Origin of the sequence: Modestobacter muralis (genome assembly GCF_010682105.1) — a bacterium.
GTDB lineage: Bacteria > Actinomycetota > Actinomycetes > Mycobacteriales > Geodermatophilaceae > Modestobacter > Modestobacter muralis.
In genome coordinates, this window is sequence record NZ_JAAGWH010000036.1 from 1 (window position 1) to 57147 (window position 57147).

Annotated in this window: 58 protein-coding genes, 1 tRNA gene, 3 pseudogenes and 1 other annotated feature (1 of these 63 only partly in view); of the genes and pseudogenes, 44 read left to right on the forward strand and 18 right to left on the reverse strand. The window is 71.4% G+C overall.

Annotated elements, in window-relative coordinates:
* Positions 1-94: 94 nt before the first annotated feature.
* Positions 95-2476: a beta-xylosidase/alpha-l-arabinosidase gene (locus tag GCU67_RS13075; protein ID WP_338104989.1), complete on the reverse strand. Its 2382-nt coding sequence runs from the start codon at positions 2474-2476 to the stop codon at positions 95-97.
* A 91-nt stretch (positions 2477-2567) separates the two neighbouring features.
* Entirely contained in the window at positions 2568-3566 is a 999-nt protein-coding gene (locus GCU67_RS13080) for a substrate-binding domain-containing protein (RefSeq protein ID WP_163611670.1), read from the reverse strand.
* 308 nt (positions 3567-3874) lie between these two features.
* Between GCU67_RS13080 and GCU67_RS13085 the strand changes: the two genes are divergently transcribed.
* From GCU67_RS13085 to GCU67_RS21365, 12 genes are all read left to right on the forward strand, one after another.
* A complete protein-coding gene (locus tag GCU67_RS13085; protein ID WP_211661328.1) occupies positions 3875-5200 on the forward strand; it encodes an ABC transporter substrate-binding protein in 1326 nt (441 codons plus the stop codon).
* A 42-nt stretch (positions 5201-5242) separates the two neighbouring features.
* Complete coding sequence (locus GCU67_RS13090; RefSeq protein WP_163611671.1) at positions 5243-6121, forward strand: ABC transporter permease subunit; 879 nt, start codon at positions 5243-5245, stop codon at positions 6119-6121.
* Positions 6118-7029, forward strand: coding sequence for an ABC transporter permease subunit (locus GCU67_RS13095; protein ID WP_163611672.1), 912 nt, complete (start codon positions 6118-6120; stop codon positions 7027-7029). The genes GCU67_RS13090 and GCU67_RS13095 overlap by 4 nt, the downstream gene beginning before the upstream one ends.
* A gap of 58 nt (positions 7030-7087) precedes the next feature.
* Positions 7088-8275 carry a xylose isomerase gene (gene xylA / locus GCU67_RS13100; RefSeq protein WP_163611673.1) on the forward strand — a complete coding sequence of 396 codons (1188 nt, stop codon included), beginning with the start codon at positions 7088-7090 and terminating at the stop codon, positions 8273-8275.
* 37 nt (positions 8276-8312) lie between these two features.
* A complete protein-coding gene (gene xylB / locus GCU67_RS13105; RefSeq protein ID WP_163611674.1) occupies positions 8313-9743 on the forward strand; it encodes a xylulokinase in 1431 nt (476 codons plus the stop codon).
* Positions 9744-9849: 106 nt separating this feature from the next.
* Entirely contained in the window at positions 9850-10923 is a 1074-nt protein-coding gene (locus GCU67_RS13110) for an ABC transporter ATP-binding protein (RefSeq protein WP_163611675.1), read from the forward strand.
* On the forward strand, positions 10920-11837 hold the full coding sequence (locus GCU67_RS13115) for an aldose epimerase family protein (protein ID WP_163611676.1): 918 nt from the start codon (positions 10920-10922) through the stop codon (positions 11835-11837). Before GCU67_RS13110 ends, GCU67_RS13115 begins: the two co-directional genes overlap by 4 nt.
* Before the next feature lie 206 nt (positions 11838-12043).
* Entirely contained in the window at positions 12044-12406 is a 363-nt protein-coding gene (gene aroH, locus GCU67_RS13120; protein WP_163611677.1) for a chorismate mutase, read from the forward strand.
* Between the two features lie 196 nt (positions 12407-12602).
* Complete coding sequence (gene cmk / locus GCU67_RS13125; protein ID WP_163611678.1) at positions 12603-13295, forward strand: (d)CMP kinase; 693 nt, start codon at positions 12603-12605, stop codon at positions 13293-13295.
* On the forward strand, positions 13292-14659 hold the full coding sequence (gene der / locus GCU67_RS13130; protein ID WP_163611679.1) for a ribosome biogenesis GTPase Der: 1368 nt from the start codon (positions 13292-13294) through the stop codon (positions 14657-14659). Before cmk ends, der begins: the two co-directional genes overlap by 4 nt.
* Positions 14660-14749: 90 nt before the next feature.
* A tRNA-Pro gene (locus GCU67_RS13135) sits at positions 14750-14823 on the forward strand.
* Between the two features lie 326 nt (positions 14824-15149).
* Entirely contained in the window at positions 15150-15302 is a 153-nt protein-coding gene (locus GCU67_RS21365; RefSeq protein WP_211661329.1) for a hypothetical protein, read from the forward strand.
* 440 nt (positions 15303-15742) lie between these two features.
* Here GCU67_RS21365 and GCU67_RS13145 read toward each other — a convergent pair whose 3' ends face one another.
* The 5 genes from GCU67_RS13145 to GCU67_RS13165 form a co-directional block, all read right to left on the reverse strand.
* Positions 15743-16150: a four-helix bundle copper-binding protein gene (locus GCU67_RS13145; protein ID WP_163611680.1), complete on the reverse strand. Its 408-nt coding sequence runs from the start codon at positions 16148-16150 to the stop codon at positions 15743-15745.
* A 225-nt stretch (positions 16151-16375) separates the two neighbouring features.
* Positions 16376-16720 (reverse strand): DUF1622 domain-containing protein, encoded by a 345-nt coding sequence (locus GCU67_RS13150; RefSeq protein ID WP_211661330.1) that lies wholly within the window; start codon positions 16718-16720, stop codon positions 16376-16378.
* Positions 16717-17121 carry a DUF1622 domain-containing protein gene (locus tag GCU67_RS13155; protein ID WP_163611681.1) on the reverse strand — a complete coding sequence of 135 codons (405 nt, stop codon included), beginning with the start codon at positions 17119-17121 and terminating at the stop codon, positions 16717-16719. The genes GCU67_RS13150 and GCU67_RS13155 overlap by 4 nt, the downstream gene beginning before the upstream one ends.
* Before the next feature lie 28 nt (positions 17122-17149).
* On the reverse strand, positions 17150-17398 hold the full coding sequence (locus tag GCU67_RS13160; protein WP_163611682.1) for a hypothetical protein: 249 nt from the start codon (positions 17396-17398) through the stop codon (positions 17150-17152).
* A 130-nt stretch (positions 17399-17528) separates the two neighbouring features.
* The gene (locus GCU67_RS13165) at positions 17529-17858 is read right to left on the reverse strand and encodes a hypothetical protein (RefSeq protein WP_163611683.1); all 330 of its coding nucleotides are present in this window, start codon (positions 17856-17858) and stop codon (positions 17529-17531) included.
* Between the two features lie 1193 nt (positions 17859-19051).
* Here GCU67_RS13165 and GCU67_RS13170 point away from each other — a divergent pair.
* The 3 genes from GCU67_RS13170 (at position 19052) to GCU67_RS13180 (ending at position 20322) form a co-directional block, all read left to right on the forward strand.
* Positions 19052-19246 carry an MFS transporter gene (locus tag GCU67_RS13170; protein WP_163611684.1) on the forward strand — a complete coding sequence of 65 codons (195 nt, stop codon included), beginning with the start codon at positions 19052-19054 and terminating at the stop codon, positions 19244-19246.
* A complete protein-coding gene (locus GCU67_RS13175) occupies positions 19243-19782 on the forward strand; it encodes an MFS transporter (RefSeq protein WP_163611685.1) in 540 nt (179 codons plus the stop codon). The genes GCU67_RS13170 and GCU67_RS13175 overlap by 4 nt, the downstream gene beginning before the upstream one ends.
* A gap of 219 nt (positions 19783-20001) precedes the next feature.
* On the forward strand, positions 20002-20322 hold the full coding sequence (locus GCU67_RS13180) for a hypothetical protein (RefSeq protein WP_163611686.1): 321 nt from the start codon (positions 20002-20004) through the stop codon (positions 20320-20322).
* A gap of 841 nt (positions 20323-21163) precedes the next feature.
* Here GCU67_RS13180 and GCU67_RS13185 read toward each other — a convergent pair.
* The 3 genes from GCU67_RS13185 to GCU67_RS13195 form a co-directional block, all read right to left on the reverse strand.
* On the reverse strand, positions 21164-21964 hold the full coding sequence (locus GCU67_RS13185; RefSeq protein ID WP_211661331.1) for an SDR family NAD(P)-dependent oxidoreductase: 801 nt from the start codon (positions 21962-21964) through the stop codon (positions 21164-21166).
* Positions 21930-22364: an MFS transporter gene (locus GCU67_RS13190; RefSeq protein WP_163611687.1), complete on the reverse strand. Its 435-nt coding sequence runs from the start codon at positions 22362-22364 to the stop codon at positions 21930-21932. Before GCU67_RS13190 ends, GCU67_RS13185 begins: the two co-directional genes overlap by 35 nt.
* Positions 22365-22609: 245 nt before the next feature.
* Complete coding sequence (locus tag GCU67_RS13195) at positions 22610-22882, reverse strand: hypothetical protein (RefSeq protein WP_163621132.1); 273 nt, start codon at positions 22880-22882, stop codon at positions 22610-22612.
* 283 nt (positions 22883-23165) lie between these two features.
* Between GCU67_RS13195 and GCU67_RS13200 the strand changes: the two genes are divergently transcribed.
* The 8 genes and pseudogenes from GCU67_RS13200 (at position 23166) to GCU67_RS13220 (ending at position 27888) form a co-directional block, all read left to right on the forward strand.
* Complete coding sequence (locus GCU67_RS13200) at positions 23166-23672, forward strand: PaaI family thioesterase (RefSeq protein WP_211661332.1); 507 nt, start codon at positions 23166-23168, stop codon at positions 23670-23672.
* The gene (locus tag GCU67_RS21370; protein ID WP_338104991.1) at positions 23669-24229 is read left to right on the forward strand and encodes a BtrH N-terminal domain-containing protein; all 561 of its coding nucleotides are present in this window, start codon (positions 23669-23671) and stop codon (positions 24227-24229) included. Before GCU67_RS13200 ends, GCU67_RS21370 begins: the two co-directional genes overlap by 4 nt.
* 9 nt (positions 24230-24238) lie before the next feature.
* Positions 24239-24721, forward strand: a complete 483-nt coding sequence (locus GCU67_RS21375; protein ID WP_276508542.1) for a DUF4872 domain-containing protein — start codon at positions 24239-24241, stop codon at positions 24719-24721.
* Positions 24722-24780: 59 nt separating this feature from the next.
* Positions 24781-24975: pseudogene (locus GCU67_RS23015) on the forward strand (dienelactone hydrolase family protein); the annotation flags it as partial.
* A 149-nt stretch (positions 24976-25124) separates the two neighbouring features.
* Positions 25125-25214 (forward strand): annotated as a pseudogene (locus tag GCU67_RS23020) (hypothetical protein); the annotation flags it as partial.
* Between the two features lie 79 nt (positions 25215-25293).
* A pseudogene (locus GCU67_RS23025) lies at positions 25294-25509 on the forward strand (dienelactone hydrolase family protein); the annotation flags it as partial.
* An 85-nt stretch (positions 25510-25594) separates the two neighbouring features.
* Positions 25595-26146, forward strand: a complete 552-nt coding sequence (locus GCU67_RS13215) for a MarR family transcriptional regulator (protein ID WP_163611689.1) — start codon at positions 25595-25597, stop codon at positions 26144-26146.
* Positions 26147-26202: 56 nt separating this feature from the next.
* Entirely contained in the window at positions 26203-27888 is a 1686-nt protein-coding gene (locus GCU67_RS13220; RefSeq protein ID WP_211661336.1) for an MDR family MFS transporter, read from the forward strand.
* A 291-nt stretch (positions 27889-28179) separates the two neighbouring features.
* Here GCU67_RS13220 and GCU67_RS13225 read toward each other — a convergent pair whose 3' ends face one another.
* Together GCU67_RS13225 and GCU67_RS13230 are read right to left on the reverse strand one after the other, a co-directional pair.
* The gene (locus tag GCU67_RS13225) at positions 28180-28584 is read right to left on the reverse strand and encodes a hypothetical protein (RefSeq protein ID WP_163611691.1); all 405 of its coding nucleotides are present in this window, start codon (positions 28582-28584) and stop codon (positions 28180-28182) included.
* An 80-nt stretch (positions 28585-28664) separates the two neighbouring features.
* Entirely contained in the window at positions 28665-31016 is a 2352-nt protein-coding gene (locus GCU67_RS13230) for an MMPL family transporter (protein ID WP_163611692.1), read from the reverse strand.
* Between the two features lie 164 nt (positions 31017-31180).
* Between GCU67_RS13230 and GCU67_RS13235 the strand changes: the two genes are divergently transcribed.
* A complete protein-coding gene (locus GCU67_RS13235) occupies positions 31181-31885 on the forward strand; it encodes a TetR/AcrR family transcriptional regulator (RefSeq protein ID WP_163611693.1) in 705 nt (234 codons plus the stop codon).
* A 422-nt stretch (positions 31886-32307) separates the two neighbouring features.
* Here the strand turns inward: GCU67_RS13235 and GCU67_RS13240 are convergent, their stop codons facing one another.
* Positions 32308-34512: an MMPL family transporter gene (locus GCU67_RS13240; protein WP_163611694.1), complete on the reverse strand. Its 2205-nt coding sequence runs from the start codon at positions 34510-34512 to the stop codon at positions 32308-32310.
* Positions 34513-34673: 161 nt separating this feature from the next.
* Here GCU67_RS13240 and GCU67_RS21165 point away from each other — a divergent pair, with 161 nt between their 5' ends.
* Positions 34674-35276: a TetR/AcrR family transcriptional regulator gene (locus tag GCU67_RS21165; protein WP_170311055.1), complete on the forward strand. Its 603-nt coding sequence runs from the start codon at positions 34674-34676 to the stop codon at positions 35274-35276.
* A 364-nt stretch (positions 35277-35640) separates the two neighbouring features.
* Positions 35641-35757 (forward strand) — a sequence feature (AL1L pseudoknot).
* Positions 35677-35856 carry a hypothetical protein gene (locus GCU67_RS23030; protein ID WP_163611695.1) on the forward strand — a complete coding sequence of 60 codons (180 nt, stop codon included), beginning with the start codon at positions 35677-35679 and terminating at the stop codon, positions 35854-35856. (Overlaps the previous feature by 81 nt.)
* A gap of 448 nt (positions 35857-36304) precedes the next feature.
* Here GCU67_RS23030 and GCU67_RS13255 read toward each other — a convergent pair whose 3' ends face one another.
* From GCU67_RS13255 to GCU67_RS13265, 3 genes are all read right to left on the reverse strand, one after another.
* Entirely contained in the window at positions 36305-37540 is a 1236-nt protein-coding gene (locus tag GCU67_RS13255; RefSeq protein WP_163611696.1) for a tyrosine-type recombinase/integrase, read from the reverse strand.
* A 115-nt stretch (positions 37541-37655) separates the two neighbouring features.
* Positions 37656-37949, reverse strand: a complete 294-nt coding sequence (locus GCU67_RS13260) for a helix-turn-helix domain-containing protein (protein WP_163611697.1) — start codon at positions 37947-37949, stop codon at positions 37656-37658.
* Positions 37950-38154: 205 nt separating this feature from the next.
* Positions 38155-38739, reverse strand: coding sequence for a peptidase (locus GCU67_RS13265; protein WP_338104992.1), 585 nt, complete (start codon positions 38737-38739; stop codon positions 38155-38157).
* A 302-nt stretch (positions 38740-39041) separates the two neighbouring features.
* On the opposite strand from GCU67_RS13265, the gene GCU67_RS13270 reads away from it, so the two are divergent.
* The 18 genes from GCU67_RS13270 to GCU67_RS13355 all read left to right on the forward strand — a co-directional run bounded on the left by GCU67_RS13270 (position 39042) and on the right by GCU67_RS13355 (position 54713).
* The gene (locus tag GCU67_RS13270) at positions 39042-39656 is read left to right on the forward strand and encodes a hypothetical protein (RefSeq protein WP_163611699.1); all 615 of its coding nucleotides are present in this window, start codon (positions 39042-39044) and stop codon (positions 39654-39656) included.
* A 5-nt stretch (positions 39657-39661) separates the two neighbouring features.
* Positions 39662-40606 (forward strand): hypothetical protein, encoded by a 945-nt coding sequence (locus GCU67_RS13275; RefSeq protein WP_163611700.1) that lies wholly within the window; start codon positions 39662-39664, stop codon positions 40604-40606.
* A 149-nt stretch (positions 40607-40755) separates the two neighbouring features.
* Positions 40756-41313 carry an SAF domain-containing protein gene (locus tag GCU67_RS13280; RefSeq protein WP_338104993.1) on the forward strand — a complete coding sequence of 186 codons (558 nt, stop codon included), beginning with the start codon at positions 40756-40758 and terminating at the stop codon, positions 41311-41313.
* A gap of 4 nt (positions 41314-41317) precedes the next feature.
* Positions 41318-42097, forward strand: coding sequence for a CpaE/TadZ family protein (locus GCU67_RS13285; RefSeq protein ID WP_163611701.1), 780 nt, complete (start codon positions 41318-41320; stop codon positions 42095-42097).
* A complete protein-coding gene (locus GCU67_RS13290) occupies positions 42094-43566 on the forward strand; it encodes a TadA family conjugal transfer-associated ATPase (RefSeq protein ID WP_163611702.1) in 1473 nt (490 codons plus the stop codon). Before GCU67_RS13285 ends, GCU67_RS13290 begins: the two co-directional genes overlap by 4 nt.
* Positions 43563-44429 (forward strand): type II secretion system F family protein, encoded by an 867-nt coding sequence (locus GCU67_RS13295; RefSeq protein ID WP_163611703.1) that lies wholly within the window; start codon positions 43563-43565, stop codon positions 44427-44429. Before GCU67_RS13290 ends, GCU67_RS13295 begins: the two co-directional genes overlap by 4 nt.
* Positions 44426-45337 (forward strand): type II secretion system F family protein, encoded by a 912-nt coding sequence (locus tag GCU67_RS13300; protein WP_163611704.1) that lies wholly within the window; start codon positions 44426-44428, stop codon positions 45335-45337. Before GCU67_RS13295 ends, GCU67_RS13300 begins: the two co-directional genes overlap by 4 nt.
* 23 nt (positions 45338-45360) lie before the next feature.
* Positions 45361-45597, forward strand: coding sequence for a hypothetical protein (locus GCU67_RS13305; RefSeq protein ID WP_163611705.1), 237 nt, complete (start codon positions 45361-45363; stop codon positions 45595-45597).
* 17 nt (positions 45598-45614) lie between these two features.
* Positions 45615-46082 (forward strand): TadE family protein, encoded by a 468-nt coding sequence (locus GCU67_RS13310; protein WP_246215094.1) that lies wholly within the window; start codon positions 45615-45617, stop codon positions 46080-46082.
* Positions 46079-46543: a TadE/TadG family type IV pilus assembly protein gene (locus tag GCU67_RS13315; protein ID WP_163611706.1), complete on the forward strand. Its 465-nt coding sequence runs from the start codon at positions 46079-46081 to the stop codon at positions 46541-46543. The genes GCU67_RS13310 and GCU67_RS13315 overlap by 4 nt, the downstream gene beginning before the upstream one ends.
* Positions 46544-46593: 50 nt before the next feature.
* Complete coding sequence (locus tag GCU67_RS13320; protein ID WP_338104995.1) at positions 46594-46968, forward strand: hypothetical protein; 375 nt, start codon at positions 46594-46596, stop codon at positions 46966-46968.
* Complete coding sequence (locus tag GCU67_RS13325; RefSeq protein WP_163611708.1) at positions 46965-50237, forward strand: LysM peptidoglycan-binding domain-containing protein; 3273 nt, start codon at positions 46965-46967, stop codon at positions 50235-50237. Before GCU67_RS13320 ends, GCU67_RS13325 begins: the two co-directional genes overlap by 4 nt.
* A gap of 187 nt (positions 50238-50424) precedes the next feature.
* On the forward strand, positions 50425-50700 hold the full coding sequence (locus tag GCU67_RS13330) for a metal-sensitive transcriptional regulator (RefSeq protein ID WP_211661338.1): 276 nt from the start codon (positions 50425-50427) through the stop codon (positions 50698-50700).
* A 37-nt stretch (positions 50701-50737) separates the two neighbouring features.
* Positions 50738-51040, forward strand: coding sequence for a rhodanese-like domain-containing protein (locus tag GCU67_RS13335; RefSeq protein WP_163611709.1), 303 nt, complete (start codon positions 50738-50740; stop codon positions 51038-51040).
* A 70-nt stretch (positions 51041-51110) separates the two neighbouring features.
* Positions 51111-52487, forward strand: coding sequence for an MBL fold metallo-hydrolase (locus GCU67_RS13340; RefSeq protein WP_163611710.1), 1377 nt, complete (start codon positions 51111-51113; stop codon positions 52485-52487).
* 262 nt (positions 52488-52749) lie between these two features.
* Positions 52750-53379 (forward strand): rhodanese-like domain-containing protein, encoded by a 630-nt coding sequence (locus tag GCU67_RS13345; RefSeq protein ID WP_163611711.1) that lies wholly within the window; start codon positions 52750-52752, stop codon positions 53377-53379.
* Positions 53376-54155: a sulfite exporter TauE/SafE family protein gene (locus GCU67_RS13350; RefSeq protein WP_338104996.1), complete on the forward strand. Its 780-nt coding sequence runs from the start codon at positions 53376-53378 to the stop codon at positions 54153-54155. The genes GCU67_RS13345 and GCU67_RS13350 overlap by 4 nt, the downstream gene beginning before the upstream one ends.
* A 51-nt stretch (positions 54156-54206) precedes the next feature.
* Positions 54207-54713: a rhodanese-like domain-containing protein gene (locus GCU67_RS13355; RefSeq protein ID WP_211661339.1), complete on the forward strand. Its 507-nt coding sequence runs from the start codon at positions 54207-54209 to the stop codon at positions 54711-54713.
* 824 nt (positions 54714-55537) lie between these two features.
* On the opposite strand, the gene GCU67_RS13360 is transcribed toward GCU67_RS13355, so the two are convergent.
* Entirely contained in the window at positions 55538-56743 is a 1206-nt protein-coding gene (locus tag GCU67_RS13360) for an NAD(P)/FAD-dependent oxidoreductase (RefSeq protein ID WP_163611712.1), read from the reverse strand.
* A gap of 124 nt (positions 56744-56867) precedes the next feature.
* Positions 56868-57147, reverse strand: partial view of a rhodanese-like domain-containing protein gene (locus GCU67_RS13365; RefSeq protein WP_163611713.1) — the 3' end only. 1118 nt of this gene lie beyond the right edge of the window; 280 of the gene's 1398 nt are visible here — the last part of the coding sequence; the start codon falls outside the window, past its right edge; the stop codon is at positions 56868-56870.

The window sequence follows — 57147 nt, forward strand, 5'->3', positions numbered from 1 at the left end:
GCTGAGCAAGCTCACCGCGGGGCCCGGAAGGGGGCCGAACGCACACCGCCGGTGTCCCCTGGAGGGGACACCGGCGGTGTGCGTTGCGGGGTGATCAGAGCGCGGTGACCTCGACCGGGGTGGTGAGGACGCGGTCGACGCCGACGACGCGGTCCGGGCCGGTGACCCGGACGGTGGCCTGCAGCGGCAGGTCCGTGCTGGAGGTGCCGACCTGCAGCACCAGGTCACCGGACTCCACGATGCGCGTCAGCTCCCGGCCGGTGAACGACGTCCGGTCGGCGTGCAGCGCGAAGGAGACCCGCGCGCCCGCACCCGCGGCCAGCTCGACCCGGGCGAAGCCGGCGAGCTGGGTGACCGGGCGGACCACGCTGGCGACCGGGTCGTGCAGGTACAGCTGCACGACCTGGGCGCCGTCCCGCTCACCGGTGTTGCGCACCGTAGCCGAGACCGTGACCGAGCCGTCGGTGGCCAGCTCCTCGGTGACCGCGCCGTCGACGCCGGTGACCTGCAGGTCGATCAGCGCGAAGGTCGTGTACGACAGGCCGTGCCCGAAGGGGAAGGCCGGCGTCGGGTCCGCGGAGCTGATCCCGCTCTGCGCGCCCAGGATCGGGTGCAGGTAGGTGGCCGGCGACCCGCCCGGGGTGGCCGGCACCGAGACCGGCAGGCGCCCGGAGGGGTTGACCCGGCCGCTGAGCACACCGGCCACCGCGCCGGCGCCCTCCTCGCCCGGGAAGAACGCCTGGACGATCGCGGCGGCCCGGTCGACGACCGCGCCCAGGGCGTAGGGCCGGCCGGTGAGCAGCACGACCACGACCGGCTTGCCGGTGTCCAGCAGCCCATCGAGCAGCTCACCCTGCAGGCCCGGCAGGCGCAGGTCGTCGGCGTCGCAGCCCTCACCGGAGGTGCCGCGGCCGAACAGCCCCGCGACGTCACCCAGGACGGCGAGGACGACGTCGGACTCACCGGCGACGCGCACCGCCTCGTCGATGCCGCTGCGGTCCAGTTCCTGCACCGGCACACCGCGGGCGGTGGTGACCGCGGCGTCGGGGAACTCGGTGCGCACCGCGTCGAGCAGCGTGGGCAGCTCGATGCCCAGCGGCATGTCCGGGTGCTGCACGCCGACGTGGTTGGGGAAGGCGTAGCAGCCCATCAGCGACAGCACCTCGTCGGCGGCCGGGCCGACGACGGCGAGCTTCTGCGGGGCCCGCAGCGGCAGCACCGAGGCGCGGTTGTCCAGCAGGACGACGGAGCGCTCGGCCAGCGTGCGGGCCAGCGCCCGCATGTGCGGCGGGTCGAAGTCCAGGGTCTCCGCGCCCTCGCGCAGCGCCGCGGGCTCGGGGTCCCAGCCGGCGTCGAGCAGGCCCAGCTCGCCCTTCTGCAGCAGCACCCGCTCCAGGGCCCGGTCGATGACGTCCATGCCGACCTCGCCGGAGCGGATGCGCTCCAGCAGCGGCTCGCCGTAGCAGCGCACGGTGGGCAGCTCGACGTCGATGCCGGCCCGCAGCGCCTGCACGGCGGCGTCACCGGGGGAGGAGGCCACGCCCTGGGTGGTCTCGAGCATGGAGACGGCGAAGTAGTCGGCGACCACGACGCCGTCGAAGCCCAGGGTCTCCCGCAGCAGGCCGGTCATGAGTGCGGGGTCCGCCGCCGGGGGGAGGCCGTCGACGGCGGCGTAGGAGTTCATCACCGAGCGGGCACCGCCCTCGCGCAGCGCGGTCTCGAACGGCGGCAGCACGATGTCGGCGAAGTCGCGCGGGCCCAGCCGCACCGGGGCGTGGTTGCGGCCCGAGCCCGAGCCGGAGTAGCCGGCGAAGTGCTTGAGGGTGGCGACGATCCCGGAGCTCTCCAGCCCGCGGGTGTAGGCCGAGCCCAGGACGGCGACCAGGTACGGGTCCTCGCTGATGGTCTCCTCGGTGCGGCCCCAGCGGTGGTCGAAGCTGACGTCGAGCACCGGGGACAGCCCCTGGTGGACACCGACCGAGCGCATGAGCTCACCGATCCCGGCGGCCATGGTCTCCACCGAGGCGGTGTCGAAGGAGGCGCCCCAGGCCAGCGGGGTCGGGAAGACGGTGGCCTGCCAGGCGGTGAACCCGGTCAGGCACTCCTCGTGCGCCACGGCCGGGATGCCCAGCCGGGAGTTGGCGACCAGGTCGCGCTGGGTCTGGGCGAGCACCCGGGCGCCGGTGAGCGGCTCGACCGGCCCGGTGCCGAAGACACGGGTCAGCTGGCCCAGGCCGGGCCGGGTCAGCTCCTCCCACGGCGGGAGCGGCTCGGAGAACTCGTGCTGGTTCGGGGCCACCTCCTCGCCGTCGGAGATCGTCGTCCAGATGCCGTAGAGCTGGGCGACCTTCTCCTCGAGGGTCATCACGTCCATCAGGGCGCGGACGCGCTCGGGCAGCGGACGCGCGGGGTCGGCCCACACCTCGGCGGCGGGGGCGCCCGGGTCGAGGTCGGACGGGGACGGTGACGAGGTCACGGGACGGGCTCCTGGAGTCGGTTCGGGCGCCGGAGGAGGCGCGGGCCGGTCGCCGGTGTCGGCGCCGGAGGGGAGGGGACGAGGACGGTGGTCAGCGGCGCGGGGGAGCGGTGGAGGCGCGGGTGACCAGGTGGGTGGCCAGCTCCATGCGCTGGCTGCCGAGCACCCGGCCGTCGATCAGGTCGTGCAGCATCCGGCCGGCCATCCGCCCCATGTCGGCCAGCGGCTGGCACACGGTGGTCAGCGGCGGCGAGGACCAGCGGGCCATCGGCAGGTCGTCGAAGCCGACCACACTCAGGTCGTCGGGCACGGAGAGCCCGGCCTGGCGGGCGGCCTCCATGACGCCGAAGGCCTGCTCGTCGCTGCCGGCGAAGATCGCCGTCGGCGGGTCGGGGAGGGCCAGCAGCGACTGCGCCTGGTCGTAGCCGCCCTGGTGACGGAAGGTGCCGTGCACCACCAGGGCGGGGTCCACGGCGATGCCGGCCCGCTCCAGCGCCGCGCGGTACCCGTCGATGCGGGCCCGGCTGCACAGGTAGGCCTGCGGCCCGCCGACCACGGCGATCCGGCGGTGACCCAGCTCGACCAGGTGCTCGGTGGCCGCCAGCCCGCCGGCCCAGTTGGTCGCCCCGACGCTGGGCACGTCCTGGCCGGGCATGTCGACCGGGTCGATGACCACGACCGGCAGCCGGGACCGGCCCAGCCGGCGCTGGTCGGCCGCGGTGAGCCGGGAGGTGACGACCAGTGCGCCGCGCCGTCCGCCGGCGACCAGTGCCTGCACCCAGTCGACGTCCGACGTCCGGGACTGGGAGGAGACGACGACCTCCAGGCCGCTCTCGGTGACCCCGCGCAGGATCTCCACGGCCCAGGGGCTGTCCAGTGCGGTGAAGACGACGTCGACCAGCAGGTCCTCGGCGGGGCGGCGGGTGACCGGCACGTAGTTGTGCTGGTCCAGCAGCTGCTGCACGTGGGCCCGGGTGGTGGGGGCGACGTCGGCCTTGCCGTTGACGACCTTGGACACGGTGGGCAGCGAGACCCCGGCAGCTGCGGCGATGGAGGCCAACGTCGGTCGGCCCAGCTGGTGCGGTGGCACTGGACGGCCTCCCGGTCCGTTTGCGGTGGCGGCTGGCGCACGAGCCTGCCCCCGGCAGGACCGGTGCGGTCAGGCCGGCGTCGCTGTCGGCGTGACGCGGACGTTATCGAAACTTTCGGTACTTGGATAGTCTCCACACCCGGAAAGCGGCTGATCCGCGGGCTGATGCGGTGGCCGGGAGGTCACGGTTCGGACACGTCAACTCAAGCCTGGCGCCGCCGTTGACAGGGGCCGGTGACGTGGCTTACGTTCTCGCAACTGCTCGAAACTTTCGGTTTTCAACGACGAAACAGGAAGGTGGCGGTGGGATGTCCCCCCGGCGTCTGACCAAGGTGGCCGTGTCGGCCACCACCCTTGCTCTGCTCGGCTCGATGGCAGCCTGTGGCTCCGACAACACCGCCGGTGGTTCCGGTGGCGGTGAAGGCGGCGGCACGGCTGACGTGTGGGCCCTGCAGGACACGTCCCTCAACCCGATCGAGGAAGCCTCGATCCAGCGCTACAACGACGGCGAGGGTCCGGGCTCTGTGAAGCTCTCGACCTTCGGCAACGACCCGTACAAGCAGCGGCTCCGCACGGCGATCAACTCGCCCCAGGCGCCCGACGTCTTCTTCAACTGGGGCGGTGGCTCCCTCAAGGAGTACGTCGACGCCGGCAAGATCGAGGACCTCACCCCGATGCTGGACGAGAACCCCGAGCTGAAGGAGGCCTTCCTCCCCAGCGTGCTCGCCGGTGCCGAGATCGACGGCAAGCAGTACGGCCTGCCGATGCGCGGTGTCCAGCCCGTCCTCATGTTCGGCAACCTCGAGGTCCTCAAGGCCAACGGCATCAACGAGATGCCCGCGACCTGGGAGGACCTGCTCGCCGACGTCGCGACCCTGAAGGGCGCCGGCCTCAAGACGCCGATCGCGCTGGCCGGTTCGCAGCCGTGGACCGAGCTCATGTGGGCGGAGTACCTCCTCGACCGCGTCGCCGGCCCGGAGGTCTTCCAGGCCATCCGTGACGGTGAGGGTCAGGGCTGGAACGACCCCAAGGTCCTCGAGGCCATGACCATGCTCAAGCAGCTCATCGACGCCGGTGCCTTCGGTGCGGCCGAGGACTTCTCCTCGACCGGCTACGACGCCGGTGGCACCACGCAGCTGCTGGCCAACGGCGACGCGGGCTTCCACCTCATGGGCTCGTGGGAGTTCACCAACCAGCTGGGCACCAACCCCGACTTCGTCGAGGCGGGGAACCTGGGCTACGCGCCCTTCCCGTCGGTGCAGGGTGGCGCGGGTGACCCGTCGAACCTGGTCGGCAACGTGTCGAACTTCTACTCGGTGACCAGCGCGTCCCCGAACAAGGAGGCGGCCCTGGAGTACGTCAAGACGGCGCTGACCGACGAGACGTACGTGTCGGACCTGATCAAGGCCGGTGACGTCATGCCGATCGCCGGTGCCCGCGAGCAGCTCGCGGCCGCCGACAACGGTGAGTACCTCACCGAGATCTACGACCTCACCAGCGACGCGAAGAACTTCCAGCTCTCCTGGGACCAGGACCTGGCCGCCGACGAGGCGTCGAAGATGCTGACCGAGCTCAGCAACCTCTTCCTGGGTCAGCAGACCCCGGAGGGCTTCGTCGCCGCCATGGCTGGCTGATCCACCGTCCCATCCGCACGCTGACTACACAGAGGACCTGACGTGGCTGCCAAGGGACGAGAGCGTCCTTCCGGCTGGTACATGGTGCCGGTGATGACCTTCTTCGGGGTCTTCGCCATCCTGCCCATGGTGCTGGTCGTCTACCTGAGCTTCACCGACTGGGACGGCTTCGGTTTCCCCTCGCTCTCCGGAGGGGGCAACTGGTCCCGGATCCTCGAGGACCGTGAGGTCCGGAGCTCGCTGGTCTTGACGCTGGTGTTCATGGTCCTCGGCTGGGTCGTCCAGACCCCGATCGCGATGATGATCGGGGTCTGGGCGGCCGGGCGGCAGCGCAACCGCGCCGTCCTCAGCTCGATCTTCTTCCTGCCGGTGCTGCTGTCCACCGCGGCCATCGCGCTGCTGTGGAACTCGGTGCTGGACCCCAACTTCGGTCTCACCCAGCGACTGCCCTTCCTGGACCAGTTCAGCTTCCTGGGTGACCGCACGCTGGTCATCTTCACCGTGGCCTGGGTGCTGACCTGGCAGTACGTCCCGTTCCACACGCTGCTGTACCAGAGCGCGGCGCGAGGGATCCCGGTCTCGATCTACGAGGCCGCGACCATCGACGGCGCCGGGCGCTACAAGCAGTTCTTCAGCATCACGCTGCCGCTGCTGCGCTACACGCTGATCACCTCGACGGTGCTGATGCTGGTCGGGTCGGTGACGACCTTCGACACCATCCTGCTGCTCACCGGTGGTGGTCCCGGCACGGCGACCCGCATCGCGCCGCTGTACATGTACATCACCGGCTTCACCGGCTTCGAGTTCGGTTACGCCAGTGCCATCGCCGTGGTCCTGCTGGTCTTCGGCGCCGGCCTGTCCCTGGCGGTCACCCAGCTCACCGGGTTCCGCAAGATGTCCAGCCAGCAGGAGGGCTCGTGAGCATCACCCAGTCCGGCACCCCGATGGCCACGCCGCCGGCCTCTGCCGGCCCGGCGGCGTCCGTCATCGGCCCGAAGCGCCGCAAGGTCGGCCGGGAGAAGCCCAACTACCTCGCCGGCGTGCTGTCGGTGATCTGGCTCGTCCTGGTGCTCGTACCGCTGTACTTCATGGTCAGCGGCAGCTTCCGCACCCGGCAGGAGTACCTGCGCGACAACCCGCTGAAGCTGCCCAGCGCCCCGACGCTGGAGAACTACGAGTCGGTCTTCACCGGTGGGTTCGGCCGGTACTTCCTCAACAACATCATCGTCACGGTGGGCACGGTCGCCATCGTGGTCGCGCTGGTGGTCCCGGCGGCCTACGCGGTCGCCCGGAACGCCTCGCCGATGGTCCAGCGCGGGTTCTCGCTCATGCTGATCGGGCTGGCCGTGCCCGCGCAGGCGGTCATCATCCCGGTGTACCTGCTGATCAACCAGCTCCAGCTCTACGACACCCTGCTGGCGATCATCCTGCCGACGGCGGCCTTCGCGCTGCCGGTGGCGATGCTGGTGATGACCAACAGCCTGCGGGACATCCCCGCCGAGCTCTACGAGGCGCAGACCCTCGACGGGGCCGGTCCGCTGCAGACGCTGCGCAACCTGGTGCTCCCGCTGGCCAAGCCGGCGATCACCACGGTGTCGGTCTTCACCGCGATGGGTGCCTGGAACGGCTTCCTGTTCCCCCTGGTGCTGACCCAGTCCCGCGAGCAGCGCACGCTCACCTTGGGGCTGCAGACGTTCTCCAGCCAGTTCGGCACCAACGTGCCGGGACTGCTCGCAGCCATCACGCTGTCCCTGCTGCCCATCTTCTTCGTCTACCTCTTCGGACGGCGATACCTGCTGGGCGGCCTGACGGCCGGCTTCGGCAAGTGACCCTCGTCCGACCCTGATCGAGCTCCCGAACCACACGCGACGTGAGAGGAACCACCTGATGACGACCCCCAAGGCCACCCCCGAGGACAAGTTCACCTTCGGCCTCTGGACGATCGGCTGGACGGCCCGCGACCCCTTCGGTGACGCCACCCGCGACGCCGTCGACGTGGTCGAGTCGGTGCACAAGCTCGCCGAGATGGGTGCCTACGGCGTCACCTTCCACGACGACGACGTCATCCCCTTCGGCAGCGAGGCCGCGGCCCGTGACGCGGTCATCGCGCGCTTCAAGGGCGCCCTGGAGGAGACCGGCCTCAAGGTCCCCATGGTGACCACCAACCTGTTCACCCACCCGGTGTTCAAGGAGGGCGGGCTCACCGCCAACGACCGCGAGGTCCGCCGCTACGCGATGCGCAAGGTCATGCGCAACATGGACCTCGCCGCCGAGATGGGTGCCGAGACCTACGTCCTGTGGGGTGGCCGCGAGGGCGCCGAGGTCGACATGGCCAAGGACCTGCAGGCTGCGCTCGACCGCTACGCGGAGTCCATCGACACCCTGGCCCAGTACTCCGAGGACAAGGGCTACGGCCTGAAGTTCGCCCTGGAGCCCAAGCCGAACGAGCCCCGCGGCGACATCTTCCTGCCCACCATCGGGCACGCGATCGCCTTCATCTCCAAGCTGGAGCACGCGCACCTGGTCGGGATCAACCCCGAGACCGGCCACGAGCAGATGGCGAACCTGAACTTCACCCACGGTATCGCCGAGGCGATCTGGCTGGGCAAGCTCTTCCACATCGACCTCAACGGCCAGCACGGTCCCAAGTTCGACCAGGACCTGGTCTTCGGCCACGGCGACCTGCTGCAGGCCTTCAGCACCGTCGACCTGCTGGAGAACGGCGGCCTGAACGGCGGCCCGTCCTACACCGGCCCCCGTCACTTCGACTACAAGCCGCTGCGCACCGAGGACATGGACGGCGTGTGGCGTTCGGCCCAGGCCAACATCACCACCTACCTCCTGCTCAAGGAGCGGGCCGCCGCGTTCCGCGCCGACCCGGAGGTCCAGGAGGCCATGGCCGCCGCCCGCGTCGCCGAGCTGGGCACGCCGACCCTCGGTGAGGGTGGCTACCAGGAGCTGCTCGACGACCGCTCGGCGTTCGAGGACTTCGACGCCGACGCCGTCGCCAAGCGCGGCGCCGGTGTGGTCCGCCTCGACCAGCTGATGATCGAGCACCTGCTCGGCGCTCGCTGATCAGGTCGGGTCGGGCTCGGGCGAGGAGAGGTCTGTCGTGACGCTGGTGGCCGGGGTCGACTCGTCGACCCAGTCGTGCAAGGTCGTGATCCGCGACGCCGAGACCGGCGCCCTGGTCCGGGAGGGCCGGGCGTCGCACCCCGACGGCACGGAGGTCGACCCGGCCGCCTGGTCGGCTGCGCTGGAGACGGCGATCGACGCGGCGGGCGGCCTGTCCGACGTCGCCGCGGTCGCCGTCGGCGGCCAGCAGCACGGCATGGTGTGCCTGGACGCCGAGGGCGAGGTGGTCCGTCCTGCACTGCTGTGGAACGACACCCGCTCGGCCCAGGCGGCCACCGACCTCATCGCCGAGCTCGGCCCGGGGGAGACCGGTCGCCGTGCGTGGGCCGACGCGGTCGGCCTCGTGCCGGTCGCGTCGTTCACGGTGACCAAGCTGCGCTGGCTGGCCGAGCACGAGCCGGCCAACGCCGAGCGCACCGCGGCGGTGTGCCTGCCGCACGACTGGCTCACCTGGAAGCTGGCCGGGGCGTCGGGTCTCGATGCCCTGGTCACCGACCGCGGTGACGCCAGCGGCACCGGCTACTGGTCCACCCACACGAACGAGTACCGCCCCGACCTGCTCGAGCGCGCGTTCGGCCGCACCCCGGTGCTGCCGCGGGTGCTCGGGCCGGCCGAGCAGGCCGGCACGGTCGCCGGCGGCGCCCTCGGCGCCGCCGGTGGCGCGCTGCTGGGCCCGGGCACCGGCGACAACGCCGCGGCCGCGCTGGGCATCAACGCCGAGCCCGGTGACGTGGTGCTGTCCATCGGCACCTCCGGTGTGGTCTCCACGGTGTCGAGCACGCCCAGCGCGGACCCCTCCGGCACCGTCGCCGGCTTCGCCGACGCCACCGGCAACTACCTGCCGCTGGTGGTGACGCTCAACGCCGCCCGGGTGCTCGACGCCACCGCGCGGCTGCTCGGGGTCGACCACGAGGAGCTGTCCCGGTTGGCGCTCACCGCGCCGGCCGGTTCCGGCGGCCTCGTCGTCGTGCCCTACCTCGAGGGTGAGCGCACCCCGGACCGCCCGCGGTCCACCGGCGCGCTGCACGGGCTCACGTTGGCCACCTCCGACCCGGCGCACCTCGCGCGCGCTGCGGTCGAGGGGCTGCTGTGCGGCCTGGCCGACGGGCTGGAGGCCATCGCGGCGCTGGGCAACCCGGTCCGCCGGGTGTTCCTCGTCGGTGGCGGCGCGCGCTCAGAGGCGGTGCGCCGGCTGGCGCCGGCCGTCCTCGGCGTGCCGGTGCTCGTCCCGCCGCCGGGGGAGTACGTCGCCGACGGTGCCGCCCGCCAGGCGGCCTGGGTCCTGGCCGGGGGCAGCACGCCGCCGGTCTGGCCGGCCACCAGCATCGAGGTGTTCGAGGCCGACCCGGTCCCGTTCGTCCGGGAGCGCTACGCCGAGGTCCGCGACATGACCGCCGACCGGGTGTGACCTGCACTACCTCAGACGCTCGCGAGCGTGCATGATCAGCACCGCACCACCCCGTCCCACCCACTCGGATCGTCCGGCACGTTCCTGCCGGTAGGAGGACTTCACAATGGCGTCTGTCACCTACGACTCCGCAACTCGTCGTTACCCCGGGTCAGACCGGGCTGCCGTCGATGCGCTCGACCTGACGATCGAGGACGGCGAGTTCCTCGTCCTCGTCGGCCCCTCGGGCTGTGGCAAGTCCACGTCGCTGCGCATGCTGGCCGGCCTGGAGGACATCGACGAGGGCGCGATCCTCATCGGTGGGCGTGACGTCACCGACGTCGCCGCCAAGGACCGGGACATCGCGATGGTGTTCCAGAACTACGCGCTGTACCCGCACATGACCGTGGCCGACAACATGGGCTTCGGCCTGCGGATGGCCGGGGTCAACAAGAGCGAGATCAGCACCCGGGTCCGCGACGCGGCCAAGCTGCTGGACCTCGAGCCCTACCTGGACCGCAAGCCCAAGGCGCTCTCCGGTGGCCAGCGCCAGCGCGTGGCCATGGGCCGGGCGATCGTCCGCAGCCCGCAGGTCTTCCTGATGGACGAGCCGCTGTCGAACCTCGACGCCAAGCTGCGCGTGCAGACCCGCACCCAGATCGCCCAGCTGCAGCGCCGCCTGGCCGTCACCACGGTCTACGTCACGCACGACCAGGTCGAGGCCATGACCATGGGCGACCGGGTCGCGGTGCTCAAGGACGGGCTGCTCATGCAGGTCGGCAAGCCGCGTGAGCTCTACGACCACCCGAAGAACGTGTTCGTGGCCGGCTTCATCGGCTCGCCGGCGATGAACCTGTTCACCCTCGACCAGACCGACGGTGGCGTCTCCTTCGGCAACACCGTGCACACGGTCGGCCGCGACGTGCTGGGCCAGGCCGCGGGCAAGGAGGTCGTCGTCGGCATCCGTCCCGAGGACCTGGACATCGCCGACAACGGCCTCCCGATCGAGGTCGACGTCGTCGAGGAGCTGGGTGCCGACGCCTACATCTACGGGCGCACCCTGGTCGGCAACGGCGAGCAGCAGATCATCGCCCGCGTGGACGGGCGTCGTCCCCCGGCCAAGGGCGACCGGCTGTCGGTCCTGCCCCGCCAGGGCCACGTGCACCTGTTCGACCAGGTCAGCGGCGAGCGCCTCGGGTGACGGTGCTGCCCACCGGCGAGCAGTACACGCTGCGCTCGGCCGGCGCCGAGGCCGTCGTCACCGAGGTCGGCGGGGGCCTGCGGAGCTACCGCGCCGGTGGGCGGGACCTGGTCGACGGGTTCGGCGAGCAGGACATGGCCCCCAATGCGCGGGGCCATGTCCTGGCACCCTGGCCCAACCGGCTGCGCGACGGCCGCTTCACCTGGGACGGCGAGGAGCACGAGACGCCGGTCTCGGAGCACGAGACCGGCAACGCCATCCACGGTCTCGTGCGGTTCGTGGCCTGGCAGGTGGTGGAGCGCTCGAGCGAGCGGGTCGTGCTCGAGCACCTGCTCCACCCCCAGCCCGGCTACCCGTGGACGCTGCGGCTGCGGGTCGCCTACGAGCTGTCCGCGGCCGGGCTCCGGGTGGAGACCACGGCCACCAACGAGGGTGACCGGGCGCTGCCGTACGGGGAGGGGCACCACCCCTACCTGGCGGCCGGCGCCGGGCTGCACGTCGACGACTGCACGCTGGTCGCCCCCGGGCGCACGCGGCTGGAGACCGACGAACGGGCCATCCCGACCGGTGCGGTCGACGTCGTCGGCACCCGCTACGACCTGCGGTCGGGGGCGGAGGTGGGCGACCTGCTCATCGACCACGCCTTCACCGACCTCGAGCGGGACGGCGACGGCCTGGCCTGGGTGCGGCTGACCGCTCCCGACGGCCGGGGTGTGGCGGTGTGGATGGACGAGGCCTACGGCTACCTGCAGCTGTTCACCGGCGACGTGGTGCCCGAGCCGCGGCGTCGGGAGGGGCTGGCCGTCGAGCCGATGACCTGCCCGCCGAACGCCCTGGCCACCGGGGAGGCCGTGCTGCGGCTCGAGCCGGGGGAGTCGACGACGGCCGCGTGGGGGATCGCCCCGCTGGGCTGACGCCCGCCGTCCCGGTGCCCGGGTCCGGCCTCCGCGAGGAGCTGGGACCCGGGCACCGGTGCGTCCGGACCGAGGACGTCCCGTGGCCTCCCGCGGTGCCCGGCTGCCGGGGTGCCCGCCTGCTGGCGCGGCGGGGTGGCGCGGCCTCCTTAGACTCGACCGAGGTGCCCGGCGATCCAGGTACCGCATCGATCGAGGAGAGTGCTGTGGCCGTCCGAGCCATCCGGGGTGCGACGCAGGTGGCCGCCGACGACCGCGACGAGGTGCTGGGCGCCACCCGCGAGCTGGTGAGCGCGGTGCTGGAGCGCAACCAGGTCGACCCCGCCGACCTGATCAGCATCCTGTTCACCGCGACCCCCGACCTGGTGTCGGAGTTCCCCGCGCTGGCCGCGCGCGAGCTGGGCCTGGGCGACGTGCCGCTGATGTGCGCCACCGAGATCGCCGTTCCGCACGCCCTGCCGCGGGTGCTGCGGCTGATGGCACACGTGGACACGCCCCTGCCCCGCGCCGACGTCCAGCACGTCTACCTGCGCGGGGCCGTCGCGCTGCGGCGCGACATCGCGCAGTGAGTGAGCATCGAGTGAGCGCCAGCGAGCGAGGCGCGGAGCGAACGGCTGCTGCGCAGCGGCCCAGCGCAGTGAGTGAGCATCGAGTGAGCGCCAGCGAGCGAGGCGCGGAGCGAACGGCTGCTGCGCAGGGGCCCAGCGCAGTGAGCACCGAGTGAGCACAGAACAGGCACCAGGGACAGTGAGTGGAGTGGACGTCGTGAGTGCAGAGCAGTTCCGCGGTCAGGTGACCCTCGACGGGCCCTCGGGCACGGGCAAGTCCAGCGTCGCCCGCGACGTGGCGACCCGGCTGGGTGCCGCTTACCTGGACACCGGCGCGATGTACCGCGCCGCGACCGTCGCGGTCCTGGACGCCGGGGTGGACCTCGACGACCCCGAGGGCATCGCCCGCGCCGTCGGCGCCGCCGACATCCAGGTCGGGACGACGGCGGACACCGAGACCGTGACCGTGGACGGCGTCGACGTGGCCGAGCGGATCCGTGGCGCCGAGGTCACCCGCACCGTCTCGCCGGTCTCCGCCGTCCCGGCCGTGCGCCGGCTGCTGGTGGACCGGCAGCGCTCGCTCGTCGCCGCCGCCGACGCGGTCGTGGTGGAAGGCCGGGACATCGGCACCGTGGTGCTGCCCGACGCGACCGTGAAGATCTACCTGACCGCCGCCCCCGAGGCGCGGGCGCAACGGCGGGCCGGCCAGCTCGGCGTGACCGACGCGGCCCGGATCGCCGAGATCGCCGCCGACCTGCGCCGCCGGGACGAGTACGACAGCAGCCGGGCCGACAGCCCGCTGCGCCCAGCTGCCGACGCCGTGGTCGTCGACAGCACCGGGCTGGACCGCGACGCCGTCGTCGAGCGTGTGCTCGACCTGGCGCGCACTGCAGTGGGAGAACTGGCATGAGCACCGACAACGACGCCCCCATCAGCGACGAGCCCACCGGGCCCCTCCCGGTGGTGGCCATCGTGGGACGCCCCAACGTGGGCAAGTCCACGTTGGTGAACCGGTTCCTGGGCCGCCGGGCCGCGGTGGTGCAGGACGTCCCGGGCGTGACCCGCGACCGCATCCCGTACCAGGCGCTGTGGAACGGCAAGAACTTCACCGTCGTCGACACCGGCGGCTGGGAGCCCAAGGCGACCGGCATGGCCGCCTCGATCGCCCGGCAGGCCGAGTACGCGATGAAGACCGCGGACGTGATCGTGCTCGTCGTCGACGCCTCCGTGGGCGTCACCGAGACCGACCTCGCGGCCGCGCGCGTGCTGCGCCGCAGCACCACCCCGGTGATCGTGGTGGCCAACAAGGTCGACGACGAGCGCGCCGAGGCGGGCGCGGCCGAGCTGTGGTCGCTGGGTCTGGGCGAGCCTTTCTCGGTCAGCGCGCTGCACGGCCGGGGGAGCGGTGACCTGCTCGACCTGGTCCTCGACGCCATGCCCGAGGCACCCCGGGAGACCGAGAACCTGGGCGGCCCGCGCCGCGTCGCGCTGGTCGGGCGGCCCAACGTGGGCAAGTCCAGCCTGATCAACCGGCTGTCGAAGGAGGAGCGCTCGGTCGTCGACTCCGTGGCCGGCACCACCGTCGACCCGGTCGACTCCATCGTGCGGCTCAACGGCGAGGACTGGCGCTTCGTCGACACCGCAGGCCTGCGCCGGCGGGTCAACACCGCCAGCGGCACCGAGTACTACGCCAGCCTGCGCACCGAGGCCGCGATCGAGGCGTCCGAGGTCGCCGTCGTGCTGCTGGCCGCCGACGAGGTGATCAGCGAGCAGGACCAGCGGGTGATCACCCAGGTCATCGACGCCGGCCGCGCGCTGGTCATCGCCTTCAACAAGTGGGACAACGTCGACGAGGACCGGCACGCCCAGCTGGAGAAGGAGATCGACCGCGACCTGGCGCGCATCCAGTGGGCGAGCCGGGTCAACATCTCGGCGACCACCGGCCGCGGGGTGAACAAGCTGGCCGGGCACCTGAAGTCGGCGCTGGCCGGCTGGGAGACCCGGGTGCCCACCGCGGAGCTGAACACCTTCATCCGCACGCTGGTGCAGGAGACCCCGCCGCCGGCCCGGGGCGGTCGCGCGCCGAAGATCAAGTACGTGACCCAAGCCGACATCCGGCCGCCGCGGTTCGTCGTGTTCTCCACCGGGTTCCTGGAGGCGGGTTACCGGCGGTTCCTGGAGCGCAAGCTGCGTGAGCAGTTCGGCTTCCACGGCACGCCGATCGACGTCTCGGTCAAGGTCCGCGAGGGCCGGGAGACCGGCCGGCGCAACTAGGGCCGGAGTTCGGGCCGGGGAGGGCGTGCGGTAATCTCTCCCGGCAGCGATCGAGCGCACCGGCGGGTTCCCGCCGGGGGGTTCGGAGCTCGGGCTGTAGCGCAGCTTGGTAGCGCACTTGACTGGGGGTCAAGGGGTCGCAGGTTCGAATCCTGTCAGCCCGACAGAAGAAGTCGCAGGTCAGGGGCCGTTTCCGGGAGACCAGGAGCGGCCTCTGCTGCTTTCCCGGACGGTTTGACCACCATTTTGACCACCATTAGTCGACCCTAAGTTGCCTAGGAGGGCGTCGAGGGTGGCCACGGCGTCGCGGGAGACGTCGGGGGAGACCTGACCGCGCTGGCGGTCCTGCTGGCACTGTCCACCTGTCCGCGCTGCTCTTCCTCCCCGGGCGGCGAATCGCGTGCGTGGGCATCGACTCCCTGCTCGTGCTGGTGCTCTACACCGTCGGGGTCGTCGGGCTGGTGGCAATCGCCGGCGGCAACTGACGGCCTTGCTGCATGACGGGCTGATCGGCGACTGGCACCGCGCCTCCTACGCCGCCCTCAAGGCGGTCGCGCTGTTCGCCACGGCGGTGGTCGTCCTTCGGGTCACCGAGCGGCGAACGCTGGCCGAGCTTGTTCGCTCCTATGGGTGGCCGCGGTAGCGGTGGACGCGATCGTCGGCCGGACGGTCACCGCCGCCGATGCCGGGTGGCTGACGGGTGCGGCCGCGCTGGTGGCGCTGCTGCTGGCGTACGCCGCGGTCACCCGACTGCGGTTCCTGGCCCCAGTCCAGCGCCTGGTCGATCCGCCGTTGCGGGTCCTGGTGCGCGCCGGGCGGATCGACCGCCGGAGCCTGCGGCACTGCGGCCTGACCGACGCGACCTCGACGAGATGTTGCGCCAGCACGGCAGCGTGCACATCAGCGAGGTGCACCTGGCGATCTCTGAGGCCTAGGGATCGGTCGCCGTGGTCACCCGCACCAAGGTCGGCGGCTCCGCGGCGCCGGAGTAGGAGACCAGCGCCAGCCGGGAGCCGGGACGCGCGATGAGCTGGATCTGCGATCTGCCGCCTTCCGGCCAGACCGCGCCGCCCCAGCTCAGTCTCAGCCAAGCGAGCTGAGCAGGGTCCGGCACGCCTGCTCGCAGCGGCGGCAGGCCTCGGCGCACACCCGGCAGTGCTCGTGCATGTCCGCGTGGCTGCCGCACTCGTCGCCACACGCCTTGCAGGCTGCGGCGCACGCCTCGAGGACCGCTCGGGTGAGGTTGGCGTCGTAGCCGGTGTGCCGGGAGAGGACCCGACCGGTGGTGCCGCAGACGTCGGCGCAGTCGAGGTTGGTCCGGATGCAGGCGGTCAGCTCGGCCACCATGTCCTCGGCCAGGCAGGCGTCGGCGCACGCGGTGCACGCCTGGGCGCATTCCAGGCAGGCGTCGATGCAGGCGATCATCGCGTCCCGGTCGACGCCGCCGAGGTCTTTCGGGTAGGTCGTCAGCATCTGTGCGGCCATGGTCATGCGGGACCTCCATCGGAGCGGCGGGCGGGGGCTCGGCTGTCGGCCACGCCATTCGCCGTGGCCGTGCTCCTACCCTCACTCCGGACCCGTACTGCTCACGACGTCGATCCGCGATGTGCCCGAGCCCCGTACGCCCCTCGTCTGAGTTGCGGCCCGAGCGTTCCGACGCGCCGGCGAGCGGCTGGGCCCGGCCTCGAGGGTCCCCGAGGCGTCTGCTCGATCTGGTCAGCGGCGCCAGGCGGGCCTGAGCAGCCGGTCGACGACCATGCCGGGCCGCGGTCCGCTCCGGCCTGCGTCTTGGGTGCTCGTGGTCCAGTTGCGGGCGCCGATCCGCAGGCCGAACCCGATGAGGTGCCGCAGAGCGACGATGACGGCAGCGGTGGCGATGCTCTGCCAGCTCGGATCCCCGACCAGGCGCAACAGCCCGGCCGCCGTCAGCAGGTCCAGGAACACCGACAGCGCCAGGGTCGGCTTCCTGGTGGTGGCGAGGGTCAGCACCCCGGCCAGCAGTGCCGCGCCACTCAGCAGCTGGGCCATGAGGCCGGGCAGGGCGAGGAGCACGCCCGTCACGCAGGGTCGCTCGATCCGTGGGCTGATGTCGATCCGCTGCCTGTCCGCGCCCCCTTGGTCTCCTCGGCGACCTGCCGGCGCTCCTCGGCGATCTCCTTGCCCAGGAAGTAGTTCAGCGCCGTCCGGATGGCGGCGACCGCGGCCAGCTGCCCGAGTTCGCGGAAGCTCGGGGCGACGGCGGTCCGGAGCACGTCGCTGGCCAGCTGGAACTCCAGCCCCAGGGCCAGGAACCGCCCCAGGGTCAGGCGGACGGGGACGAAGGCACTGGTGTCGCGCCGGCGCAGCCCGACCCACACGAACCGGGCGAAGGCCCACACCGCGCCGATGATGATGACCGCCGCTCCGCAGGCCTCCACGATCGACACCAGCGCGTTGACGACGTCTTCCAGGAGTTCTTCCACGTCGGCTCCCTACCCGGCCGGGTTCGTCTCAGCCCGCCCGCCAGGATCGGTGCGGGAACAGGCGATCGGTCGCGGGTGCTCGGTCGCCCGTCGGTCGCCCCGGTACGCGCCGCCCCACCGTCACGCCGGCTTCGCGGCTCCTGACGGGCGGTCCAGCCAGGTGACGACGAGCGCGCGGCAGCGTCAGCGCGGCGAGCAGGGGGATGTCGGTCGCGACGAAGCCGAGCCAGCCGTCGGTGTTCGACCACAGCACCCCGATCGCGAGCAGCACGGGCACGGTGGGCAGGGCAGCCTGGACGGGGAAGCGGCGAAGCGGCGCAGCGGCCTGCCCAGCCGCCCGGCGGAGAGCTCCCGTGCGTTGCCCGGCGGAGAGCTCCCGTGCGTTGCCCGGCCGTCCGGTGGCGTCGTCACGCGTGGCCGAGCAGTCGTGCTTGCCGGCACCGTCGGCGACCACGCGGGCGGGCGACGACGTGACCGCCGTGGACGGGCTCGCGGTGGGCGTGCCCGTCGTGCTCGGTGTGGTTGCCGGAGAAGTGCGTCATCAGCGAGGGGGACACCTTGTTGAGCTCGGGCAGGACGCCGTCGCTCTTCTTCACTCTGCTGATCCACACGTCCTCGGGATGGGACTCCTGACCGGCGTGCACGTCCTCGGCGGTGCGCAGCTTGGCGACCTTGTGGATCAGCACACCGAAGCGGACCTTGGCCAGCACGTCGGCGGCGGAGTACGCGAGCTGCATGCCGGTCAGCGGGGACTCGCACCCTGGTCGTGGAGCCCGCCGCGGACCTCGGCCCGGTTGCGGGTCTCGCTGGGGATGGATCGGACGATGAGGTGTGCAACCATCCCTTCCGAGCGGGTACGGCATAGGCTGCTGTTCTCGCACGTGGGCGCCCTGGCCCGGAGGCTGTGGTGCCGTACGTTGATTGGCGGCGACTGATGGGCGCCTCGGTAGGGGCCTGGCAGGGGACATGGATAGCGCTGTCGCGCCTGCTGGAGGAAGCGTTACTTGCCTTCACCTGGACAGTGCTTGCGGCATTCTGCGTGGGCGGCGTGGCCTTGTCCTGCTACGGCCTTTACGCCGCGGGTCGGCACATGCTCCACGCTGCACCGGCGCGGCCTGGGCCGGTCGATGGCTCACCGGCACCGCGATTCGACGATGAGCTGGTGCAGCGGGAAGCGGCGCGTGGCATCGCCGCCCTGGAGTCGTGGCTGGGTCAGTCGTCGCCGGGGTCGACGGGAGGCGACGAGGCGGGATCGAGCGCCGATGGCTGACCGGAGGGCGGCTGGGCACGTGGGGAGCCCACTCCGGCGGCGGTGGGGCTGGAACCTTCGTCAGCAACGCATCGTGGTTGACATGCCATTGCACCGGGCTGAGTCGCCTCCGGGTCCATGGGGCGCCTCGAACGTGAGCTGACCCATCTGGTCCGCCGCCGGGCCCAGCCCGTCCACCTCGACACCGATGGGCCCGTGGAGCCCCTGGCGTGGAGCGGATACAGGATCTTGGGGTTCCTCAACGACGAGGGACCGACGCGGAACGGGTCGTTGGCGGCCCGCTTGCGCCCCGGCGCCCCGGCGCCTCGACGGTGAGCCGGCCCGTGGGCGGCCTGCAGCAGGCCGGGCTGATCCAGCGCGAGGCGGACCGCGAGAACGGGCGGCCTTCCTGCCGCGGCTGACATCCGCGGGGCGGCGCGCGGTCGCTGGGAAACGTCAGGTCCGGCGCAGTGCCGTGCGCGAGCTGATCGGCGGGTGGTCGATCGACGAGCAGGACACGTTCGCCGCGCTGCTGGAGCGGTTGAACGCAGGTCTCGACGGCAGGGTCGTCGACGCAGCGGCCGGCGGCGCGCCGTCGCCCACCGGCACCGACACGGACCGGTCAGCCGCAACCGCGGACAAGACTGGTCAAAGAGAGGTCGCGCGTATGAGCTCCTCCTCATGGTGGTCCTGCTCGCTGCCTCCATCGGCTCCTGGCGGGCGATCACGGCCACCGGTCGGTACAAGATCTTCCCGGTGGTCGGCCTCCTGATCGCAGCGGTCGGGCGGGGGTTGATGAGCCGGCTCGCCGTCGACACCTCCCTGGTGGTGGCCGGGCTGTACATGCTGGTCACGGGCGTCGCATCGGCCTGGTGATGCAGGTGGTGGTGCTGGCCACCCAGAACGCCGTCGAGCAGAAGGATCTGGGCGTGGCCACCTTCGCGGCGACGTTCTTCCGGTCACTGGGCGGCGCTTTGGGGGTGGCGGTGTTCGGCGCCCTGCTCACCCATCGCCTCGCCGACACCGTCCCGTCCCGCCTCGCCGAGGCCGGCGTCCGGGCCGACCGGATCGCCGGCGGGACTCCGACGCTGGGCAGCCCCGAACAGATCGGAGCGCTGCCCGAACCGGTGCAGACCGCCGTCATCACCGGCTTCGCCGACGCGCTGCAGACCACTTTCCTCGCAGCCGTGCCGTTCGCTCTGCTCGGGTTCCTCGTGCTGCTGTTCTTGCGGGAGACCCCACTGCGCGAGCACGCGCAGGAGCACACCACCGGGGAGAACGTCGCAGAGCCCTCCGAGACGGCGGTCGATCCGGACTGCGATCTCGGGCATGGCCCGGACGATGCCGCCAGCCGGATCGCTGTCGACGCTCGTGGGTCAGCCGTTGCGCGACTTGCGAAGGCGGAGCCATAGCGGCCTCTGCCGCCGGTCGTCGCGAGACCACCGGACCGGTCCGGCCACCCTGTATCTCCTGGGGCGGGGGCTAGCACTAGCGCCCATGTGCTGCCCGCAGACGGAACCCTTCCCTTTCGCACTGCACCGCGGGACCATGGTTGCGGTTCGCAACAGCCGGGTGTGACCCGCGGCGGTGTGAGGCTATGACCGGTCAGACCCCTGGAGAGAGGGGGGGTAGTGGAGCACCTCCTCCGAACCAGGCTGTACCTCTACACCCTTGCCTTGTGGCTGCTGCGCGCGGCCCACTTCCTGCTGTGGTGCCTGATGACCGGCAGCCTGGCCATGGGCGCGGCGTGGACAGGACGTCCCGCGGTGCTGACCGACTGGCTGGCGGCCGGGCCCCCGACCTGGCGACGACCGGGTCGCCAGCACGTCATGATCGCGCTCGAGGCGGCACGCGGGGTCGCCGCCATGGAATCGTGGATACGAGCCGGCTGCCCATCGGAGGCCGATCGGCCGGGGCGAGATCGAACTGAAGGGCCCAACAACTCCGACTGAGCGCGATCTCGTACGGAGGCGCGAACGCTCGGGAGTCGGCGGCGCCGGGCTCTCCCGGCCCGGGGCTTTGGCACTGGCGCTGCGAGCCGGACCCCATCCGCAGCTCGGCCGGCGCGGCCGTCACTCACGCCCGGCCGGCGGCCGGGACTCCCCACCGTTCATGCGCGGCCGGACCGGGCCCGCGTTCTCGCTCCCTCCAGCGGCCGGGGCTTACGCCCTTCACCGCCGAAAGGCACGGACGAAGGTCGAAGCATCCGTGTAGCCGAGCCGTCAGCGACCTGCTCGACGCTCAAACCGGCGGTCACGAGCAGCTCCTCCGCCAGGTGTTCCCGCGTCTGCTCCACGATGGCGCGGAAGGTGGTTCCCTCTTCCTGGAGCATCCGGGGCACGGTCCGCACGCTGACGTGCAGCTCGGCGGCGACCTCCTCCTGTCCGAGGACCCGGCCCCCGGTGGGCACCAGGAGGTCCCGCACGCGTCCGCTCGTCCCCTGCCGTGAGTGGCGGCGCTGGAGGAGGTCCCGGCACTGGGCACTCGCATAGTGCGGCGGTCAGGGGGGCCGCCTGCGGCAATGGCTCGTAGAGCAGAGAAGCGTCGAAGGCCAGCATCGACCGTGCGGTCCCTAACAGGGGTGGCACACCAAACGCGGTCCCGTACCCCGTGGGGTCGGTCGGTTGCGGCAGTCGGAGCGTCACGGCTGGGCCGCCGAGGTGTCGCGGAGCAGACGAAGCACTGCGCGGCTGACCGATTTCCGGATGCAGTCGGCTCCGTCCACGGGGCGGAGCCGACTGCTCCGCACACTCGGGCGGCTCGGCGCCCGCGGCGCGGCGGACCGCGGGCCGGTCATGCGGGGGACGTGTCCCCCGGCGGGACGAAGTCCCGCGCGACCACGCGGAGGTCGGTGCGGCCCGCGGAGGCGGACGAGCACAGCCACCGGATGGCGTGGCCCATCACCGTAGGCTCCAGGAGGCCGCCCCGGGCCTCCTCCGGCAGGTCGTCGGGGATCATGCCGGTGACCGTGGCGCCACCGGGCAGCAGCAGGTGGACGTCGACGCCCGTGCCGGCCAGGTCGGCAGCCATCACGTGCGACATCGCGTCGGTAGCGGCTCGGGACGGGCCGTAGGGCATGAAGCCTCGGCGGCGCATCGTCTCCTCGTTGATGCTGACGTTCACCACGGTGCCGCGCCCGGCCGCGACCATGTCCGGCACGACCGCGCGGGCGACCAGGAAGTAGCCGGTCACGTTGGTCGCCATCAGGTCGGTGAAGCCCGCCGGGGTGACTTCGTAGAACGGTCGTGGCTCGGTCAGGAACCGGGGATTGACCGTCCGCATGCCGATGCCGGCGTTGTTCACCAGGACGTCGATGCCCCCCATGGACGCGCGCGCGGCCGCCACGCCGTCGGCGACGGAGGCCTCGTCCCGCACGTCCATCGCGATTCCGGTGGCCGCCCCCGGCCCGGCGGCCGTCTCCCGCTCGGCGACCCGACGGGCGCGGTTGGCGTCCCGGCCGGTCAGGACCACCGAGGCCCCACCGGCCACCACAGCCCGCACCATGCCCAGCCCCAGCCCGCTGGTACCGCCGGTCAGCAGGACACGGACGCCGCTGACATCAGTCTCCCGCGCTCCCATCGCCTGCTCGGGCATCTCGATCCTCCGCCGCTCGGTTCCGCGTCTCCAGCACCCTGCCATGGCTCCCGGGCCCCGGCTGAACGCTGTTGGAGCCAATGATGAGTGGGCGAAGACCCAGCGGCTCGACTACCGGGGGACGCAGGTCCAGAGCCAGGACGAGCGCACTTACGGCGGCCAGGCGCCAGGCCGGTTGGTGCAGGCTCGCGGTGTCGATCTCGTCGCCGAACACCACTCCCAGCAAGCTGGCCGACAGGACGGTTCCCAGGGAGCGCGAGGTCTGGACCAGGCCCGCTGCGACACCGGCGTCGTCCGGCGGCGCCGTGTCGTACAAGGCCGTCTGCAGCCCCAGGTTGGTGAACCCGACGCTGACGCCGATCACCGTGAGCAGCGCTGCCGTCGCCGCGGTGGACAGCACCTGCGGTGATCCGCTGGAGCCCCAGGCTGCCGGCGGTGAGGGGAACGGCTCCGATGATCGGGACCGGCCGGACGCCGAACCGTTCGATGTGTCGCGCCGCCATCGAGCTGGTGAACACGCCGTTGCCGGCCACGGCCAGCATCGCCAGCCCGGCCTCGTCCCCGGCCCCCCTTAGCCACCTGCAGGAAGCTCGGCACCCCGATGAACAGCGCGCAGAAGACCAGGTTGACCAGCGCGTACTGCAGCTACATGCCCGCCAGGTCAGGGCTGGAACGCAGCGCCCGGAGGTCGAGGAAGGGCTCGGCGACGCGTGCCTCGACCACACGCAAGACAGCGACGCCCCCGACGCCCAGTGCCCACCAGGCCGGCTCGGCCTCCAGGGAGCGAAGGAACAGCAGCGCGCCGATCAGGGTCGCGCTGGAGAGAACGATGCCGAGGCGGTCGATCCGCCGCAGGGTCGGCTCTGCCGTCGACGGCGGGTGGGTGGGCAGGATGACCACGCCGAGCACCATGGACACGGCGCCAGGGGCAAGCTCGCACCTGCGGAAACGGGAGACCGACGTCACCGTGACCGTGGCGCCCGATGTTCCACATCGGTGGCCTGGGGGTCCACACCCTGCCGCGTTGCTCATGGCGGTGCGCGCGTGCGACGGCTTCGAGCTGTCTCGCTCGGAGCTGGCCGTCTCGTGGGAGCGGCCTGCCCGCTGCCGGTCATCGACTTCTTGCAGGGCAAGGGGCTGCTGTTCCAGGGCGTGTGCAAGTCTCAGTGCCTTCGGGAGTCGATACCCGGCAGGAGGCAGGGTGAGCGACGGGGATTCCGTGATCGGGGAATGGGCGGAGAAGTTCACCGGCAACAACCACGCCGGGCCCCTGCCGCCGCACCATGCTCGGTGCCTCGGGTGCGGCCCGGAGAACCCGCACGGGCACCACCTGCAGGTCTGGCGGGAGGGAGACGTCGTCCGGGCCAGGCACGTCTTCGACGAGCGGCACGTCGGTGCGCCCGGAATCGCACACGGTGGCGCGGTGGCGACGGTGCTGGACGACCTGTTCGGTTTCCTGCTGTACCTGATCGGGGATCCTGCGGTCACCCGCCACCTGGAGGTCGGTTACCGGGCCCCGGTGATGCTGGGGACTTCGTACCTGCTGGAGGCGGGTGTGCAACGTCGGGAGGGCCGAAAGCTGTTCGTCCGGGCGCAGGGCACCAACGAGGGGGGAGCGGTCGTGGTCGAGGCATCCGCACTCTTCGTCGTCGTCGGTCTGGAGCACTTCTCCCGTGGCGGTGGCGACGCGGCGACGGTGGCACCGTGAGCGGGCGGCGGCTGCTGGAGAGCTGTCCCCCATCGCATGGCCGGGCGCAGCGGGTCCGGAGCCCTTCGGGACCTGCTGGACGGGGCGGGGCTCGACTGGGGAGGGGAGGGACTGGTCTTCGGCCTCGGTGCAGGGCTCGACTTCTCCTATCTGGGGGGCCGGGCCTGGCCCCGCCGATCCACCTGGTCGGCCGGGGCGGGGACATGGAGTCGACCTGCTGCCTCGATGCGACCGTGGAGCTCCGGCGGACCGATAATTCGGCGCTGGGGTGGCGGTGGGTGCGTGACGAGCTGACCGCCGGCCGGCCGGTCATGGTGTGGGCGGACATCGCCGAGCTGCCCTACCTGCGCGTCCGGCTGCGGATGAGCCGGCACGATGTCGTGGTGGTCGGCTACGACGACGAGCGGCAGATCGCCTACGTCGTGGACAACGACCGCGAGGACGTCCAGGAGGTGCCCTGCGCCGCGCTGGCCCGTGCGCGCCGCTCGACCGGGTTCCCGGCGTCGACGCGTCACGCGACGTTCGCTGTCGAGTGGCCGAGCGGCTCCCGGATCTGAGGTCTGCCGCTGCCGACGCGTTCGCCGCCGCGGCGGCCGGGATCCGCCACGGCGGTCCGGGAATCGTGGACTCCTCCGGCCTGCCGCCGGGCTCGATCAGCGCGGCGGGCTCGCCGGGATCCGGGAGTTCGCCGAGGACCTGGCTCTTGGCCGCAGGTCTTGGACACCGTGACCCTGGAGGCGGCGGTGGCCGCCCTCCCGGTCTTCATCGAGAAGGCCGGCACCGGCGGTGGGCTCTTCCGCCGGCTGCAGGCGGCTTGCTGCCACGACGTGGCGGGGCGGCAGGGGAGCTCGGGCAGTGCTTTGGCGGGCCTGGCCTATGACCGATGTGCCGAGGCCTGGAGCCGGCTGGGTCGTGCCGCGACCACCGACGTCCCGTTGCTGGACCGGGTCGCCACAGCCGCGGAGGCGGCCTCGCGGCTGCCTGCGCTCGATGACGAGGCGGCCGATCTGCTCGCGGCGGCTGCCGAGGAGCTGCGCGCCTCCGCGTGAGGTCGGCGCACAGGTACCCCCACAGTTGACCGCTGAGCCACTTGACACGGGAAGTCTTCATGCCGGACACGACGATCGACGGGGCAGCGAGCGCCCCGCAGTTGCGGGCGGATCTCGCCGTACCTCCGGTCGGCACGGGCCCCTGGCCCTGCGTCGTGGTGGTGCACGAGGCATTCGGTCTGACCAACGACACCAGACAGCAGGCCGACCGGCTGGCTGCCGGGGGCTACCTCGCCCTGGCGCCCGATCTGTTCACGGCCGGGGGGCCGGTCCGCTGCCTGCGCTCGACGTTCCGGGCGCTGGCCCGCCAGGAAGGCGCGGCCTTCGATTACCTGGACGTTGCCGCTCCTGGCTCGTGGCGCAACCGGACGGCACCGGCAGCGTGGGGATCGTCGGCTTCTGCATGGGCGGCGGCTTCGCCCTGGTCGCGGCGACCCGCGGCTTCGACGCCTCGGCCCCCAACTACGGGCAGATCCCGGAAGATCTCGAAGGCGTGCTGCAGGGCGCCTGCGCGGTGGTGGCCAGCTACGGAGGCCGCGACAGGGCGCTGCCCGGGGGCGGCCCAGCGACTGGACGGCGCCCTGACCGGCCTCGGTGTCGACCACGACGTGAAGGAGTACCCCGACGCCGGCCACTCCTTCATGAACCGGCACAACGACGGGCCGCTCGCCGTCCTCGAGCGGGTGGGGGGCTTCGGTTGTCACGATCCGTCCGCGGAGGACGCCTGGCGACGGATCTTCGGCTTCTTCGGCCGCCACCTGCAGGGAGAGAAGCCGACCGCCGACTGAGCCTCCGCTCACTGTCGCCTTTGGTGCCACCTGTGGTGGCGCACAGCGGGGTGACGAGCTTCCCCGATCGCGCTATGGTTGATCCGTGCAACCACATCCGCCGGAGAGCCCCCCGGGGCAGTACGGGCGGATCGAGGAGCAACTGTCGGCGTTCACCCGGCGGACGCAACGTGTGCGCCTGCACACCGAGCAGGGTTCCCGGCCGCTGGAGCGGGCGCAGTATTCCATCCTCGGCCGGCTCCACGACCTCGGACCACTCCGATCCGGTGTCCTGGCGGGCGAGCTTCACCTGGATCCGTCCACGGTGAGCCGGCACGTCGCCGTGCTCACCGAGGAGGGCCTCGTCGTCCGCGAGCAGGACCCCGCTGATCGGCGGGCGTGCCGTTTGCGCCTGACCGAAGCAGGGCATCGATCGCTCACTGTTACGCGGATGGCCCGACAGGCCATCGTCCGGGACGTGCTCACGTCCTGGAGCGACTCGGACCGCGATGAGTTCGCAACGCTGCTCGAGAAGTTCAACCAGGGTCTGGAGCGGCTGGCCGATGAGTCGGGCGCCGCGAGGGGGACCCGACCCCCTGGCTGGTCTGCCGCCGAGGGGCCCACTCATTTCCACCCGGAGAGTCCTCAGCTGCCATGACTTCCCCCTCGCCGTCCGGAGACAGGGACCCCGACCACTCGACCGGAGCCGAGTCCATGCCGGTGCTGACGCACCGGCAGATCATGGTCGTCCTCGTCGGCCTCATGCTGGGCATGCTCGTCGCGTCACTGTCGCAGACGATCGTCGCCACGGCGCTGCCCACCATCGTCGGCGAACTCGGCGGCCAGGAGCAGCTGTCCTGGGTGGTCTCCGCCGCGCTGCTGACCACCACGGCGTCCACGCCGCTGTGGGGCAAGCTCTCTGACATCTACGGGCGCAAGGTCCTGTTCCAGCTGGCGATCGCTATCTTCCTCCTGGCGTCGCTGGCGTCGGGGTTCTCCCAGAACATGACCCAGCTCATCGCCTTCCGCGCCGTGCAGGGCATCGGCGGCGGTGGGCTGATCGCCCTCTCCCAGGCGATCCTCGGCGACGTGACCACCCCCCGGGAGCGGGGCCGGTACCAGGGCTACATCGGGTCGGTGTTCGGCATCGCCACGGTCGGCGGTCCACTCGTCGGCGGCTTCCTCGTCGAGCACGCTTCGTGGCGGTGGACCTTCTGGGCCGGCATCCCGATCGGGCTCGCGGCCATGGTGGTCACCGAGCGGGTGCTCAACCTGCCCTTCCCCCGCGCCAAGCACACGATCGACTGGCTGGGGGCCTTCTTCATCGTCGGCTCCGTCGCCTCGCTGCTGCTCGTGCTGTCGCTGGGGGGCAAGGAGTTCGACTGGAACTCGGGCTGGACGTACGGTCTCGCTGCGCTCTCGCTGGCCATGTTGGCGCTGGCCATCTGGCAGGAGCGCCGCTCCTCGGAGCCGATCCTCCCGCCGCACCTGTTCGCCAACCACACCTTCGTGGTCACGAGTCTGGCGGGCTTCATCGTCGGCATCGCGATGTTCGGCGCGATCATCTTCCTCCCGCAGTACCTGCAGATCGTCAAGGGAGAGTCCCCGACTGCGTCGGGCCTCCTGACGTTGCCCCTCGTGGCCGGGCTGCTGCTGGCCTCGATCGGCTCCGGTCGGGCCATCACTGCGACGGGTCGGTACAAGATCTACCCGGTGATCGGGTTGCTGCTGGCCGCCGTCGGGCTGTTCCTGCTCAGCCTGCTGGACGTCGACACCTCGCTCGTCGTGGCCGGGGTCTACATGTTCGTGACCGGAGTCGGGCTGGGTCTGGTCATGCAGGTCCTCGTGCTGGCGGTGCAGAACGCGGTCGACCGCAGTGAGCTGGGCGTGGCCACGTCCGGTGCCACCTTCTTCCGCTCGCTTGGCGGCGCCGTCGGTGTGGCGGTCTTCGGCGCACTGCTCACCCACCGGCTCAACGACACCATCCCCAGTCGGCTCGCCGAAGCGGGTGTGCCGCCGGAGCAGCTGGCCGCCGGTGGGGGAGCCCCGACGCTCGGCAGCCCCGACCAGATCGCCGCGCTGGCCGAACCCGTCCGCGGCGCGGTGGTCGGCGGGTTCGCGGATGCTCTGCAGACGACGTTCCTGGCGGCCGTGCCCTTCGCCGTGCTGGGCTTTGTCGTGATCCTCTTCCTCAAGGAGCGTCCGCTGCGCGGTGGGGCAGCGGAGCCCGGCTCCGACGCCGAAGCGGTGGCCGAGGGCCTGCGCACGGCGGTCGTCGACGACGACCGTGCGGTGATCGGTGAGGCCCAGGATCCTGGCGATCCGCGCCGCGGTGTTGCGGCACCACCGAGAAGAGCACGTCACAGCGAGCCTTCGGCGGGCAGCGGCGAGCAACCCTGACCGACTCAGCGTGACCTTGGCCGGGTCCGGCTGTTGCTGCGGCGGTCGGAACCCGCCAGGCTCGAGCCCTGGGAGCCTGGTCCGCGGGTCTCGTGGCGGGTCGTTCCACCTCGACGTCAGGACTGGGGCGTGCAACTCGGTGCATCGTCGTCAGCTCGGCGACCTGGGCGAGGGGCCGAGGAGCGACTAGCCCGTCGGGGATCCCAGGCTCGCGCATGCGCTCGAGAAGGCGGAGGCGCCTGGCACGCCCGAGACGGTGTCCAGGGCGTGAGCGTGGCCCGGTCGGGGTTGCTACGTCCGTTCGCGGGCGAGACGGCGCAGGAGCAGGCCGACGGCAGCGGTGGCCGCGATCAGGTCCTGGCTGAGAAGAGCGGCCGGCATGCCGAATACTCGTTGCGGAATGCGGTGCTGGTCGTAGGGAGACGTCCCGGGCACCAGCAGGGTGAGGTTGAACGGCGCCCAGCGGGCGATCGGCAGCAGGGCGGCGGCGGTGAGCAGGCGTTCGTCCGGGCGTTGCTCGTCGCCGGCGGCGCGGAGCAGCCACAGGGCGAGGAGTCCCTCTGCGGTCGCGCCGACGACCTCGGAGGTTCCGTGCCACCGGGCGTGTGGGCCATACTCGGGACCGAACGTGTGGCTGTGGTTCCAGTCGGCGAGCCAGGGCAGTGTCGCCGATGCAACGGCCGATCCGGCGATCATCCGCCGTCCCCACCGTGCGAGGCGTCCATCTCCGGTCTCGGCACGTCGCGTCATTCGCTGGTCCCCGGTCATCCTGGTGATCACCCCGCTCGGGCCGACGCCGGTTCCCGGCTCGGTGGGTCGGTGTCGGCGGGCGTTCCGCCCGTTTCGCCGTTGAGCCGCTGGGCCAGTTTGTCACCCTCGACGTCGAGGTCGGGGAGGAGTCGGTCCAGCCATGCGGGCAGCCACCAGGCCCGGTCGCCGAACATGGCCATCACCGCCGGTACGAGGGTGAGCCGGATCAGGAACGCGTCGATGAGGATGCCCACGGCGAGCGCGAAGCCGACCTGCTTGACCATCGGGTCGGCGTTAAAGATGAAGCCGCCGAAGACCGCGGTCATGATGATCGCCGCGGCGACCACCACGCGGCTGGCCTGCGTGAACCCGTCGGTGACGCTGTCGGTCCCGTGGTGGCCGTGGACGTGGGACTCGCGAATGGAGGAGACCAGGAAGATCTGGTAGTCCATGGCGAGCCCGTAGAGCACGCCGGTGGCGATGATCGGGATCACGCTCATCACCACGGTGGTGCTGTCGAGCCCGAACACCTGGTTGAGCCAGCCCCACTGGAACACAGCGGTCGTGGCCCCGAAGGTCGCGAGGATGCTGAGCAGGAAGCCGAGGGTCGCCTTGACCGGGACGAGGACGGACCGGAAGACCAGCAGCAGCACGATCAGCGACAGGCCGAGAACCACCGCCAGGTAGATCGGCAGCACCTCGGACAGCCGCTGGGACATGTCGATGCCGATGGCTGTCAGGCCGGTGACGCCGAGGGTGACCCCCAGGTCGTCCCCGTACTGCGCGGAGCGGTCGCGGATCTCGGCGACCAGGTCCTCGGTCGCCTCGTCGGTCGGGCCAGTGGTCGGGACGACCTGCAGCACCGCGATGGTGCCGTCCTGGCTGACGCCGGCCGGCATGGCGCTCTGGACGCCGTCGAGCGCGCTCAGGTCGGCCACGAGTTCCTGCAGGGCAGGCGGCTCGATGGGCGTGCCGGGCTCTGCCGTCCGGGCCGCCACGACCAGTGGCCCGTTGAAGCCCTCGCCGAAGCCCTCGGCGACCAGGTCGTACCCCTCACGCTGCGGGGTACCGCTGCCGTAGCTCTCGGCCGAGGGCATCCCGAGCCGCATGCTCGACAGCGGCAGGGCGAGCAGCGCGGCGAGGGCCGCGACCAGGACGACGGCCGCCCACCGGTACCGCACGACCAGTCCGACCCAGCGTCGCGCCGGGGTGCGGGAACGGTCGTGGTGTCCCCTTTGGCGTGCCCGGGCGCGGGGCGAGCAGATGCGCTCCTTCACCAGGCCCAGCAGGGCCGGGAGCAGGGTCAGGGCGACCAGGACGGCGATGGCGACGGTCGCGGCCGCGATGAGCGCCATGACGGTCAGCAGTTCGATGCCCACGACCAGCAGTGCGGTGAGCGCGATGACCACCGTCGTGCCGGCGAAGAACACGGCGCTGCCGGCGGTGCCCACGGCGCGGCCAGCGGCTTCCCCGGCGTCGAGACCGCGGGTGAGCATCAGCCAGCGCTGCCGGTTGACGATGAACAGGGCGTAGTCGATCCCCACGGCGAGGCCCAGCATCAGGGCCAGGACGACCGAGAGGGAGTTCAGCTCGAACAGGTGCGCCAGCGCGAAGGCGCCGCCGATGCCCGCGCCGACCCCGGCCAGGGCGGTGAGCAGCGGCAGCCCAGCGGCGACCACGGAGCCGAGCGTGACGACGAGCACCAGGGCCGCCACGGCGAGGCCGACGATCTCCCCGACGCCGATGATCTCTGGGATCTCCTGCAGGGTCGCGCCCGGAAGCACGGCCACACCCGCTTCTTCCGCCGGGGCCTCCGCCGCCGCGACGGTGTCGGCGACGGTGCCCTGGGGAAGCTCGAACAGCTGGTCGTCGAACTGGAACTGGAACAGCGCCACCCGGCCGTCCTCGGACACCGTCACTCCCAGCACCGGCTGGCCCGCGACGACCAGCGTGCCCGGCGGGGCGCTGGGCGCGTTCCCCGGGGCCTCCGGCGTGCTCCCCGGCGGGGTGGCCGGGGCCCCGCCGGGCGGCTGCTGGGCCTGCATCAACTCGGCAGGATCGACGACCTGGTCGACGGAGTAGACCCCTTGCACGGCCTCGGCGATCGCGGGTGCCAACCGCTCCGAGTCCAGTCGGTCGCCGGCCGGCGCCTGGAACACCAGCGACCCCTGACCGCCGGATACCTCTGGGAGTTCCCGGGCCAGTTCGTCGATGACCTCCTGCGCCGGGGTCCCGTCGATCCTGAACTCCGTGCTCAGCTTGGGAGGGTTGAGGACCAGGGTGCCGACGAGGGCTACCAGGAGCGCCACCCACACCCCGATCACGCGGAACGGGTGCCTATAGGTCCAGCGCCCCACCCGGTACAGCAACGTCGACACCGCAGCCCCCCAGAGCCGGTCACTGCATCCCAGCGCCCATACCGGCTTCGCGGGGGACGGAAGTGAGAGACAGCTATCGTAAGCGCGGGCAACCTGGGACGCAGAGGATGGCTCGGGGCCGCGCCACGGGTGCCGCCGCGTCTCGGCGTGAGGGGAGTGCTGCGATGACCTCGCCGGCAAGAGGGCGGCGGCGCGACGCCCAGGCCAACAGCGAGCGGCTGGTCGCTGCTGCCCGAAAGGTCTTCACCTCGGGTCGCCAGGGTTCGCTGGAGGAGATCGCCGGCGAAGCCGGTGTCGGGGTCGCCACCCTGTACCGCCACTTCTCCAGCCGGGAGAGCCTGACCCGGGCGGTGTACCGGTCGATCATGCGAGACGAGCTCCTGCCGCTTCTCCGGCACTCGTGCGGGCAAGGCAGTGCCCGGCAGTCGTTCTTGCTGATCGTCGAGCGGCTGCTGGAGCTGCTCGATCGGGAGCGCGGATTGATCGCCTCGTCGGCGGACTTCGCGGTGCTGACCGACGACCTGCTGGGGGAGTTCCTGGAGCCCTTCGCCGTTCTGCTGCGGCACGCGCAGGAGGCCAACGAGATCCGGGCCGACCTGCAGCCCTACGACATCCCCCGTGTGCTCAGCATCCTCGTCGTCGGTCTCTCCACGCCCCCGGCGTCGCCGGCGGACCGGCGCCGGTACGCGTCCCTGGTCTTCGATGCGATGAGACCCGACCAGGCTGAGCCGCTTCCTCCCCTCGACGAGAAGGACGGCGTGGCGGGGATGCGCAGTGGCTTCGCGGCGATCCGGATCGCCAGTTCATCCCGCGATCCTGAGAGCAGCCCTCGTGAGGGGGTCCACGGTGGGCCAGGTGAGCCCGGATGATCGATGGCGTCGAGACCTTCACACCCGAGGACCCAGGGGCGTGGTGGCCGCGGCGCCCGGTGGCATGGGTCCAGAGCGGGGACCGCAGGAAGCGACGTCCCCGCGCAAGCCCATCCCTCGTATGACGGACGGGCGCCGATCGACGCCGTCAGGCGTGCGGGGGAAGAAGGAGATGGCGGGCCCGCTGCTGGGAGACCGGTCGCGCTGAGCGGCGTCCTTGCTGGTCAAGGCCCCGACTGGCAGCACTGAGCGCCATCCGGTTGTCTCAGCGCCGGGCGCCGTGTCGGGCTCGCCTACGTGGTGGCGGCCAACAGTTCCTTCCTCTTGTCCCACGCGCGGTGAGACGCCTCAGACGTTGGCCGGGACGACGTCCTTCCGCCCCGACGAAGAGGCCCGCCACCATCTGGTGGCGGGCGTCCTCGTCACCGCTCGGCGGAGACGAGGTCCACGTCGGGCCGGGGGGCGGGCTCGCGGCGCTCGAGGGCAGCGCCCTCGATGTCCACGTCGGGCAGCGCGCGGTCCAGCCAGCGGGGCAGCCACCAGGCGGCCTTGCCGAGCAGGGTCATGACCGCGGGCACGATCGCCATGCGAACGATGAAGGCGTCGACGAGCACGCCGAAGGCGAGCGCGAACCCGATGCTCTTGATGGTCGCGTCGTCGCCGAGGATGAAGCCGCCGAAGACCGAACCCATGATCAGCGCGGCTGCGGTGACGACACGGGCGCCGTGGCGGAAGCCGCCGATCACCGCCTCCTTGGGCTCGGCGCCGTGCACGTGGTCCTCCCGCATGCGGCTGACCAGGAACACCTCGTAGTCCATGGCCAACCCGAACAGCAGCCCGATGAGCAGGATGGGCAGGAAGCTCAACACCGGCCCGGTCGACTCGACGCCCAGCGCGCTCGCCAGCCAACCCCACTGGAAGACGGCAACCAGGGCGCCGAACGTGGCGGCGAGGCTGAGCAGGAAGCCGAGCACCGCCTTGATCGGCACCAGGATCGACCGAAACGCCAGCAGCAACAGCAGGAACGCCAAGCCGACCACGACCACGAGGAACACCGGGAGCGCGTCGCCCAGCTTCTCGGAGATGTCGATACCGAGCGCCGTGTTGCCCGTCACCGCCAGCTCCGAGCCAGTGCTCTCGGTCAGGTCGGGGCGCAGGGTGCGGATGTCGCGCACGAGGTTCTCGGTGGCGGCGTCGGCGGGTCCAGCGTCCGGGATGACCGAGATGATGGCGGTTTCGCCGGTCTCGTTCGGGATGGGCGGAGCGACCGCGGCGACACCGTCCAGCTCACCGATGCCGGCGGCCGTGTCGGTGAACGCGGTCTGCGGGTCGTCCGCATCGGCGGCGTCGACCAGCACTGTGAGCGGCCCGTTGAACCCGGGTCCGAAGCCCTCGGAGAGCAGGTCGTAGGCCTGCCGCTGCGTCGTCTCCTCGCCGAGGTCGCCCTCGGTGGGCAGGCCGAGGCGCAGGTCCAGTGCGGGCAGGGCGATGATGCCCAGGCCGATGATCCCGACCAGCAGGACGGGCAGGGGACGGCGGGTGACCAGGCCGGCCCAGCGGGTGCCGGCCGACTCCTTGGTGGCCAGTGCGGCCTGACGGCGACGCAGGCCCGGGACCTTCCAGCGGTCGAACCGGTTCCCGGCGAAGCCGAGCAGTGCGGGCACCAGGGTCAGTGCCACGAGGACGGCCACACCGACCATGCCGGCGGCGACCAGGCCCATCGTGGTCAGGAACGGGATGCCGACGACCGTCAACCCGGCGAGCGCGATCATGACGGTGAGACCGGCGAAGACGACAGCACTGCCCGCGGTCCCGACGGCGCGGCCGGCGGACTCCCGCGCGTCCACCCCAGCGGCCAGCTGCTCCTTGTGCCGGATGCTGATGAACAGCGCGTAGTCGATGCCGACGGCCAGGCCGATCATCAGGCCCAGCGTCGGGGTGGTGCTGGTCAGGTCGATGACGGCGGAGAGGGCCAGCACGCCTGCCATGCCGACGCCGACGCCGATGAGCGCCGTCAGCAGGGGCAGTCCGGCAGCCAGCAGCGAGCCGAAGGTCACTGCGAGGACGACAAGGGCGACGAGGACGCCGATCGCCTCCGCCGCGCCCTGGGCGGGGATGGCCTGGGTGGCCTCGCCACCGAACTCGACCTGCAGGCCGGCGTCCTCAGCGCCGTCGGCGATGGCGAGCAGCTCGGCGCGCGCGTCGTCGGTGATCTCGTTGACCTGGACGTCGTAGCTGACGGTGGCGTACGCGGTCGACCCGTCCTGGGAGACGGCCTGGGCCTGGAACGGGTCGCTGACGGCGGCTACCTGCTCGGCGTCGGCCGCCTCGGTGAGGGCCTGCTGGATCGCTGAGGTGAGCTCGGGGTCGGTCACGGCCGCGCCCTCGGGGGCGGCGAAGACGACCCGGGCGGTGGCGCCACCGGCCGCGCCGCCGGGGAAGCGCTCCTGCAGGGTCTCCAGCGCGTTGACCGACTCGACGCCTGGGATGGTCAGCTGGGCGTCGGCGTCGCGGCTGAAGGCTCCGGCGAGCCCACCGAAGGCCACCAGCGCGATGAGCCAGGCGAGCAGGACGGTCTTGCGGCGATGGAACGCCCAGCGTCCGAGACGGTGGAGGAAGACTGCCACGGTGCGACTCCGGTTCTGATGACGTCGGTTGCTCGGTCGGTCAGTTGCTCGGGACGGCGACACTCGCCTTGCCGATCGGCAAGGATGGTACTTGCCAATCGGCTAGGCGGCAGATGAAGGGCATGACATCGTCGGGTGGCTACTCTGGCGACGTGACCACCATGCCGACGGCGTCCTCTCCTGGGCTCGCGTCCGGCGGCCGGTCGGCCGGCGCGCAGCGGGTGCTCGATGCGGCGCTGGGGCTGTTCAGCGAGCACGGGTTCGAGGGCACCAGCCTGCAGGACATCGCCGACCGGCTCGGCGTCACCAAGGCTGCCGTCTACTACCACTTCCGTTCCAAGGACGACCTGTTGCTCGCCCTCGTCGAGCCGGCGTTCGACGAACTGCTGGCCCTGGCGGCGGAGGCGGACTCCGCGTTGCGTCCGCAGCGGGGAAACGCCGCGGGTGTCGCCCGCTACGTGGACTACCTGCTCCGGCACCGCCGGGTAGCCGCGTACCTGACCCGGGACGCGACAGCGATGGGCCGCCCGGGGCTCGTGGAGAAGGGCACCCGGATGCGTGGGCAGGTCCAGGCGATGCTGCTGGGTGGCGACGGCGACGAACTCGGGACCGTCTGGGGCGCCGCAACGCTGCAGGCGCTGGCCGGTGCCTTGATCGCTGCGCCACCCGACGTATCGGAGGAGTGGCTGCGGCAGGAACTCACGGAACTGGGCGCACATCTCCTCGCCGGCTATCGCAAGGCCGCCCGGCGGTACGAGATCTGACTGGTCGTCGTGCGTGGGTACAGACCCGGGGCGAGAGGACCTGTCCCGCCCCGGGTCTGATGGAGGCTCTCGATCCACGTGAGGAAGAGTCAAGGCGGCGCCAAGGAGACACCCCGACGAGCTGCGGGGCGGCGGTCCGGCTGGCGGTCGACGCGCGACGGGGCCCGGCGACCCCGCACTGGGGCGTTGCTGCGGATCACTGAGCACCTGGGCACAGATCCCGAGTTGCCACGCAACTGGGTCACCCGGGCCGACACCGACGAAGGCCACCGGCCGGCCACCAGCACCGACGACGCGACGCGGCTGGCCGAGCTGGAACGCGAGGTACGCGAGCTCCGCCGGGTGAACGACATCGTGACCATTGCGTTGACCTTCTTCCGGCGGAGCTCGACCGCCCACAGTGGTGGTCGTCGACTTCATCGACGCCCACCGGGACGAGTGCGGGGTCGAGCCGATCTGCCAGGCGCTGCAGATCGCCCCGAGCGCGTACTACGCGCACCGCACCCGGACACCTTGGGCCCGGTCGGTGACCGACGCGGCGAACACATCGGTGATCGAGGCAGTGCATGCCGAGAACTAGGCGTCTACGGCGCCCCCCAAGATGCACGCGCAGCTGCCCCGCAGGGCCACGCCGGAGCCCTCAGTGATGGGTGCACGCCTTCTGACCTCCCCCGTGTGCGGCGTACCCACGGTCGGGCAGCGAAGTTCGCGGCAGTCCGGTCAAGCCATCGATCAGCGTGGTCGAATGGGCCTCAAGCCGAACGGGCCATCCCTCGGCTCCAGGGGAGCGGTGACACGGCAACGGAATCGTCGCGGCTCGGCGGCAACCACAGTCGCTCAGGGGAGAACTGCAACCGGTACTGCAATGCAGTTCGAATGCTCGCGTTCATGAGTGGACCGGCACGAAGGTCGCGCCTTGTGACCTGCATGAACGCGATATCGGCGGACGCCCGCGGACGCGTTGCCCTGAGCTGGGGTCAAGGAATCGCAGGCTCAAATTCTGTCAGCCCGACAGAAGAAGTCGCAGGTCAGGGGCCGCTTCCGGAAGACCGGGAGCGGCCCCTGCCGCTGTTTCGGGTGGTTTGGCCACCTTCTTGACCACCACTAGCCGACCGTAAGTCGCTCAGGACGGCGCCGAGGGTGGCCACGGCGTCCCGGGAGACGTCGGGGGAGACGTGGCCGTAGACGTCGCCGGTGATGGCGATGGAGGAGTGGCCGAGGATGTCGGAGACCACCTTGAGCGGCACGCCGTGGCTGAGCATGGCGCTGGCTGCGGAGTGCCGCAGGGTGTGGAGTCCGGCGTCGGGCAGGCCGGCTCGTGCGGCAGCGATCTTGAATGCCCGCAGGGCGTTCCGTGGATCGCAAGGCTCGCCGGTCTCGGTCGTGAAGACGAAGCCGGTCTCGCGCCACGCGGAGCCGGCGTGCAGCCGCTCGGCGGCCTGGGCGCTCCGCAGGTCATCGAGGAGGCGTTCAGCGGGCGACGAGATGGGCACGAATCGGTTGGACTTGGCCGTCTTGGGCTCGGTGACGACCAGGGCGCCGTCGATGCGGGCCAGGGTGCCCCGGACGCGCAGCATCCCCCGGTCGCGGTCGACGTCCGTCCACCGGAGCGCGAGCGCTTCACCGCGGCGCAGTCCGGTGTGGACGAGGAACTCGAACAGGGGCGCGTACCGCGTGCGACCAGCCGCCTCGAGCAGCTCCGCGACCTGGGCAGGAGTCAGGTGGGCGGCCTCCTTGTTCGTCACCTTCGGCCGCTTGACCGCCGCAGCGGCGTTCACGCCGATCGCCCCGTCCCGGACCGCTGTGTCCAGGATCGCCCGCAGCACCGTGTACGCCGTCCGGATGGTCGACTCGGCCAGCCCCTTGCGCCGGAGCTGGACGACCCAGCCCTCGACGTGGGACGGCCGGATCTTGTCCAGGCTGAGGCGACCGAGGGTGCTCTCGAGCACGTGTGACCGGGTGACGCCGGCGTACAGGCTCTTCGTCGTCTGCTTCCGCTCGGACGCCTGGAGAGTCGTGTCGATCCAGTGCAGGGCGTAGGACCGCACGGTCTGACGACGGTCTCTGGCGGGCTGACCGCCCAACACCCGGGCGCTGATCGCCGCGGCCTTGTCGCGAGCTTCCTTCGGCGTAGCGCCGTAGACGGTGAAGCGCTGGCTGAGGCCGTCCTCGTCGGTCACGCGCAGGTTGACCTGGAATCTGCCGTCGACCCGGCGGCGTGGTGTCGAGCCCTCGCTGTTGCCGCGCCGCTTGGCCGGCGTCATGCGGCGACTTCTTGGTGCGGCGCCCATGCAGCTGTCACGTCCCGCCCATCGCTCGACTTTGTTCTGCGATCAGCGTGGCGCCGGGAGGAGGTCGAATAAGGGGGCGGTGCACAGGTCAGCGACCGCCCGGCAGGGTGTGGACAGAGTTGGGCATTCCACTCTGTTCCGTGCCCGGCTGCAGATCGTCCGGCTGTTCAGATCTGGAAGAGGTGAGGGCGTCGACGTAGCGGTTGAGCTCGCTTCGCGGCAGGCGACAGCTGCGACCGATGTGGACCGGACGAAGGTCCCCGTACTTCATGAGCGCGTACACGGTCGTGCGGCCGACCCTGAGCAACGCTGCCGCCTCCTCGGGTGTCACCAGCAGCGCGTCGTCGGCCAGCACGTCCCTCAGCACCTGCGGGTCACTCATGTCTCATTCCTCACCCAACGTCTGGGTGACCGCCTGGTCGGCCGTCTCCGTCCCTCGGAACATGGCGCCGCGGACAGCCAGCTGGTGACAGGGACACCCGTCTCCAGCTGAGTCGAGGGGCGGCGGATACCGGACTGATGAGGCAGACCGTTGCCTGTCGCCTACCGCCGCCTCGGGCGCTCAGGTCCGGCGACCCTGCTGACAGTCAGACTGCTGCCGCGACGAGGAAGCCAGCTACGAGGGCAGGCCCGTAGGGGATCATGGTCTTCCGGCTGCCCCCACGGGCGAGCGCGACCGCTGCCAGCACCGCGGTCGTCACGGCCACCGTAGCGAGGCCCAGCTGAAGTCCCTCATGGGTCACGTGACCGAGACCCAGCCCGCCGAGGAACGCGAGGCGGACGTCGCCGAAGCCGGCGCCGGCATAACGCCAGCACATCGTCATCGTCAGCCCTGCAGCGATCGAGCAGACTCCGCTGAGGACCAGGCCGCGCCAGTCGCCGTGCGCGACCAGAGCAACACCCAGCAGCAGACTGCTGAGAACGGTGGCCTGCCGGACGAGCGGAGTCGGGATGCGCTGAGTCACCGCGTCGCAGGCGGCCGCCGCAACGAGTGAGCTCCCCCAGACGGTCAGTGCGGGAGCCAGCTGCCAGACGTCCGCCCGGTCCGAGGTTGCGACAGCCACTGCTCCCGCCAGGCCGCCGGCGAGGGCGCTGGTCAGCCACAACAGTGCGCTGGCCTCATGGCGACGGCCCAGATGCGCCAGGCCGGCATGGGCGAGCAGGGGGCTCACCAGGGCTCCCGAGAGCGCCCCGACGAACAACCAGCCGCCGCCCATCCCGCCGTCCTCTTCCAGCCGCCGACCGGGTGCCGCCTGAGTCGCAGCGTCCCGCGCTCCAGCGCGAGACGAGCAGCGACGACTGGCTAGGTCGCCGCCTGACACTGCCTTGCGATACACCCGTCCACATGCGTGCAGCGAGAAATCGACCGATGCCTGTCACCCGAACGGGTGAAACGGCGCCTGTTGCTGTAGCTGTGAGTAACAGACGAGGCAGTCTCGCTCACCACATGACGGCGAGGGGGAGGTGTGGCGGTATGGCGGTGCTCCGAGTGTTGACCGGTGGCGCCGCGGTGATCGCCGTCCTCGCCGTCTCGAGCTGCTCGTCTTCCTCGCCGGACTCCTCCGCTACAGCTCCATCGACGACATCGAGCGCGCCGACCGCCAGCACGTCGGGTGCCGTCGCGGACCCGACGCAGAGTGCGGAAGCGCAGGCGGTCGCGCTCGTCGCGACCTACACCGAGACCATCGATGATCTGTACCTGGACCCGGCGCGGTCCCTCGACGACCTCTATGACGTCTCGATCGCTCCCGAAGCGACTGCTGAGGCCACCGCCATCGGGACGTTCCGCTCCCAGGGCTACCGACAGGCCGGACGGTCACAGCTGGTGACGGCCTCTGCCGGCGAGGTGGACCTGACGAATGACCCGGCCGCCAGCCCGTCACCGGTCTATCCCAGCGTCGTCGTCACCGCATGCGTCGACGTGAGCCAGGTGCAGGCCACTGACTCGACTGGCAACCCGATCGTCCCGTCGGACCGCCCGAGGTACCTCATCGAGCAGCTGACGGTCGTCAACATCGACTATCCGGACGCGTCCTCCTGGCGCGTCAGCCAGGCCCCCAACCGACAGGCGCAGTCGTGCGACGGGTAGTCCGGGTGCTGGCCGCGGTGCTGCTCGGCGGCGCTGCCTGCTGCTTCCACCCGGCAGTCGCCTCGGCGGACCCGGTCGCGTGTCAGCAGTACGACTCGCACGGCACCTGCGTCGTGCAAGCCGACTCCGGGGGTGCAGGTGCTGGATCGACGACCCAGCCGGTCGCTGCGGATCCGAACCTGAGTGGCTCAGCCGAGCTGAGCTGCACGGTCGCACCCGTGGGCGCTGTCATCCCGTGTCAGAGCGATGACGGTTGGTGGGTGCAGAACATGCAGTGCTACGCCGAGCAGGAGGCCGAACAGCCTCCCAAGGACTCGGCTGTCTGGGGCGGGCACACCGACGGCGCCATCTATCTGTGCACGTATTACACCGGCGGTCGTTCCTTCCCCGGCACCAACGGCTTCTCGTTCTGGGCGGCTACCGCACCGGCCGGGCCGGCCGCTGTCGACCCGGCTGTTCTCGCCGAGCAGGCGCTGCGGAGCCTGACGGTCCCCACACCGACGACCGGGCGGTACCCGGCGGGGACGCTGCGGGACGGGCAACCGTTCACGGTGGTCAACGCCTACACCTGGTTCTGGACCGATCCCACTGCCTTCCGCGCACTGTCGGCAAGAGCGGATGCGGGTGATGTGTGGGCGGAGGTGGTGGTCACACCGACGGCCCTGACCTTTGTCCCCGGCGACGGGGCCGACGCCGTCTCCTGCGCGGGTCCTGGCGCGGTCTGGCAGCCGACCGACGGCGTCTGGTCTCCGTCCCCCGCCGGCTGCGACTACCGGTACCCGCACTCGTCCATCCACCAGCCCGATCGACAGGTCACGGCCACCTACGGCATCCGGTGGTCCGTCGCCTGGACGTCGTCCACGGGGGCCAACGGCACGCTGCCCCAGCTGACGACGACAACGAGCGCAACGTTCGCAGTCGCGGAGGCGGAAGCGGTGGTCACCAGATGACGGTGCGAGGCGAGGCATCGGCGGGGCCGGTAGCAGAACAGCTGGCTCCGGTGCCGGATGCAGCCCCACCATCGACAGCACCACCACTGAGGAGTGCTGCGGCGAGACGACGCGTCAGCCACAAGTCCCTGGTCCTCAGTGTTCTGGTCGTGCTGCTCGGCGGCCTCGTCGCCTTCGCCGCCGGCCAGATGCTGACCGCACACACCGAGGTGCTCGCGGTCGCCCAGGACGTGGCGGTGGGCTCGACGATCACCGCCGATGACTTGACGGTCGCCAGCGTTCCGTCCGACCCGCATCTATCGCCGATCCCGGCAACGGAGCAGGCGCGGGTCATCGGGATGGTCGCCCAGGTTCCGCTCGTCCGAGGCGGTCTGCTCACGCGTGCTCAGGTCGGCGCGGACAGCGGCCTGGCGGCGGGGGAGCTGTTGGTGGCGCTGCCGTTGAAGGAGGGGCAGTTCCCGGCTCGTGGGCTGACCACCGGCCAGCGGGTCCTGATCGTTCCGACTCCGGGCAGCGGCGGAAGCAGCGCCGGTGGGGGAGTCACCCCGCCGTCGACCGAGGCAACGGTCGCCGAGGTGGGGACGGCCAACCCGACCACGCAGGTGACGGTGGTCGATGTGCGACTCCGCGAGGATGACGGCCCGACGGTCGCCCAGCTCGCCTCGACCGGGAACCTTGCGCTGATCCTGCTGCCGGCGGGGAGCTGATCCGGTGCTCACCGTCCTGGCCTCGGGCAAGGCTGCGCCCGGCGTGACCACGTCCACCTGGGCGCTGGCCCTCTCCTGGCCCCGGCCGCTGCTCGTCGCCGACTGCGACCTGGCCGGCGGGGACATGGCGCCCGGCATGCTGGCCGGTCGGGTCGGCGTCGACCGCGGGTTGCTGTCCTGGTCTGCTGCGGCCCGCCACGACCTGCCGGTGGCAGCAGCCGCGACGCTGCTCGCCGAGCACGCGGTCCAGGTGCCGGAGCAACCGCAGTTGTCGCTGATCCCGGGCTTCGCGACGACTACGCAGGGCAGCTCGTTCACCAACCGCGCGTGGGAGCGGCTCGCGGCAGCTCTGGGTCGATCCGCGGCCTCCACGGGCAGGGACGCCATGGTGGACGCCGGGCGTCTGGTGACCGACCGAGGGTGCTGGCCGGTGCTGCGCGCTGCGGACCAGGTCCTGCTGACGGTGCGGCCCAGCGTGCGATCGGTGCACGCGGCGCAGGACGCCGTCCAACGACTGCGTCAGGAACTCGGCGACCTTGCGACGGTGTCCGCACTGGTGGTGGGCACCGGCCCTTACTCTGCGGGCGAGGTGGCCAAGGCGCTGGGCCTGCCCCTCGTTGGCGTCCTGCCGGAGGACCGAGCAGCAGCAGTGCTCTCCGACGGTGCCCGATTGAGCTACAAGGCGATGCAGCGCTCTGCGCTGATGCGCGCGGCGACGTCCCTCGCCGGCAGATTGGCTGCCTCCACCGAGCGCTCCGCCCACTCCGCGGTGGTGGCCGGATGACCGCCGACCTCCGGGCCCCGTCGTCACCGACGGCGGGAGCCTGGGCAGCAGGCCAGGCGCGCACGGCCGCAGCGCCCGCGGAAGGTGCACAGCTCACCGACGCCGAGTACCGCGTCGTGGCCGAGCTGCGCGACCGGGTGTCGACGCGGTTGACGGTGGAGGACCGGAACTACGCGCCCGGTCCGCGTCGAGAGCTGACCAGGAAGCTGATCGGCGACGAGTACGAGCAGTGGCTGCTGCACGAGGCGAACCGCGGCCGGGCGGCTCCGGCCGTGACCACCGAGGACACGATCTTCGCCGCCGTCCTGGCCGAGCTCGATGGCTTGGGGCGGTTGGCACCGCTGCTGGCCCGCAGCGACGTGGAGGACATCCACTTCGAGGGCTGCGACACGACGGTGCTGCGCACGGTGGACGGTCGGCTGGTGCCTGGGCCGCCGATCGCCTCCAGCGACGAGGAGCTCGAACAGCTGCTGCGGTCGATCGGGTCACGCTCGGACGGCGGGCAGACCAGCCGGGAGTTCTCCTCGGCCAGCCCCATCCTCAACGTGCGGCTTCAGGGCGTCACCGAGCTGGGCGCCCGGCTTCAGGCGGCGATGGACGTGCTGCCCCGGCCGGCCGGGGTGATCCGCGTGCACCGCTTCGGAGATCCGGACCTGGACGACCTCCACCGGATGAACATGGTCGACTCCCCGCTCCGCGCCTTCCTGCGCGCGGCGATCGAGGCCGGCGTCTCCCCGCTGGTGACCGGCGCGCCGGGCGTCGGGAAGACCACTCTGCTGCGGGCCCTGGGCAACGCCATCCCCTGGAACAACGTCGTCATCACCGTGGAGGACGAGCGCGAGCTCGGCCTGCACCTGCCACGGTGGGACCCGGTCCAGCAGCAGCTGGTCAAGCGGCACGCGGTGTGCCGACCGTTCGAGTCGCGGCTGCCCAACGCCGAGGGACGCGGTGGCTTCGACATGGGCGACGCGCTGCACCTGGCACTGCGGGCGTCGCCGACCTGGGTGCTGGTCGGTGAGGTCCGCGGGGCCTACGTGACGTCTCTGCTGGAGGCCGCGACCAGCGGCATCGCCTCGGTCATGTGCACGATCCACTCGCCCTCGGCCGAGGGCGTCTTCGACAAGGTGCTCATCAACGCGCTGAAGGCGCACCCAACCCCGTCGTCGGAGCTGGTGCTGCGATCGCTCGCCGCTCTCGGGCTCGTCGTCCACGTCGAGCGCGATCGCAGCTACGCGCGATTCGTGTCCGGCATCTACGAGCTCGGAGCGATCGGCGACTCCGGCCGCCCGGACCTCCGGCCCATCTTCGCGCCGCGGAACGGTGATGGGCGAGCGCAGGCCACCGGACCGGGGATGCTCAGCGAAGCCCTGGCCGAGCGGCTGACCGCCGCGGGCTTCGACCTCAACTGGCTGCACCCCGACGCTTCGGACTGGCCGTCCGACCCTGGCACCCGGGAGACGGCGTCGTGACGGCCGGGGTCCTGCTGCTGACCCTCGCCGGGTTGCTCGTCTCAGCCGGCTTGGTCGCCGGCGTCGCGGCGGCCCGAGGTGTCAGCTTCCTTCCGGCTGGCACACCATCATCCCGGCTGCGTCACCGGTGGCAGGCCACCCCACTGCACCTCGGTGCGCTGGCCACCGGAGTGCTGGTCCTGCTGATCACCGGCTGGCCTGTGGCCGCCCTCGCCGCGGTCGGTGGCGTGGTGTTCATCCCCAAGGTGCTCGGCGGGGGCAGGGCGGCCAAGCAGCTGATCGCCACTTCGGAGGCGCTGGCGGACTGGACGCGGCGGCTGGCCGACCTGATCAGCTCCGGGGCGGCCGGATCGACCCGGGAGGCACTGCGCCGCTCGCTGACCTCCGCGCCGGCACCGATCGCCCCGGCGGTGAGCAACCTGGTGACCCGGATGGGACCGCAGGGTGTGGAGTCGGCGCTGCGGCAGTTCGCCGATGAGGTCGGCGATCCCGCCGCCGACAAGATCGCCATGGTCCTCATCCTGCGAGAGCGCAACGGCGGTCCGGGGCTCGCTGAGGTGCTCACCGCGCTGGCCGCGGACCTGGACGAGCGTTCGCGGATGGTGCGGGAGGTGGAGGCCGAACGGGCCAAGCCGCGGGCCAACATGCGCACGATCGTCGTGACCACGCTGATCCTGGTGGTCGGGATGACGCTGTTCGCCCGGACGTTCCTGTCGGGGTACTCGACCGTCCTCGGACAGCTGGCACTGCTGCTGGACGTCGTCGTCTTCGGGACAGCGTTGCGGTGGATGCGGCGCTTGTCCGACCCGCCGTCGCGTCCGCGAGTGCTCGTCGACCCCGGCCTGGCCACGGTAGCCCGGTGACCGGCCTGCAGACGGCCACCCTGGCCGGCATGCTGGTGGGGCTCGGTCTCGTCCTAGCGGTCCGGGCGTTGCGGCCCGCGCCCCCGTCGCTGCCCGCAGCACTCGACCTGCTCGCGGCCAGCCCGGCTGCTCGCGCTGCGCCCACTTCAGCAGGACCGCCGTTGGGCGGGACGGCGGGTTGGTGGGAGATCCTGCCGAGCTCGCTGATCCGCGCGCTCGAAGAGCACCTCGGCGTCCCGGATGCGGACCTGAACATCATCGGGCGGACACGCACCCAGCTCGCCGTGCGCAAGCTGACCCTGGCTCTGGCCGGTCTCTTCGCCCCGGCCCTGCTCGGTCTGCTCCTCGTGTTCCTCCGGGTGCCCGTGCCGTTCGTGTTCCCCGGCGCCATCGGACTGGCGCTCGCCGCGGTCGGGTGGCTGCTGCCCTCGGCCGAAGCGCGGGAAGCAGCGAGGCACGCGCGGGCCGAGTTCCGCAGCAATCTCGAGTCCTTCCTGACCCTCGTGGCGGGTGAACGCCGGGCGCGCGGATCAGTGGAGCAGGCGCTCGAGGAGGCCGCGGAGGTGTCGGGCAGTGAGCCCTTCCTCCGCATGCACCGCGCGATCCGGCGGGCCGCGCTGTCCGGCCGCAAGCCGTGGACCGACCTGCGCGACCTCGGCGACGAACTCGACGTCGCCGAGCTGCGCAGTCTCGCGGACATCGCCGCGGTGGCAGCTGACGGCGCGTCGGTCTACAACACCCTGCTGGCCAGCGCCCGGACCCTGCGGCACACCGAGCTGTCCGACGCGCGCAGCGAGGCAAACGAGATCAGTGAGCGGATGTCGCGCCCGCTGGCTCTGCTGGTCACCGGCCTGACCCTGTTCGTCCTCGTTCCATTCCTGCTCCGCATGTTCTCGGTCGCCCCGTGATCGCCCCGTCCCATGGAGGTCCCATGTCCCCGTCCAACGCCCGTCGCCACGCGCCCCGTCGCATGCTGGCTGTGCAGGCCACGTTGTCCGTGCTGGCTCTCGCCGCTGTCAGCTGGCTCCGCGGTGAAGAGGTCGTCGATGACCGAGGCTCCGACTCCTCGGAGAAGGCGTTCATGGTGATCCTGGCCATCGCGCTGGGCGGTGCGGTCACCGCGGCAGCGGTGACCTTCGTGGCCAGCAAGACGGCTCTCTTCCAGTAGCGGGGACCGTTCGGCCCATGTCTGTGCCACGCGTCCACAACCGGGCGGCCGCGCCGTCGTCTGGTCTGGTGATGCGCCCAGACGCAGTCGAATCCTGCGACGACGGCGAGCGCGGCTCGTCCAGCGTCGAGTTCGCGATCTTGTTCCCGATCATCGTCGTACTGCTGCTCGCCGGTCCCCAGCTCACCATGTGGTACTTCGCTCGCGAGGCCGCCGAAGCCGCAGCCCAGGCGGGAGCGCGGGCCGCCAGCGTCAGCGAGGCGACCCAGGGAGCGGGGCAGCAGGCGGCAGACACGTACCTGGCGCGGCTCGGCACCGGGACCATCACCAGCTACGCGGTGAGCGAGGAGGCCACAGCCACCTCCGTCTCGGTGCACATCGTGGCGGAGGTCCCCAACGTGATCCCGCTCCCCGGCTTCAGTCCGACCGTGGACGTCACGGTGGTGCGTGGCAAGGAACGCTTCACCACACCGGACTCGCCATGAGCCGCCGCGCTCTGCCACCGCGCTGTCGGTCCGGCCAGCGAGCCAGGGATGACCGCGGCTCCGAATCGGTGGAACTTGCCATCCTGCTACCAGTCGCGATCCTGGTCCTGGCCATGCTCGTGGTCGGAGCCCGGATCGCGCTGGCCGGGGACCGCATCAGCGGCGTTGCCGGGATAGCCGCGCGAGAGGCCTCGCTGGCCCGCTCCAGCGCTGCCGCCCAGCAGCTCGCGACCGCAAGCGCCACCGAGGCACTGTCCAGTCGTGACCTGCACTGCGCCGACGTCCAGGTGACGGTCGACGCGGCCGGGTTCGCGAGTGCTCCAGGCACCGCCGCATCGGTCACCGTCGTGGTGACGTGCACTGTCGACCTGTCCGACATCGGCGCCCCCGGGTTCCCGGGCTCGCGGACTCTGCGCGACACCGCCGTCAGTCCGCTCGACCCCGCTCGGGACCTGTCGTGAACGGGCGGCGGTGCCGCCAAGCCCTCCTCAGCGAGGACGACCGTGGATCGGTGGCCGTGCTGTTCTGCTTCATCGTCCTCATCGCCGGCATCCTGGTGACTGCGCTCGTCGACGCCGGAACCGCGATCCAAGCCGCCAATCGTGCCGACACGTACTCGGCCGAGGCCGCACGGGCAGCCAGCATCGCGGTCGGCCCGGTGCCCACCGGCGGCGCCGCGGACATCCAGCTGGCGACGAGCGCCGCCAATTCGTACCTGGCGGAAGCAGGAGCCACTGGCTCGGTCAACGTGCTGGGCCCAGGACTCATCCAGGTCAGCGTGACCGTGACGGCCTCCACCCCATTGCTCGGGGTCCAGGTCAGCCAGACCCGCGCGCACACCGCGCAGCTGCAGGTCGGCGTCACCCACGGAGAGGGCGTGTCGTGACCACCTCCGCCGTCCGGCTGCTCAAGGCCGTAGGCGCGCTCATCCTCCTCGTCCTCGTCATCGTCATCGTGCCGGTGCTGCTCACGGCCCTGCACCTCGTTCCGCACGAACTGCCCTCGCTGGAGCAGGTCGGCGATGTGCTGACCTCTCCGGACGACGGACAGTTGCTGCAGGTGGTCCTCGGCGCGGGCGCCTGGGTCTGCTGGGCGCTGTTCACCGCTTCGACGGTGGCGGAGGTCGTGGCGCTCACCCGGGCTCGCCCTGTAGCGGCGTTGCCCGGACTGCGCGTCTTCCATCAGCCGGTGGCCGCGTTGGTGGCGGCGGTCGTCGTCGGCTTGACGGTCGCTCCGACGACTGTCGGCGCATCGTCCGAGGGCGCGACCGTCCGACCTCCACTGCCGGCCGCGGCCGTCTTCGACGCAGTACCGGCATTGGCAGGGCCGACCGTCAGCGCGCCAGCCATCCACCCCGTGTCCGACATCTCGGCGCACGAGGAGCTTCCGCCCACCCCGTTGACGACGTACGAGGTGCGCCGGCGAGACACGTTGTGGGCGTTGGCCGAGCGCTACCTCGGGGACCCGCTGCGCTATCCGGAGATCGTCCAGCTGAACCCTGCCAACGTCGGCCCGGACAACAAGATCGCCCCGGGCACGGTGCTGGTTCTGCCCCCGGACGCTTCCGGGGTGGCACCTGCTGATGCCGGTGTTGTCACTCCGGCGCCGACCGTGACCGAGGAGATCACTGTCGAGTCGGGGGACACCTTGTGGGGCATCTCGGAAGACGTCACCGGTGACGGGCAGAACTGGCGCACGGCGTGGGAGGCGAATAGGGGGAGGACTGAACCTGCCGGAGAGGTCTTCAGCGACCCCGACCTGATCCAGCCGGGATGGACGCTGAGCATTCCTGGAGCGAAGGGTGAAACCACGGCCGAGGCCCCGGCCCCTCAACCGACGCCGCCCGAGCCCGCCCCTGTGCCCCAGCCTGCTCCGACACCCCAGCCCACCCCGGCGCCGGCTGGATCCGCGGGACCGGGTACGGCCAGCCCGCAGACGTCCGAGCCGACGGCGCCACGCGTTGATCCGTCACCGGCTCCGGCTGAAGCACCGGGTGACGCCGACTCGGTTCTCCCGGCCACCGCGTTCGCAGGCGGAGGTGTGCTGCTGGCCGGGGTCTCACTCATGGCCCTGCTGCGCTACCGACGACGCCAGTTCCGGCACCGGCGCCCCGGCCGGTTGATCAGCAGCACGCCACCCGAGCTCCTGCACGTCGAGCGAGCACTGCAGTCGGCGGGCAGTGCGGACGTCACCTGGCTGGACCATGCGCTGCGGAGCCTGGCCCAGGAGCTGGCATCGGTGGACGGCGGTCGGCTGCCCGACGTCGTCGCGGTGTGCATGACCGACGACGTGCTGACCCTCGTGCTCACCAGCCCGGCACCGAGGGCGCCAGAACCCTGGACCGTCGACGCGGCGGGCACCCGCTGGTCGATCCGACGGGGTGACCCGCTGAGGTACGACGAGCGTCTGCGCACCCACTACTTCGCGCCGTTCCCCACGCTGGCTTCGGTGGGTATCACCGCTGAGGGCGAGCACTGGCTGCTCGACCTGGAACGGGTTGTGAGCGCCTCGTTGACCGGCGACGCCGATCGCGTTCTGGACTTCCTCCGGTTCCTGGCCGCCGAGCTCGCGCACAACACCTGGTCGGAGATGTTGCGGGTCACGGCGGTCGGCTTCGGCGCGGAGCTGGCCGAGATCAACCCCGACCGGTTCACGTACACCCAGGACATCGACAAGCCGGTCGCGGCACTCGCCCGCCGCCTGGAGTCGGCGACCGAAGCCATGCGGGTCGCCGAGACCGATGTGCTGACCGGGCGCCTGCACGACATCGCGGCCGACGCCTGGGCACCGCACGTACTGCTCATCGGTCCTCACCTGCCCAGGGGTGACCCTGCGCTGGAGGAGCTGTTGACCGCGCTGGACCGGCACCCGTTGCGCAGCGGGGTGGCCGTCGTACTGGCTGGTGGTGGCGACCGGACGGCCGGCGTCCGATGGGAGCTGACGATCGACGACGCGGGGCTGCTGCGCGTCCCCGCACTCGGGCTCGAGCTGCGCGCTCAACAGCTGCCGGCGGAGGAAGCCGCCCCGTTGGCCCAGATGCTCGCGATGGCTGCCGTCACCGAGGACCGCCCTGTCCCACCGGCCCATGGGGAGCAGGCCTGGGAGCGGGATGCGGATGGCTGTGGTGGCCTCCAGGTCGAGGCGAGGAACGACGAGCCGTGGCCTCGCCTGGCCGATCCGTTGACGGGGACGATCGACTCAGTCCTGCCACTGCCCGAGCAGACCTACGTGGACATCGCCGCGACGACCCAGCGCGACGTGCGAGCTCTGGCGCCAGTCACCGACGACACTGTCCGCAACCGGGTCGAGAGAGCCGACCCCGGACTCGACCGCGACCTCGCGGACTGGGACGATCCATCGTCACCGCGGCCGAAGCTGACGCTGCTCGGCCCGGTCCAGGTGTGCGCCCAGGGTTCGCTGCCTGAGCGCAACCCGCGCCGGCAGTTCTACACGGAGGTCGTCGCCTACCTGGCGACCCGGCCCGGTGGTGTGACCAGCGAGCGGTACGCCACCGCGATCTGGCCCGACGAGCCGGACGTGGTCGGCAAGACGAAGGTGCGCCAGTCGATCTCAGTCGTCCGTGCGTGGCTCGGCGCTGACCCGGTGACGGGAGCCGACTACCTGCCCTCCGGACTGACCGCCGCGGCAGCTGGGCGGTACCGCATCGACGGCATCCTGATCGATGCCGATCTCTTTCGCCGGCTGCGGGTGCGCGGTCAGGCCCGTGGATCGGCGGGCGTCGCGGACCTGCGCGCTGCTCTCGGCCTGGTCACCGGTCGCCCCTTCGACCTCCCCTCGCTGCGCCAGGGGGCGGCAGGTGGCTACAGCTGGTTGGTCGAGGAGAACGCCCGGCTGGACCACGAGTACGCCGCGATGATCGTCGATGTCGCGCACACCGTTGCCACGCACCACCTGGCCGCTGGCGAGCCGGAACTCGCTGCCGCCGCTGCACAGGTCGCGCTGCAGGCCGGGAGCTTCGAGGACGCACCCCTGCTGGACCTGGTCGCCGCTTGCGACGCACAGGGCGACCGAGCGGAGGCCGACGCCTACGTCGCCCGGATTCTGGCCAATCACGACGCAGAGGTCGAAGAAGACCTGCCACCCAGGACAGCCGACATCTTGTTTCGACGACAGCGGGCCAATCCCACTGGTTGACCGGCTCTTGGGGCGGCCGTTGTTGTCGGCACGGCATCGACGCGGCCCCAGCGCCTGTCCGACCTCGAGGCTCGGGGACAGTGGGGAAGTAGGCCCGCGCTCGCCCCTAGCGGCTTCACTCGGGTCAATGTCGAGTCCTTGAGGGCGTCTGCACCCCGTCTTGCCGATACCCCCGGGGGTATGTAGGATGAAGCGCGTGGACATCCCCCAGGGCGAGCTCGCCGACGTCGTGAAGCGCCTCAACCGCATCCAGGGCCAGATCGGCGGCATCGTCCGGATGATCGAGGACGGCCGCGACTGTGCGGCCGTGGTCACCCAGCTGGCGGCCGCATCCAAGGCGCTCAACAAAGCCAGCTTCGCCGTGGTCAGCACCGGGATGCGCTATTGCTCGATCAACTCCGAGGAAGAGACGCGGGAGGTCGACCTCCGCGAGCTCGAGCGCCTGCTGCTCTCTCTCGCCTGATGCGCGAACCCTGCTCGACGAACCGAAGGAGAGCACCATGACTTCCATCTCCCAGCTGACGCCGACCCAGGTCGCTGCCGAGACCTCCGCCCGTGTACTCGACGTGCGCGAGCCCGACGAGGTCGCCACCGGCGCCATCGCCGGCAGCGTCAACATCCCCCTCGGCGAGCTGGCCGCCCGCCAGGACGAGCTGGACCCCGCAACCCCGGTCATCACCGTGTGCCAGGGCGGGGGCCGTAGCCAGAAGGCCGCCGAGGCCCTGTCCGCTGCCGGCTACAGGGTGAGCAACCTCGACGGCGGCATGAACGCCTGGATCCAGGACGGCAAGCCGGTCGCCTGATCGACCAGGTCGCGACCGTTCCTTCCTGACATCGACATACCCCTACCGGGTAGGGCATGAGGAGAGCACCATGCAGATCGACATCATCGAGACCACCAGCCTGGGCGACCGCAGCTATCTGGTCAGCGACGCCGGCGTGGGTGTGGTCGTGGACCCTCAGCGCGACATCGACCGAGTCCAGGCGCTGGCAGCCGAGCGCGGCGTGGCCATCAGCCACGTTGTCGAGACCCACGTGCACAACGACTACGTCACCGGCGGCCTTGAGTTGGCCCGGGTGACGGGCGCTGCCTACGTCGTCCCCGCCGGGGACACCGTGTCCTACGACCGAGTGCCGGCCTCCGATGGCGACGTGATGGTCGCCGGCCCGATGCGCCTGCAGGTCCTGCACACCCCCGGGCACACCCACCACCACGTCTCCTACGTGCTTGCCGACGCCGAGGGCACGGTGCAGGCGGTCTTCACCGGCGGATCCATGCTCTACGGCGCGACCGGACGTACTGATCTGCTGGGCGCTGAGCACACCGACACCCTCACCCACGCCCAGTTCCACTCGGTGCGGCGCCTGGCTGAGGAGCTGCCGGCTGGCACCGCGGTGTTCCCCAGCCACGGCTTCGGCAGCTTCTGCGCCGCCACCCCGACGAGCGGGACGGCATCCACGGTGGGGGAGCAGGCGAAGGTCAACCCGGCCCTCACTCAGGACGAGCAGTCCTTCGTCGACCAGCTCATCGCCGGCCTCGGTGCCTACCCGGCCTACTACGCCCACATGGGGCCGATCAACGCCGCCGGCCCGGACCCGGTGGACCTGTCCGCCCCGCGCGCGGTAGACGCCGCCGAGCTGGCCAGTCGCCTGGAGGCCGGGGAGTGGGTGGTCGACCTGCGGGCGCGGACCGCGTTCGCCGCCGGTCACCTGCCCGGGGCGCTGAACTTCGAGCTGAGCAACAACTTCCTCACCTACCTGGGCTGGCTCTATGACTGGGAGGCTCCGCTGACGCTCATCGGGGAGACCGAGCAGCAGGTCGCCGACGCCCGCCGCGAGCTGGTCCGCATCGGCGTGGACCGCCTCGCCGGAGCCGCGGTGGGCAGCCCCGAGGAGCTGGCTGCCGGCCGGGAGCTGGGCTCCTACCCGGTGTCGGACTTCGCCGGCCTGGCCGCTCAGCTCGACGATCACGGCGACAGCGTCGTCCTGGACGCCCGCCGCGACGACGAGCGCGCCACCGGCGGAGTGCGGGGCTCGATCCACATCCCGATCCACGAGCTGTCCGGGCGCATCGACGAGGTCCCGGCCGGTGAGGTGTGGGTCTACTGCGGCTCGGGGTACCGCGCCTCGATCGCGGCATCGATCCTGGCCCGCGCCGGCCGGCGCCCGGTGCTGGTCGACGGCGGATACGGCGACCCCGACACCGGGTCGGCTGCCGTCGGCCTGCACACCGAGTCCGTCGCAGTCTGAGGCGCGTCCTGCGATGTGCCGAGCCGTTGCCTGCCGGACCTGCGGCCTGACCACCTGGTCGGGCTGCGGCCAACACGTCGACCGCGTCCTCGCCGGAGTCCCCTCCGCCCAGCGGTGCCCCGGTCACGACTCCACACCCCCCTCCACCGGCGGCGGTCGGCTACGCCGACTGCTCCGCCGGCCCTGAACTCCCGGTCGCCACCGGCGCCCCCCACCTGGTGGCGACCGGGCTCTTCCTCAACCCAGAAAGCGGATCCACCTGATGACCACTCCTGTCCTCATCGCCCCCGACGCCGTGGCCGCTCGGCTCGAAGACCCGGCCGCCCCCACGCTGATCGACGTCCGCACGCCTGCGGAGTACGAGACCGCTCACGTGCCCGGTTCGGTCAACATCCCGCTGCCTCTGGTGCAGGAGCACGCCCAGACCCTCGCCGCTGCCCTCGACGGGCCAGTCGTGCTGGTCTGCCAGGCCGGCGGCCGCGCCCGCACCGCTCACGACGCCCTCGCCTCCGCGGGAGCCGAGCAGCTGGCCGTGCTCGAGGGCGGCATGAACGCCCACACCGCCGGCGGGCACCCCGTCCGCCGCGGCCGCCAGCGCTGGGCACTGGAGCGCCAGGTCCGACTGGTCGCCGGCGGCCTCGTCGCGGCCAGCGTGCTGGCCTCCATCCGCTTCCCGAAGGCCCGCTTCCTGGCCGGCGGCATCGGCACCGGTCTGACTGTGGCCGCGGTGACCGACACCTGCGCCATGGGCGCAGCGTTGTCGGCCCTGCCCTACAACCGCGGCGGCAAGCCGGTCCAGCTCGACGACGTGGTGGCCGTGCTGCGTTCAGCCACCACCGACTCGGCCGGCCCCGCCACGCACACCACCGGTAGGAACGCCGCCACCTCGTGATCGCGGCAGCGATCGGCCTCGGCCTGGTCATCGGCGCCCTCGTCGGGCTCCTGGGCGGCGGCGGGTCGATCCTGGCCGTGCCCGCCCTGGTCTACGTCGTCGGTCAGCCGCTGCCCCAGGCCGTGGCCACGTCGCTGCTGGTCGTCGGGATCACCGCCGTCGTCGCGCTGCTGCCCCGGTTGCGCGCCCGCCAGATCGCCTGGCGGATCGCACTGCTCTTCGGCGCAGCCGGGGCAGCGACGGCCTTCACGGGGGCCGCAGTCAACCGGCTGCTGCCCGAGGACGCCGTGATGGCGCTCTTCGCCGTGCTGATGGTCGCAGCCGGGCTGCGGATGCTGCAGGACAAACCCATTACCGGTGCTGCCTGCGCCACCGACCAGGGCACTGTGAACTGGCGCCGCTGCCTGCCCCGCACCCTCGCCGGAGGGCTCGTCGTCGGTTTCCTCACCGGACTTCTCGGCGTCGGCGGCGGGTTCCTCATCATCCCCGTGCTGGTGATCGTGCTCGGCCTGCCCATGACCACCGCCATCGGCACCTCGCTCGTCATCGTGGCCGTCAACTCCGCCGCCGGCTTCGCCGCCCACGCCAGCGACGCCGTCATCGACGTTCCCGTCGCGGCCGGTTTCACCGGAGCCGCGGTGGTCGCTGCGCTGATCGCGGCACGACTCGGAGCTCGCCTGGACACAGGCCGACTCAAGCGCTGGTTCGCCGGGCTCGTGTTCGCCGTCGCTTCACTCGTGGTCGTCCAGGTCGGTGTCAGCGTTGCTTCCAGCTGACGGAACCACCCCCAGTTTGGCGGCGCGCTGAAGTCCCGGGAGTGTGGACCAGTGCCAGCGCCACGAAAGACCCTCAGGAGCCTCACCATCGCCACCACAACGAACCCCACGCCGGCAGCGGGACGGCGCTTCACCGCGACGACCGCGCTGTTGCTCACCTCCGCCGTCCTGCTGCTTGGCTGCTCGAGCACGAGCGGGGACCCGGCGGCGGCCACGAGCACCACGATGAGCGTCAGCTCGGCAGTCACCCTCGTCGACCCGGCCCAGGCGTTGGCCCTGGCAGCTCAGCAGGGGACCACTGTCATCGACGTGCGCACGCCCGATGAGTACCAAGCCGGCCACCTCGCGGGGGCCGTCAACATCGACGTCAGCGCGGAGACCTTCGCCGACCAGGTGAGCGCGCTCGACCCAGCCGCCTCCTACGTCGTCTACTGCCGCAGCGGGGCCCGCTCCGCCGCTGCCGCAGCTCAGATGGCCGACCTCGGCTTCACCGACATCGCCGATGCTGGCGCACTCGTCGATCTCACCGACGCTGGCGGCGCTACCGAGACCAGCTGACGCCGCTCGCACGGGCGCAGGCGCCCGCAGGCCGGCTGCGGACCGACCTGCGGATCAAGACGCCTCCTCGCGGACGTCCGTCTTCCGTCGCCCAGAGTGGCGCCGAGAGCTCGCTACCTCGCCTGATCGCGGATGGCCTTTGCAGCGTTACCTCGCACGGGAGCCTCGCGACGCTGCGGCAGGTTGTCGGTGGGCAGGGCCTGTGGGCAGCGACATGTGGCGGTGTCAGGGATGTCACCGTTGCCTGCGGGCAGCTGATGTGTTTATCTCGACCGGTGAAGTGTGGATTGACTGCGGGGGTCACGCCGTTCTGCGTGTGCCTGTTTGCCGTCCTCCCGCTCGCCGTCGATGACCGGCTCTGTCCCGGTTGCTGCTCGCTCTGAGCGCCCAGCAACCGCAGCCCGCCATCGACATCGAGGACTCATCGTGCACAACTCTGCTACTTCCACTCTGGCCAGCGACGTGACTTCCTCGTCCGGGGCTGAGACCGTCCCCGAGTCGGGGAGTGAGCCGGCGGTCGCCGGGCGGTCCGATCGGGGCCTGATGAGTCGGCTCGGTCGCTGGGCGAGCGCCGCAACCGCAGGCCATCGGGACTGCGTCCCCTTCTGAGCTCCTCGGCCGTAGGCAGCCGCCGCCGGGCAGCTCATGGCGTGATGCTGGGGGATCGGCCGGCAGGGTGCGCGTGCTGGGCAGCGCCCGGGCGGTGGGGTAGCTCCTGTCGGTGACGCGCCGGAGGAGCCGGCGCGCGGAGGGCGCAGCAGTGGTCGGCGCTGCGCCCTCCGCGGCGATGTCGCGTCGGCGACGGAGTCAGCGCACCCGGCCGCTCATGCCCGGCCGCGCAGCATCAGGTTCCAGTACATGGCCGGCAACCCGTAGCGCTTGAGCAGCCACATGTCCCGCCGTTCCTTGGTGGTGTCGATGACGGGGAAGCTGGGTGCGGGCTGCATCGAGTAGTCGAACTCGGCCAGCAGCATCTTGTTGCGGGCGGTGGTCAGCGGGCAGGAGGCGTATCCGCCGTAGGAGGCGGGCAGCGGCTTGCCGGCCATCTGCGCCTGCAGGTTCGCGGCCACGACGGGGGCCTGCTTGCGGATCGCGGCGCCGGTCTTGGAGTTCGGCGTGGACCCGGCGTCACCGAGGGCGAACACCTCGGGGTAGCGGGTGTGCTGCATCGTGTGCTTGTCCACCTGCACGTACCCGGCGGGGTTGCCCGGGTCGGCGAGCTTGGTGGCCTTGAGCCAGTCCGGTGCCGACTGCGGCGGGACCAGGTGCATGAAGTCGTAGGTGATGGACTCCTTGGTGTCCGCGGCGTTGTCCTTGATCACCGCCTGCCTGCCCTCGGCGTCGACCTCGACGAGCTCGGAGTTGAACCGCACCTCGATGCCGTAGTCGGCGGCGACCCGGGACAGCTCGGCGGCGAACACCGGCACGCCGAACATGCCGGGGGTGGGCAGCACCATGACCACCCGGATGTCGTTCAGTACGCCCTGCTGGCGCCAGTAGTCGGCGGCCAGGTAGGCGATCTTCTGCGGGGCTCCGGCGCACTTGATTGGGCCGGAGGGCATGGTGAAGATCGCGGTGCCGCGGCCCAGGTCGCGGATCTGGGCCCAGGTCCTGGGTGCCAGGCCGTAGGTGTAGTTCGAGGACACCGCGGGGGAGTCCAGGCTCTCGGCCATGCCAGCGACCTTGTCCCAGTCCAGCTGGATGCCGGGGCAGACGACCAGGTGCTCGTAGGTGACCCGCCGTCCCGAGCCCAGGGTGATGGAGCGCTGGTCGGGGTCGATGTGCTCGGCGGCTTCCTTGATCCAGGACACCTTCTTGGGCATGACGCTGGACTGGGGCCGGGCGGACTCGGCGATCGGGGCCCGGCCGCCACCGGCCAGGGTCCACAGCGGCTGGTAGTAGTGGGTGTCGGTGGGGTCGATCAGGCCGACGTCGTCGAGGCCGGCGTGCTGCAGGCGGGCGGCGACGCTGATGCCGGCGCTGCCGCCGCCGACGATGACCACACCGTGGTGGGTGTCTGTGGGGGGCATGTCAGGTGCTCCTTCGGTGATCTGGTGGTGCGCTGTCTGCTGGACGTCGTTGTCTGCTGTGACATCGCGAGGTGACCAGAGCTCGGTCGTCCCACGAAGGGCCCCGCCTCAGGAGCAGGGGGTGTCAGCTGGGGGCGAGCCCCAGCTGGACGGCGCTGGAGTACTCGTCGTCGAGGTAGACAACGTCCCGGCCGGCCCGGTCGAGCAGGCTGGCGGCGATGGAGGCCCGGAACCCGCTGGCGCAGTGGACCCACAGGGTCGCCTCGGGGACCTCGTCGATGCGCTCGATGAGGCTGTGCAGTGGCACGTGCACCGATCCCGGGATCGCGCCGGCGGCCCGCTCGTCGTCGCGGCGGACGTCGAGGACCACCCAGGGGTGGCCGTCGTCGTGGCCGTGCCCGGGC

Excerpts from the sequence above, each read along its gene's own strand:
- GCU67_RS13345 (WP_163611711.1), top strand. The coding sequence starts at position 52,750 with ATGACCACTCCTGTCCTCATCGCCCCCGACGCCGTGGCCGCTCGGCTC.
- GCU67_RS13315 (WP_163611706.1), top strand. The coding sequence starts at position 46,079 with ATGAGCCGCCGCGCTCTGCCACCGCGCTGTCGGTCCGGCCAGCGAGCC.
- GCU67_RS13145 (WP_163611680.1), bottom strand. The coding sequence starts at position 16,150 with ATGACCATGGCCGCACAGATGCTGACGACCTACCCGAAAGACCTCGGC.
- xylA (WP_163611673.1), top strand. The coding sequence starts at position 7,088 with ATGACGACCCCCAAGGCCACCCCCGAGGACAAGTTCACCTTCGGCCTC.
- GCU67_RS13235 (WP_163611693.1), top strand. The coding sequence starts at position 31,181 with ATGACCTCGCCGGCAAGAGGGCGGCGGCGCGACGCCCAGGCCAACAGC.
- GCU67_RS13110 (WP_163611675.1), top strand. The coding sequence starts at position 9,850 with ATGGCGTCTGTCACCTACGACTCCGCAACTCGTCGTTACCCCGGGTCA.
- GCU67_RS13170 (WP_163611684.1), top strand. The coding sequence starts at position 19,052 with ATGGTGGTCCTGCTCGCTGCCTCCATCGGCTCCTGGCGGGCGATCACG.
- GCU67_RS13340 (WP_163611710.1), top strand. The coding sequence starts at position 51,111 with ATGCAGATCGACATCATCGAGACCACCAGCCTGGGCGACCGCAGCTAT.
- GCU67_RS13335 (WP_163611709.1), top strand. The coding sequence starts at position 50,738 with ATGACTTCCATCTCCCAGCTGACGCCGACCCAGGTCGCTGCCGAGACC.
- GCU67_RS13185 (WP_211661331.1), bottom strand. The coding sequence starts at position 21,964 with ATGCCCGAGCAGGCGATGGGAGCGCGGGAGACTGATGTCAGCGGCGTC.
- GCU67_RS21165 (WP_170311055.1), top strand. The coding sequence starts at position 34,674 with ATGCCGACGGCGTCCTCTCCTGGGCTCGCGTCCGGCGGCCGGTCGGCC.
- GCU67_RS13330 (WP_211661338.1), top strand. The coding sequence starts at position 50,425 with ATGAAGCGCGTGGACATCCCCCAGGGCGAGCTCGCCGACGTCGTGAAG.
- GCU67_RS13260 (WP_163611697.1), bottom strand. The coding sequence starts at position 37,949 with ATGAGTGACCCGCAGGTGCTGAGGGACGTGCTGGCCGACGACGCGCTG.
- der (WP_163611679.1), top strand. The coding sequence starts at position 13,292 with ATGAGCACCGACAACGACGCCCCCATCAGCGACGAGCCCACCGGGCCC.
- GCU67_RS13255 (WP_163611696.1), bottom strand. The coding sequence starts at position 37,540 with ATGACGCCGGCCAAGCGGCGCGGCAACAGCGAGGGCTCGACACCACGC.
- GCU67_RS13225 (WP_163611691.1), bottom strand. The coding sequence starts at position 28,584 with ATGATCGCCGGATCGGCCGTTGCATCGGCGACACTGCCCTGGCTCGCC.
- GCU67_RS13165 (WP_163611683.1), bottom strand. The coding sequence starts at position 17,858 with ATGCAGCTCGCGTACTCCGCCGCCGACGTGCTGGCCAAGGTCCGCTTC.
- GCU67_RS13290 (WP_163611702.1), top strand. The coding sequence starts at position 42,094 with ATGACCGCCGACCTCCGGGCCCCGTCGTCACCGACGGCGGGAGCCTGG.
- GCU67_RS13310 (WP_246215094.1), top strand. The coding sequence starts at position 45,615 with ATGTCTGTGCCACGCGTCCACAACCGGGCGGCCGCGCCGTCGTCTGGT.
- GCU67_RS13270 (WP_163611699.1), top strand. The coding sequence starts at position 39,042 with ATGGCGGTGCTCCGAGTGTTGACCGGTGGCGCCGCGGTGATCGCCGTC.
- GCU67_RS13305 (WP_163611705.1), top strand. The coding sequence starts at position 45,361 with ATGTCCCCGTCCAACGCCCGTCGCCACGCGCCCCGTCGCATGCTGGCT.
- GCU67_RS13360 (WP_163611712.1), bottom strand. The coding sequence starts at position 56,743 with ATGCCCCCCACAGACACCCACCACGGTGTGGTCATCGTCGGCGGCGGC.
- GCU67_RS13220 (WP_211661336.1), top strand. The coding sequence starts at position 26,203 with ATGCCGGTGCTGACGCACCGGCAGATCATGGTCGTCCTCGTCGGCCTC.
- GCU67_RS13085 (WP_211661328.1), top strand. The coding sequence starts at position 3,875 with ATGTCCCCCCGGCGTCTGACCAAGGTGGCCGTGTCGGCCACCACCCTT.